Annotated in this window: 41 protein-coding genes and 1 tRNA gene (1 of these 42 only partly in view); 14 read left to right on the top strand and 28 right to left on the bottom strand. The window is 69.9% G+C overall.

The window, feature by feature from the left end; all coding sequences use genetic code 11:
* The first annotated feature begins 125 nt into the window (after nt 1–125).
* Both VGJ24_RS14380 and VGJ24_RS14375 read left to right on the top strand, forming a co-directional pair.
* Nucleotides 126–1,553: a cytochrome ubiquinol oxidase subunit I gene (locus VGJ24_RS14380; protein ID WP_331501314.1), complete on the top strand. Its 1,428-nt coding sequence runs from the start codon at nt 126–128 to the stop codon at nt 1,551–1,553.
* The gene (locus tag VGJ24_RS14375) at nt 1,550–2,572 is read left to right on the top strand and encodes a cytochrome d ubiquinol oxidase subunit II (protein ID WP_331501313.1); all 1,023 of its coding nucleotides are present in this window, start codon (nt 1,550–1,552) and stop codon (nt 2,570–2,572) included. The genes VGJ24_RS14380 and VGJ24_RS14375 overlap by 4 nt, the downstream gene beginning before the upstream one ends.
* Nucleotides 2,573–2,598: 26 nt before the next feature.
* Here the strand turns inward: VGJ24_RS14375 and VGJ24_RS14370 are convergent, their stop codons facing one another.
* The 3 genes from VGJ24_RS14370 to VGJ24_RS14360 all read right to left on the bottom strand — a co-directional run bounded on the left by VGJ24_RS14370 (nt 2,599) and on the right by VGJ24_RS14360 (nt 5,056).
* Nucleotides 2,599–3,000: an SHOCT domain-containing protein gene (locus VGJ24_RS14370; protein WP_331501312.1), complete on the bottom strand. Its 402-nt coding sequence runs from the start codon at nt 2,998–3,000 to the stop codon at nt 2,599–2,601.
* Nucleotides 3,001–3,114: 114 nt separating this feature from the next.
* Nucleotides 3,115–4,374 (bottom strand): amidohydrolase, encoded by a 1,260-nt coding sequence (locus tag VGJ24_RS14365; protein WP_331501311.1) that lies wholly within the window; start codon nt 4,372–4,374, stop codon nt 3,115–3,117.
* A gap of 37 nt (nt 4,375–4,411) precedes the next feature.
* The gene (locus tag VGJ24_RS14360) at nt 4,412–5,056 is read right to left on the bottom strand and encodes a trimeric intracellular cation channel family protein (RefSeq protein ID WP_331501310.1); all 645 of its coding nucleotides are present in this window, start codon (nt 5,054–5,056) and stop codon (nt 4,412–4,414) included.
* Nucleotides 5,057–5,177: 121 nt separating this feature from the next.
* On the opposite strand from VGJ24_RS14360, the gene VGJ24_RS14355 reads away from it, so the two are divergent.
* Nucleotides 5,178–5,519, top strand: a complete 342-nt coding sequence (locus VGJ24_RS14355) for a hypothetical protein (protein WP_331501309.1) — start codon at nt 5,178–5,180, stop codon at nt 5,517–5,519.
* 103 nt (nt 5,520–5,622) lie between these two features.
* Here the strand turns inward: VGJ24_RS14355 and lon are convergent, their stop codons facing one another.
* The 11 genes from lon to VGJ24_RS14300 form a co-directional block, all read right to left on the bottom strand.
* A complete protein-coding gene (gene lon, locus VGJ24_RS14350) occupies nt 5,623–7,965 on the bottom strand; it encodes an endopeptidase La (protein WP_331501308.1) in 2,343 nt (780 codons plus the stop codon).
* Nucleotides 7,966–8,153: 188 nt separating this feature from the next.
* Nucleotides 8,154–8,229: transfer RNA gene (locus tag VGJ24_RS14345), tRNA-Ala, on the bottom strand.
* A gap of 39 nt (nt 8,230–8,268) precedes the next feature.
* Entirely contained in the window at nt 8,269–8,934 is a 666-nt protein-coding gene (locus VGJ24_RS14340; RefSeq protein ID WP_331501307.1) for a histidine phosphatase family protein, read from the bottom strand.
* Nucleotides 8,927–9,319: a ribosome silencing factor gene (gene rsfS / locus VGJ24_RS14335; protein ID WP_331501306.1), complete on the bottom strand. Its 393-nt coding sequence runs from the start codon at nt 9,317–9,319 to the stop codon at nt 8,927–8,929. Before rsfS ends, VGJ24_RS14340 begins: the two co-directional genes overlap by 8 nt.
* Nucleotides 9,316–9,948, bottom strand: coding sequence for a nicotinate-nucleotide adenylyltransferase (gene nadD / locus VGJ24_RS14330; protein WP_331501305.1), 633 nt, complete (start codon nt 9,946–9,948; stop codon nt 9,316–9,318). The genes rsfS and nadD overlap by 4 nt, the downstream gene beginning before the upstream one ends.
* Nucleotides 9,949–10,097: 149 nt before the next feature.
* Nucleotides 10,098–11,342: a glutamate-5-semialdehyde dehydrogenase gene (locus VGJ24_RS14325; RefSeq protein ID WP_331501304.1), complete on the bottom strand. Its 1,245-nt coding sequence runs from the start codon at nt 11,340–11,342 to the stop codon at nt 10,098–10,100.
* A gap of 57 nt (nt 11,343–11,399) precedes the next feature.
* Entirely contained in the window at nt 11,400–12,395 is a 996-nt protein-coding gene (locus VGJ24_RS14320) for an electron transfer flavoprotein subunit alpha/FixB family protein (protein ID WP_331501303.1), read from the bottom strand.
* A gap of 27 nt (nt 12,396–12,422) precedes the next feature.
* Nucleotides 12,423–13,214, bottom strand: a complete 792-nt coding sequence (locus tag VGJ24_RS14315) for an electron transfer flavoprotein subunit beta/FixA family protein (protein WP_331501302.1) — start codon at nt 13,212–13,214, stop codon at nt 12,423–12,425.
* Nucleotides 13,215–13,414: 200 nt separating this feature from the next.
* Nucleotides 13,415–14,251: an Ig-like domain repeat protein gene (locus VGJ24_RS14310; RefSeq protein ID WP_331501301.1), complete on the bottom strand. Its 837-nt coding sequence runs from the start codon at nt 14,249–14,251 to the stop codon at nt 13,415–13,417.
* A gap of 127 nt (nt 14,252–14,378) precedes the next feature.
* Nucleotides 14,379–14,792: a hypothetical protein gene (locus VGJ24_RS14305; protein WP_331501300.1), complete on the bottom strand. Its 414-nt coding sequence runs from the start codon at nt 14,790–14,792 to the stop codon at nt 14,379–14,381.
* A 51-nt stretch (nt 14,793–14,843) separates the two neighbouring features.
* Complete coding sequence (locus VGJ24_RS14300; protein ID WP_331501299.1) at nt 14,844–15,623, bottom strand: enoyl-CoA hydratase/isomerase family protein; 780 nt, start codon at nt 15,621–15,623, stop codon at nt 14,844–14,846.
* Between the two features lie 66 nt (nt 15,624–15,689).
* Between VGJ24_RS14300 and glgX the strand changes: the two genes are divergently transcribed.
* A complete protein-coding gene (glgX, locus tag VGJ24_RS14295) occupies nt 15,690–17,846 on the top strand; it encodes a glycogen debranching protein GlgX (protein ID WP_331501298.1) in 2,157 nt (718 codons plus the stop codon).
* A gap of 130 nt (nt 17,847–17,976) precedes the next feature.
* Here glgX and glgP read toward each other — a convergent pair whose 3' ends face one another.
* On the bottom strand, nt 17,977–20,556 hold the full coding sequence (gene glgP / locus VGJ24_RS14290; protein WP_331501297.1) for an alpha-glucan family phosphorylase: 2,580 nt from the start codon (nt 20,554–20,556) through the stop codon (nt 17,977–17,979).
* A gap of 230 nt (nt 20,557–20,786) precedes the next feature.
* On the opposite strand from glgP, the gene VGJ24_RS14285 reads away from it, so the two are divergent.
* The 5 genes from VGJ24_RS14285 (at nt 20,787) to VGJ24_RS14265 (ending at nt 29,251) form a co-directional block, all read left to right on the top strand.
* Nucleotides 20,787–22,754, top strand: coding sequence for an alpha-1,4-glucan--maltose-1-phosphate maltosyltransferase (locus VGJ24_RS14285; protein WP_331501296.1), 1,968 nt, complete (start codon nt 20,787–20,789; stop codon nt 22,752–22,754).
* On the top strand, nt 22,754–24,535 hold the full coding sequence (gene treS / locus VGJ24_RS14280; RefSeq protein ID WP_331501295.1) for a maltose alpha-D-glucosyltransferase: 1,782 nt from the start codon (nt 22,754–22,756) through the stop codon (nt 24,533–24,535). Before VGJ24_RS14285 ends, treS begins: the two co-directional genes overlap by 1 nt.
* Nucleotides 24,532–26,028, top strand: a complete 1,497-nt coding sequence (locus VGJ24_RS14275; protein WP_331501294.1) for a maltokinase N-terminal cap-like domain-containing protein — start codon at nt 24,532–24,534, stop codon at nt 26,026–26,028. Before treS ends, VGJ24_RS14275 begins: the two co-directional genes overlap by 4 nt.
* A complete protein-coding gene (gene glgB / locus VGJ24_RS14270) occupies nt 26,025–28,268 on the top strand; it encodes a 1,4-alpha-glucan branching protein GlgB (RefSeq protein ID WP_331501293.1) in 2,244 nt (747 codons plus the stop codon). The genes VGJ24_RS14275 and glgB overlap by 4 nt, the downstream gene beginning before the upstream one ends.
* 257 nt (nt 28,269–28,525) lie before the next feature.
* Nucleotides 28,526–29,251 carry a hypothetical protein gene (locus VGJ24_RS14265; RefSeq protein ID WP_331501292.1) on the top strand — a complete coding sequence of 242 codons (726 nt, stop codon included), beginning with the start codon at nt 28,526–28,528 and terminating at the stop codon, nt 29,249–29,251.
* Here the strand turns inward: VGJ24_RS14265 and VGJ24_RS14260 are convergent.
* Genes VGJ24_RS14260 through VGJ24_RS14250 form a run of 3 tightly spaced genes read right to left on the bottom strand, consistent with a single transcriptional unit; the run spans nt 29,248 to nt 31,378 of the window.
* Nucleotides 29,248–30,357: a hypothetical protein gene (locus VGJ24_RS14260; RefSeq protein ID WP_331501291.1), complete on the bottom strand. Its 1,110-nt coding sequence runs from the start codon at nt 30,355–30,357 to the stop codon at nt 29,248–29,250. The two genes, VGJ24_RS14265 and VGJ24_RS14260, sit on opposite strands and share 4 nt — an antisense overlap.
* Nucleotides 30,347–30,901, bottom strand: coding sequence for a S24/S26 family peptidase (locus tag VGJ24_RS14255; protein ID WP_331501290.1), 555 nt, complete (start codon nt 30,899–30,901; stop codon nt 30,347–30,349). The genes VGJ24_RS14260 and VGJ24_RS14255 overlap by 11 nt, the downstream gene beginning before the upstream one ends.
* A 57-nt stretch (nt 30,902–30,958) precedes the next feature.
* Nucleotides 30,959–31,378, bottom strand: a complete 420-nt coding sequence (locus VGJ24_RS14250) for a hypothetical protein (RefSeq protein WP_331501289.1) — start codon at nt 31,376–31,378, stop codon at nt 30,959–30,961.
* Between the two features lie 255 nt (nt 31,379–31,633).
* Between VGJ24_RS14250 and VGJ24_RS14245 the strand changes: the two genes are divergently transcribed.
* The 4 genes from VGJ24_RS14245 (at nt 31,634) to ppdK (ending at nt 37,690) form a co-directional block, all read left to right on the top strand.
* Nucleotides 31,634–33,109 (top strand): HAMP domain-containing sensor histidine kinase, encoded by a 1,476-nt coding sequence (locus VGJ24_RS14245; protein WP_331501288.1) that lies wholly within the window; start codon nt 31,634–31,636, stop codon nt 33,107–33,109.
* 26 nt (nt 33,110–33,135) lie between these two features.
* Entirely contained in the window at nt 33,136–33,771 is a 636-nt protein-coding gene (locus tag VGJ24_RS14240; RefSeq protein ID WP_331501287.1) for a response regulator transcription factor, read from the top strand.
* A gap of 151 nt (nt 33,772–33,922) precedes the next feature.
* Nucleotides 33,923–34,969, top strand: a complete 1,047-nt coding sequence (locus VGJ24_RS14235; protein ID WP_331501286.1) for an NUDIX hydrolase — start codon at nt 33,923–33,925, stop codon at nt 34,967–34,969.
* Between the two features lie 42 nt (nt 34,970–35,011).
* Entirely contained in the window at nt 35,012–37,690 is a 2,679-nt protein-coding gene (gene ppdK / locus VGJ24_RS14230) for a pyruvate, phosphate dikinase (protein ID WP_331501285.1), read from the top strand.
* On the opposite strand, the gene VGJ24_RS14225 is transcribed toward ppdK, so the two are convergent.
* From VGJ24_RS14225 to VGJ24_RS14200, 6 genes are all read right to left on the bottom strand, one after another.
* A complete protein-coding gene (locus VGJ24_RS14225; protein WP_331501284.1) occupies nt 37,687–38,481 on the bottom strand; it encodes a PIG-L deacetylase family protein in 795 nt (264 codons plus the stop codon). The genes ppdK and VGJ24_RS14225 overlap by 4 nt on opposite strands.
* A 10-nt stretch (nt 38,482–38,491) precedes the next feature.
* The gene (locus tag VGJ24_RS14220; RefSeq protein ID WP_331501283.1) at nt 38,492–39,436 is read right to left on the bottom strand and encodes a tetratricopeptide repeat protein; all 945 of its coding nucleotides are present in this window, start codon (nt 39,434–39,436) and stop codon (nt 38,492–38,494) included.
* Nucleotides 39,437–39,466: 30 nt separating this feature from the next.
* Nucleotides 39,467–39,991, bottom strand: coding sequence for a hypothetical protein (locus tag VGJ24_RS14215; RefSeq protein ID WP_331501282.1), 525 nt, complete (start codon nt 39,989–39,991; stop codon nt 39,467–39,469).
* A 38-nt stretch (nt 39,992–40,029) separates the two neighbouring features.
* On the bottom strand, nt 40,030–41,736 hold the full coding sequence (locus VGJ24_RS14210; protein ID WP_331501281.1) for an acyl-CoA mutase large subunit family protein: 1,707 nt from the start codon (nt 41,734–41,736) through the stop codon (nt 40,030–40,032).
* A 157-nt stretch (nt 41,737–41,893) separates the two neighbouring features.
* Nucleotides 41,894–42,442 carry an MmcQ/YjbR family DNA-binding protein gene (locus VGJ24_RS14205; RefSeq protein WP_331501280.1) on the bottom strand — a complete coding sequence of 183 codons (549 nt, stop codon included), beginning with the start codon at nt 42,440–42,442 and terminating at the stop codon, nt 41,894–41,896.
* A gap of 17 nt (nt 42,443–42,459) precedes the next feature.
* On the bottom strand, nt 42,460–42,954 hold the full coding sequence (locus VGJ24_RS14200) for a MarR family transcriptional regulator (RefSeq protein ID WP_331501279.1): 495 nt from the start codon (nt 42,952–42,954) through the stop codon (nt 42,460–42,462).
* 57 nt (nt 42,955–43,011) lie between these two features.
* Between VGJ24_RS14200 and VGJ24_RS14195 the strand changes: the two genes are divergently transcribed.
* On the top strand, nt 43,012–43,737 hold the full coding sequence (locus VGJ24_RS14195) for a dienelactone hydrolase family protein (RefSeq protein WP_331501278.1): 726 nt from the start codon (nt 43,012–43,014) through the stop codon (nt 43,735–43,737).
* Nucleotides 43,738–43,740: 3 nt separating this feature from the next.
* On the opposite strand, the gene VGJ24_RS14190 is transcribed toward VGJ24_RS14195, so the two are convergent.
* The 4 genes from VGJ24_RS14190 to VGJ24_RS14175 form a co-directional block, all read right to left on the bottom strand.
* Nucleotides 43,741–44,253 carry a PH domain-containing protein gene (locus tag VGJ24_RS14190; protein WP_331501277.1) on the bottom strand — a complete coding sequence of 171 codons (513 nt, stop codon included), beginning with the start codon at nt 44,251–44,253 and terminating at the stop codon, nt 43,741–43,743.
* Between the two features lie 5 nt (nt 44,254–44,258).
* On the bottom strand, nt 44,259–44,423 hold the full coding sequence (locus tag VGJ24_RS14185; RefSeq protein WP_331501276.1) for a hypothetical protein: 165 nt from the start codon (nt 44,421–44,423) through the stop codon (nt 44,259–44,261).
* Nucleotides 44,424–44,553: 130 nt separating this feature from the next.
* The gene (gene meaB / locus VGJ24_RS14180) at nt 44,554–45,537 is read right to left on the bottom strand and encodes a methylmalonyl Co-A mutase-associated GTPase MeaB (protein WP_331501275.1); all 984 of its coding nucleotides are present in this window, start codon (nt 45,535–45,537) and stop codon (nt 44,554–44,556) included.
* Nucleotide 45,538: 1 nt separating this feature from the next.
* Nucleotides 45,539–46,631: the 3' portion of an acetyl-CoA C-acetyltransferase gene (locus VGJ24_RS14175; protein ID WP_331501274.1), read on the bottom strand. 95 nt of this gene lie beyond the right edge of the window; the window shows 1,093 of its 1,188 coding nt (coding positions 96–1,188); its start codon lies beyond the right edge, outside the window; it ends in the stop codon at nt 45,539–45,541.

Raw genomic sequence — 46,631 nt, 5'->3', positions numbered from 1 at the left:
CAGCTTCTCCGCCATCGCCTGGAAGCTGAGGTGGGTCGGGAGATACGGGCCTCCGGCTCCGCGCATTCGGTTGCGTGGGTGTCTCTCGACGAGGGCGATCAGGTGGCACGGATGAAGGGGCACTCATGACAGCCTGGGCAGGCTCGCTCGTTCCGGTCCTGGCGGTCGACCCCGTGCCGTGGGCGCGGTCACAGATGGCCTTCACCCTCGGTTTCCACATCATCCTGGTGCCGTTGGGGGTGTCGTGGGCGGCGATGGCGTTGATCGCCAACTACCGCGGGATCAAGCACGACGACCCGGACGCGATGCTGTTGGCGCAGCGGTGGTCCAAGTACATGGCCGTGACGTTCGCCGTGGGTGCGGTAACGGGCACGGTCCTGTCGTTCGAGTTCGGCCTGCTGTGGCCGAAGTTCATGGGTCAGTGGGGTGCCGCCTTCGGGGTGCCGTTCGCGTTCGAGGGCATCTTCTTCTTCACCGAGGCGGTCTTCGTCTCGATCTACATCTTCGGATGGCGTCGGCTGAGGCCGTGGACCCATTTCTGGAGCGGCGTACCGATCGCCGTCACGGGTGTCCTGGGCAGCATCTCGGTGGTCTCGGCGAACGCATGGATGAACGCGCCCGAGGGCGTCACCTTGAACTCGGCCGGCAAGGTCGTGGACGTCGACCCGATGAAGGTGATCTTCAACAGCGCGATGCCGCTGATGGCGACCCACATGGTCGTGGCGGCGTACCTGGTCGGCGGCTTCCTGATCGCCTCGATCTACGCCATGGGCATGCTGCGCGGCCGTCGCGACCACTACCACCGGCTGGCGTTCCTGATCGCCTTCACGGTCGCCGCGATCGCGACCCCGGTGCAGATGGGGGTCGGCGACGCACTGGCCCGTTGGGTCTACAACGAGCAGCCGGGGAAGTTCGCCTCGATCGAGATGGTCCCGCAGACCAGCAGTGACGTCCCGGAGACGCTCTTCGGGCACCTCAACTCCTCGGGCCGGGTCGTCGGTGGGATTCCCATCCCCGGTCTCGCCTCGATCCTGTCCGACCCCAAGACGGGAACCTCCACGCAGATTCAGGGCCTCGACACGATTCCCGCCGATGACCGGCCGACCACGACCGACGTGAACATCACCCACCTGGCCTGGGACATCATGGTCGGTCTCGGCACCCTGCTGTTCTTGTTGACGCTCTGGTACTGGGCGTCGTGGATCTTCCGACGAGACATGCCTCAGAGCCGGTGGTTCCTGCGTGCCGCCGCGTCGGCGGGCGTGCTGTCCGTGGTCACTCTCGAGGCCGGGTGGACCGTCAGCGAGGTCGGGCGACAACCCTGGATCGTCTACCAGAAGATGAAGGTCGTCGACGCCGCCACCGCCAACACCGGCATCTGGATCACGTTCATCGGCGTCACGATCCTGTACGTCGGCCTCGGCATCACCACGATCCTCGTGCTTCGCATCATGAGTCGCCGGTTCCGCAAGGGCGACGGGTTCGACGATGCCGATGTCCCCTACGGTCCGAGCGAGGAACCGGCAGAGCAGCGGAAAGAACCCGTCGGATGAGCACAGCAGCAGCCGTCATCCTCTTCGCCGCGATCACCGTCTATGCGGTGTTCGGCGGTGCCGATTTCGGAGCCGGCTTCTGGGACCTCACCGCCGGTGGGGCGAAGCCTGGCGAGCGACCTCGAGAGGTCATCGACCACTCCATCGGGCCCGTGTGGGAGGCCAACCACGTGTGGCTGATCTTCGTGTTCGTGGTGCTGTGGACCTGCTTCCCCGAGGCGTATGCCTCGATCACGCTGACCCTCTTCGTCCCGCTGACCCTGGCGGCCCTGGGCATCGTCCTGCGTGGCGCGAGCTTCGCCTTCCGCAAGGCGGTCCTCCGTACTCGCGACCAACGCAACTTCGGCGCCGCGTTCGCCCTCGCCTCGGTCCTGGTGCCCTACTGCCTCGGTGCCGTCGTCGGCAGCATCGCCTCGGGACGCGTCCCCGCAGGCGGGGTCGCCGGTGACCCGTGGAGCAGCTGGATCAACCCCACCTCGGTCCTGGGCGGCCTGCTGGCTGTGTGTACGACGGCGTACCTGGCGGCGTTCTTCCTGGTCTCCGATGCCGGGCGCCTGTCCGACGAGGCCATGGTCACCTACTTCAGGCGACGCGCCACCGCGGCCGGCGTCGTGGCCGGGGTGGTCGCAGCCGCCGGAATCCTCGTCCTGCACCACGACGCGACCTACCTCTTCGACGGCCTGAAGACCCGCGCGCTGGCTCTGGTCATCCTCTCCGCAGTCTGCGGACTCGGCGCCCTCGTGCTCCTCACCCGACGCGCACGACTCGGTGCCCGGCTCGCCGCCGTGGCCGCAGTGGTCAGTGTCATCGTGGCCTGGGGAGTGGCGCAGTGGGACTACCTGCTCCCCACGAGCCTGACCGTCTCCGAGGCGGCTGCGCCGTCCGGGACGATGACGGCCGTCTTCCTCGCCGCCGGCCTCGCCGCGGTTCTGATCGTGCCCGCGTTTGCCCTGCTCTACGTCCTCGACCAGAAGAGTCTGCTTCCCGAGGAGAGCGTCCCCGAACCCAGCAACGACTGAGCGACGCAGGGATCAGCCGGGCGGGTTCAGGACAGTGCCGCGCCCTTCAAGCGCTCGAACTCGGCCTGGTCGATCGCCCCCGAGTCGAGCAGGGCCTTGGCCTTGGCGATCTGGTCGGTCGGACTGGTCGTCGTACCTGCCGCCGCCCGGATGCGGGCATCCATCTGGTCCTGCACCAGAGCGCTCTGCTTCGCCGCTCGTGCTCCCATGCCATGGCCCCGGGCGATCAGATAGATGAGGATCCCGAGGTACGGCAGGAGGACCAGGACGACGATCCACAGGGCCTTCATGCCACCCGACAGCTCGTGGTCGCGGAACAGGTCGCCGAAGATCGTCAGCAGCAGCCAGAACCAGATGACGAAGAGGAAGAACTCCAGGAACCAGAGGAGCACGTCCCCGTTGCCGAAGGTCGTCAGAGGCAGGATCACGGGATCTCCTTGGCTAGCGGTGTAGGCGTGGGTCCGCACGATCCTCGGACAGCCGAACATTCGCAAGCATCACCCGCCACGGCTCACCCGGTGAATCGCCCACCTGAGCGACGGTCAGGGTCCGAGCCAGGCCAGGGCGGCGACGACGAGGGCTCTGGTGCCGGTGTCGAGCGTCGGCTGGAGGACGGGACCGAAGGTGGCGGAGTGGTTGACCGGTATGTCCTGGGCGACTCGCCCGGCAATCCGGGCGCTCTCGTAGGTCTCCGGGTCGATCCCGCCGATACCCCAGTACGTGTAGGGGATGCCCAGCGTGTTCGGGATGTCGGAGAAGTCCTCGCTGGCCGTCTGTAACGGAAGTTCCTGGGCATCCGCACCGAACTCAGCGCTGAACGCGGCCGCGACCCGCTCGGTCACCTCGCGATCGTTCTCGGTGAGGGGGAAGCGATCGAACAGCTGGAAGTCCGGTGCCTGGGGGCTGCCCGAGGCCCCGCACTCGGCGGTGACGATGCGTCGGATCGCCTCCAGGATCGCGGTGCGGGTCTGCTCGTGGTAGCTGCGGACGTTCAGCGCGATCTCGGCATGGTCGGGGATGACGTTGCTCGTGGTGCCGGCCTGGATGCTGCCGACGGTCAGCACGGCCGGCTCGCCGGGCTGGACCTCCCGCGAGATCACGGTCTGCAACCGGACCACGATCATCGCCGCCAGCACCACCGGGTCGACCGAGGCCTGCGGCATCGAGCCGTGCGCACCGCGGCCGTGGACCGTGATGCGCATGCTGTCGGCCGCCGACAGGGTCGGCCCGACCCGTGTCCCGACCCGGCCCGCCGGCAGCGGCAGGACGTGCTGGCACAACGCGACCTCCGGCTTGCCGACCAGATCCGTCAGGCCGTCCTCGAGCATGCCGCGGGCGCCGTCGGCGACCTCCTCGGCCGGCTGGAACACCGCGGCCACGGTGCCGTTCCACGCGTCGGGGGTTGCTGCGAGCAGGGCGACGGCACCGAGCAGGCAGGCCACGTGTACGTCGTGACCGCACGCGTGCATCACCGGGACCTCGGTGCCGTCCGCATCGGTCCCGGTGGCGGTGCTGGCATACGGCAGGCCGGTTGCCTCGCGGACCGGGAGTGCGTCCATGTCGGCACGCAACAGCACCGTTGGTCCCTCACCGTTGCGCAGGATCCCCACCACACCGGTGCCACCGACGCCCTCGTGGACCTCGCACCCGGTGTCCCGCAGCCGGACCGAGACGTGGGACGCCGTACGACGCTCCTGGTGCGACAGCTCCGGGTGCGCGTGCAGGTCGCGGTAGAACTCCTCCTGCCAGGACCGGACCGAGTCCAAGCCGGCCAGGACCGACGTGACGTGGTCGGCTGTCATCAGATGCCTCCGCTCGGGTGTAGGTACGCCACCGCCATCATGTACCGGTTCCTTCGCCATGCATGCCGGGTGGGCTGGGCGCGTTGAGGTGGTAGCGGACGCCGAGCATCCGGACGCCGAAGCAGAGCACGGCGGCACCCAGCGCGGCCGGGGCGCCGTACACACCGTTCCGATCGGTGACGACCACGACCGTGGCAGCCAGCAGCGCCGGGATCGCGTAGAGCTCGCTCCGCAGCACGACCGGCACGCGTCCGGTCAGCACGTCCCGCAGGGTCCCGCCACCGACAGCCGTGATCACGCCGAGGATGACCGCCTGCCCGGCGCCCATGCCGAAGTCCAGTGCCTTGCTCGCGCCGGTCACGGCAAAGAGGCTCAGTCCGGCCGCATCCAGCACCAGGATCGGACCCGCCAGCCGAGTCAACCGCCAGCCGAAGGCGAAGGCGAGCAGGCTTCCTGCGGCCGCGACCGACAGGTAGCGCCAGTCACTGAACGTCGCCGGCGGCAACGAGTCGATGAGGATGTCGCGGACGATCCCGCCGCCCAAGGCGGTCACCATGCCCAACGTGACCACCCCGACAACGTCGAGCCTCGCCACCCGGATCGCGGTCAACGCCCCGTTCAATGCGAAGGCGAACGTCCCGCCCAGGTCCAGGGTCAACAGCAACGGCGACTCGGTGTTCACCGGACATGTCTACCGCCAAGTCCGGCTCACGCGGGCGACCTCGCCCGGGTATGGAGCTAGTGTGGAATGACCGCGACGTTCTGCCGCTCGAGGGGCGGGACATCGTCGATTCGCAGCGGAGGTGGACCAGGTGGAGGCGGCCCGAGCGCAATCGTTGTTGGAGGCCGAACGAGCCGAGGTCCAACGCCTGTTGGCTGAGCTGGCTTCGGCGGCGGATGAGGACCGGGACGCCGCACGCCAGACCGGCGACGAGGTGGACTCCGCCGACCCCCTTGCCGCTGAGGGCGTGGACGACGCCATCGCGGCCGGCCTGCACGACCGCCTGGCCGCGATCACGCGTGCCGAGAAGCGGCTCGCGGACGGCACCTTCGGGCTCTCCGTCCGAAGCGGAACATCCATCCCCGACGAGCGGCTCGAAGCGATGCCCACCGCCGAGCTCACCGTCGAGGAAGCCTCGGACTAGGGAGCCCCGGGGCGCTCGATGCCTGAGTCGCGTGTCGTCACCACCGCGGGCGTTGTCGAACGGGTTCAGCCCGACCGCTTTCACCCAATATCTGGCCCGAGAGTCAGGCCGCGACCGTCTTGGCTCCAGCAGCCTCCAGGCCACCACGGACCACGTCCATGACGTCCCCGACCACGTGCACGGTCAGCGCCTCGAGGACCTCGGTCGGTACGTCGTCCAGGTCCGGCTGGTTGCGGAGCGGAACGAACACCTCGGTCAGTCCGTTGCGCTGTGCCGCGAGCAGCTTCTGCTTGAGCCCGCCGATGGGCAGCACCTTGCCGTTGAGGGTCACCTCTCCGGTCATCCCCACCTCCGAGCGCACCGCGAGGCCGGTGGCGAGGGAGGCCAGCGCGGTCACCATCGTGATCCCTGCAGAGGGGCCGTCCTTGGGTGTCGCTCCGGCGGGCACGTGCACGTGGATCGCCTGGTCGAAGAACCCCGGGTCGATTCCCAGCTCGGCCGCGTGGCTGCGGACGAAGGTGAGTGCGATCTGCGCCGACTCCTTCATGACGTCGCCGAGCTGGCCGGTCAGGGTGAGACCGGCCGTGCCCTGGTGGGCGGACGCCTCGATGAAGAGGACGTCGCCGCCGAGCCCGGTCACGGCGAGACCGGTCGCGACCCCGGGCACCGAGGTGCGTTCGGGTGCCTCCGGCGTGAACCGCGGCCGCCCGATCAGGTCCTTCAGATCAGCCACCTCGATGTCGATCCGCTCAGATCCGGTCGTGAGTCGAGTAGCCGCCTTGCGAAGCGCCTTCGCGAGCAAGCGCTCCATCTGTCGCACTCCGGCCTCACGCGTGTAGTCGGCCGCCATCTCACGCAGCGCTGAGTCGGAGATCGTGACCTCGTCGGCGGTCAGGGCGGCGCGTTCGAGCTGTCGGGGCAGGAGGAAGTCGCGGGCGATGGCGACCTTGTCGTCCTCGGTGTACCCGTCCAGGGTGACCAGCTCCATCCGGTCGACCAGCGCCGACGGGATCTGCTCGACCACGTTGGCGGTGGCGATGAAGAGCACGTCGGACAGGTCCAGGTCGAGCTCGAGGTAGTGATCGCGGAACGTGTGGTTCTGAGCCGGGTCGAGCACCTCGAGCAGCGCCGCTGCCGGGTCGCCTCGGTAGTCCGCCCCGACCTTGTCGACCTCGTCGAGCAGGACGACCGGGTTCATCGAGCCGGCCTCCTTGATCGCCCGGACGATCCGGCCCGGGAGCGCACCGACGTAGGTGCGGCGGTGTCCGCGGATCTCCGCCTCGTCGCGGACGCCACCCAAGGCGACGCGGACGAACTTCCGGCCGAGCGCCCGAGCGACCGACTCACCGAGCGAGGTCTTGCCGACTCCGGGTGGACCCGCCAGTAGCATCACCGCGCCCGAGCCGCGGCCTCCCACCACCTGGAGCCCCCGATCGGCGCGGCGGCTCCGGACGGCGAGGTACTCCACGATCCGCTCCTTGACCTCGTCGAGCCCGTGGTGATCTGCGTCGAGTACGGCGCGCGCGGCAACCACGTCGGTGGTGTCCTCCGTGGTGATGCTCCACGGCAGCTCGAGCACGGTGTCGAGCCAGGTCCGGATCCACGCGGTCTCCGGGCTCTGGTCGCTGGACCGTTCCAGCTTGTCGACCTCACGCGTCAACGCCTCGCGCACGGTGTCGGGGACCTCGGCTGCCTCGACCAGGCTGCGGTAGTCGTCGGCTCCGTCGGGCTCGCCCTCACCGAGCTCCTTGCGGATCGCGGCGAGCTGCTGACGCAGCAGGAACTCCCGCTGACTCTTCTCCATGCCCTCGCGGACGTCCTCACCGATCTTGTCGGTGAGCTCGACCTCGGCCAGATGCTCCCGCGTCCACTCGATCAGCGCGTCGAGGCGCGATTCCACGTCGGGGGTCTCGAGCAGCTCCCGCTTGCGGTCCACCGACAGGTACGGCGCGTAGCCGGCGGAGTCGGCGATCGCGGCCGGGTCGGTCATCTGGTGCACCGAGTCGATGACCTGCCATGCCTCACGCCGCTGAAGCACGGCGACGACCAGCCGTTTGTACTCCTCGGCCAGCTCACGAGCGCGGTCGGAGACCTGCTCGTCCACCGGCTCGACCTCCACCCACAGCGCCGCACCGGGCCCGGACACACCGGTTCCGATCCGGCCCCGGCCCTCGGCCTTGAGCACGGCTCCGGGGTTGCCCCCGCTGAAGCGACCCACCCGCTCGACCGACGCGATCACGCCGTACGACGCGTAGCGATCCTCCAGCCGCGGAGCCACGAGAAGCCGGCCATCACTGCCCGCGCGTGCCGCGTCGATGGCGGCCTGTGCGGATTCGTCGAGCTCGATCGACACCACCATGCCCGGCAGCACCACGAGGTCGGACACGAACAGCAGCGGAAGTCGTGTGCCGGACACGGTGTCCCCCCGCTCGGAAACCTGAGTCATGCCCACTCAACTCCCGCACGCGTGGTCGTGTTCCGCCGGGGCCACGTGTTCGTCGAGGGCGAACACGACGGGCGTCCCAGTCTGAGCCCGTGTCCGACGCCGGCACCGCGACACGTGGTGAGTTCCCGGTGGACTCGTCGCGCAAGGGGATCGAATGACCGAACCCGCAGGCCTGTGACCTGCGGGTTTGGTGGAGCTGAGGGGACTCGAACCCCTGACCCTCTGCATGCCATGCAGATGCGCTACCAGCTGCGCCACAGCCCCAAGGCGTCCCGACGTCTCCGGCGGGCAACCCGCGGAATCTTAGCCAACCGGAGCCTCGGCGACGAAATCGGGCCCGTGCGGCAGGCCCCCAACCTTCTCGTTGTACGACGCCAACCGAATCCGACCCTGGGCGGGGTCAGCGACCAGCACGCAGTAGGCGCCGTTCTCGACCCCGAGCAGTGCCCGGGCCTCCTCCCACGGCCAGCCGATGACGCCCATCAGGCCCACGCGCAGACAGGCTCCGTGGAGCACGGCGACGCCGGTTTGACCAGCGTCGAGGGCGTCGAAGCAGTCGAGGAGTGCGGGGACGACACGGTCGCGCACCTGCTCGGTCGTCTCCTCGCCCGGGACGAGCATCGTGGAGGTCCCCGCCCGGTACGCGGCGTACTCCTCGGGGAAGCGCTCGGCGGCTTCCACGAGGGTCATCCCGGCTCGCGCCCCCACGTCGTACTCCCTCAGGCGCGGGTCGCATTCGACGGCGAGCCCGGTGGCGTCCGAGATCGCGTCGGCGGACTGCCGGGCTCGGGCCAGGTCGCTCGACCACAGGCGCACCGGCGAGAACCCGGCGAGCACCGCGGCGACGGCCTTGGCCTGGGCGTGACCGGTGGCGTTCAGCGGGACGTCGGCGTGCCCCTGCGCGCGACCGGTGAGGTTCCAGTCGGTCTCGCCGTGCCGGAGCAGGACCAGCGTGCGCGCCTCAGGCACCGGCCGGACCGGCCGACCCGGCGGTCACCTCGGCCGGCAGATCGATCAACGGGCAGTCACGCCACAGCCGCTCGAGGGCGTAGAACTGCCGCTCTTCCTCGTGCTGCACGTGCACGACGACGTCGCCGTAGTCGATCAGCACCCAGCGACCGTCGCGCTCGCCCTCACGACGGATCGGCTTCTCGCCGAGATCGCGCAGCTTCTCCTCGATCTCGTCGACGATCGCCTTGACCTGACGGTCGTTGGTCGCCGACGCCAGCAGGAACGCATCGGTGATGGCGAGCTGGTCGCTGACGTCGAAGGCCATGATGTGCTGCGCCAGCTTGTCGGACGCCGCGCGTGCGGCGGTGTGGACGAGGGTGACGGCGTGGTCAGTGGCGGTCATGCAGAGCTTTCGGTGGAGAGGGCAGTCTGACGCGGGTACAGCTGGTGCTTGGCGATGTACTGGACGACACCGTCGGGCACGAGGTACCACACGGGCTCGCCCCGCATCGTACGTCGGCGGATGTCCGTCGAGCTGATCGCCAGCGCCGGCACCTCGACCATCGTGACCCGATCGCCCGGGATCTTGCCGAGGGTCTCGGGGTCCATCACGAAGCCGGGGCGGGTACACCCCACGAACTTCGCCATCTCGAACAGGTCCTCCGCGTCGCGCCAGGTGAAGATGTCGGCGAGCGCGTCCGCGCCGGTGATGAAGTACAGCTCGGCATCGGGCAGCGCATCGCGGAGGTCGCGCAGCGTGTCGGCGGTGTACGTCGGTCCGCCGCGGTCGATGTCGACCCGCGACACCCAGAATCGCGGGTTGGACGCCGTCGCGATCACCGTCATCAGGTACCGGTCCTCGGCGGCGGTGACCTGCCGGTCGGACTTCTGCCAGGGCGCGCCGGTCGGGACGAACACGACCTCGTCGAGGTCGAACCACGACTGCACCTCGGAGGCCGCGACCAGGTGACCGTGGTGGATCGGGTCGAAGGTGCCGCCCATCACCCCGACCCTGCGGGCGCGGGCGGTCATGGCCCCATCACAGGGGCGCTCAGCTGTGCTCGCGACCCGCGCCGAATACCAGCAGCGCGAGCAGGAGCAGCAGGAAGATGGCCAGGACGATGCCGCCCACCGCCCAGTGGTTGATCTCGAGCACGGTCACGGGTGAAAGGGTAACCGAGTCACCGCGTGTGGCCGTCGCCGGTCACGACGTACTTGGTGGAGGTCATCTCGGGCAGGCCCATGGGGCCGCGCGCATGGAGCTTCTGGGTGCTGATCCCGATCTCCGCCCCGAAACCGAACTCACCGCCGTCGGTGAACCGTGTCGAGGCGTTGACCAGCACCGCCGCGGCGTCCACCTCGGCCACGAACCGCCGGGCCACTGCCTGGTCGCCCGTCACGATCGCCTCCGTGTGACCGGTCGAGTAGCGCCGGATGTGATCGAGCGCTCCGTCGAGGTCGGGCACCACGGCCGCCGAGATGTCGTGGCTGAGGTACTCGCGCCCGAAGTCGTCCTCGGTGGCCGGCACCACCCCGTCGTACGACGCGAACGCCGCGTCGCCGTGGATCGTCACCCCGCCGTCCTGCAACGCGGCGACGACCGCCGGTAGGAATGTCTGCGCGACGTCGGCGTGCACGAGCAGGGACTCGGCCGCGTTGCACACGCTGGTGCGGTGGGTCTTGGCGTTCAGCACGATCGCCAGCGCCATGTCGAGGTCGGCCGCGGCGTCGACGTACACGTGGCAGTTGCCGACGCCGGTCTCGATCACGGGCACCGTCGACTCCTCGATGACCGACTCGATCAGGCCGGCGCCACCACGCGGCACGAGTACGTCGACCAGTCCGCGGGCGCGCATCAGCTCCTTGACGGTCTCGCGCGAGTCGGCCGGCACCAGCTGGACGCAGTCGGCCGGGAGTCCGGCGTCCTCGACAGCGTCCCTGAGGACCCGGACCAGAGCGGCGTTGCTGCCCCTCGCACTGCTGCTGCCGCGGAGCAGGACGGCGTTGCCCGACTTCAGACAGATGCCCGCGGCGTCGACCGTGACGTTGGGCCGTCCCTCGTAGATCATCCCGACGACCCCGAACGGCACCCGCACCTGTCGCAGCTCGAGCCCGTTCGCCAGGGTGCTGCCGCGCACCACCTCCCCCACCGGGTCGGGCAGGCGCGCGAGGTCGCGCAGCCCCTCGGCCATCGCGGACACCCGCTCGCTGGTCAGTCGCAGGCGGTCGATCATGTGGTCGTCGGTGCCGGCGTCCTGCGCGCGACGTACGTCGTCGTCGTTGGCCGCGAGCACCTCGTCGACCTGTCCGTCCAGGGCGTCGGCCATCGCCAGCAGCGCGGCATCCTTGGTGGCTCGTGTCGCCAGGGCGAGCTTCCGGGACGTCAACCGCGCCCGGCGCGCGAGCTCGATGACGTCGGTGCTCATGGGGCGATCGTAGGCGCTTGGTGTCGGGCCACCTCGCGCCGACTGGAAGCGCGGCGCTCACTGCTTGCGCTGCTTGACCTCCTCGGTCAGCGCGGGCAGGACCGTGTGCAGGTCGCCCACGACGCCGAAGTCGACGAGCTCGAAGATCGGGGCCTCCTGGTCCTTGTTGACGGCCACGATCGTCTTCGAGGTCTGCATGCCGGCGCGGTGCTGGATGGCGCCGGAGATGCCGGCGGCGATGTACAGCTGCGGCGACACGGTCTTGCCGGTCTGGCCGATCTGGTAGCTGTGCGGCTTCCAACCGGAGTCGACCGCGGCACGCGAGGCACCGACGGCGGCCCCGAGTGCGTCGGCGAGGTCCTCGACCGGCTCGAACTTGCCACCCGTGCCACGACCGCCGGAGACGATGATCGCGGCCTCGGTGAGCTCGGGGCGACCGGTCGCCTGGCGCGGCTCGGCCTTGTAGATCTTGGCGCCCTTGGCGGCGTCGGAGACGGTCACCGAGACCTCCTCCACCGTGCCCGCGCCATCGGATTCGACAGGGGCGGTGGAGTTCGGCTTCACGGTGATGATCGGCGTGCCTTTGGTGACCTTCGCCTTGACCGTGTAGTTGCCCGCGAACACCGACTGGGTCGTGGCCGGACTGTCACCGCCACCCGACGCGGCCTCGACGTCGACGGCGTCGGTGATCAGCCCGGACTCCGTCTTGATCGCGAGTCGGCCGGCGATCTCCTTGCCCTCGGCCGACGAGGTGATCAGGACAGCGCCGGGCCCACCGTTCTGCCCGGACTTCTCCATCACCTGCTGGAGCGCCTCGGCCTTCGGCGCGACCAGGTAACCCTTCAGATCCTCATCGTCGACGACGTACACCGTGCCGGCGCCGTACTTCTTGACGGCCGCGGCGACCTCGGAGCCCTGATCCTTCGGCCCGATGAAGACCGCGGACGGCTCGCCGAGGCGGGCGGCGAGGGTGAGCATCTCGTAGGTCGGCTTCTTGACCGACACACCCTCTGGGCCCTCGGCGTGGTCGACCAGCACCAGGATCTCGCTCATTGTCTTCGCAGCTCCCTGTCTCGGGCCTCAGATGAACTTCTTGGCAGCGAGGAAGTCGGCCAGCGCCTTCGCGCCCGAGCCCTCCTCGTCCGTGACGATCTCGCCGGCCTCGCGCGGTGGCCGGGCGGTGGTCTCCGCCACCTCGGTCCATGCCACGGAGAGACCTACGTCGCCGACGTCGACCCCGAGGTCGGACAGCGACAACGTCTCGAGCGGCTTCTTCTTGGCCGCCATGATCCCCTTGAACGACGGATACCGCGCCTCTCCGGACTGGTCGGTCACGGAGATGACCATCGGCATCGTGCCGCCCACGACCTCGGTCGCGACGTCGCCGTCGCGCTGGATGCGCACCTGGTCGCCCTGCGTCTCGACCTTCGACGCCAGCGTGAGCTGCGGCAGCGAGAGCCGCTCGGCCAGCATCGCCGGCACCACGCTCATCGAGCCGTCGGTGGAGGCCATCCCGCACATCACCAGGTCGTAGGAGTCCCTCTCGATCGCCTTGGCCAGCACCAGGGACGTGGCGATCGCGTCCGAGCCGGCGATCGCGTCGTCGACGACGTGCACGCCCTGGTCGGCTCCCATCTGGAGCGCCTTGCGCACCGCGTCGAGGGCCGAGTCTGGCCCGACGCAGAGCGCGGTCACCTCGACGTCGTCGGGGTTCTCGGCCTTCTCCTTGATCTGGAGCGCCTGCTCGACGGCGTACTCGTCCAGCTCGGACAACAGCCCGTCCACGCCCACGCGGTCGACGGTCTTGTCGTCCTCGAAATGCCGGTCACCGGTGGCGTCGGGCACGTACTTCACACAGACAGCGATCTTCATGGCCGCGACGGCCCTCCTGTGTCCTGCGTCGTCATCGGGGTGTGTTGGCGAGGCTACCGGCAGCCCGGACGAGCGTGGAACTCGGGCAGCGGTGGCATCCCTCACAGTGAAACTGTCACGGTCGCCGAGCCGAGCCCGAGACGCGGAACGGCCCCGGCACACGAGGGCGCCGGGGCCGTTCCTACGTCGAGCTCAGTGAGTCACCTGACCCTGAACGAGGCCCTGCCGGAGGAGGCCTTGAGACCCTTGTCGCCGCCGAACTTGGCGGTGATGGAGTACTTCCCGGCCCGCTTCACGTGCTTGAAGTGGACCTTCGCGATCCCCTTCTTGTTGAGCTTGCTCTTGACGGACTTGAGCACGTGAGTCCCCTTCTTGAGGGTGAACTTCACCTTGCCGGTACCGGCCAGCTTGAACTTGGCACCCTTCACCTTGGCGGTGCCGGTGGCCTGGTTCTTCGTGGTGTTGTACTTGGCCGACGTCACCGTCTTCGACTTGTCCTTGCTCACCGTGATGGTGCCCAGCTTCTGGGTGCCGTTGGTGGGTGCGGAGCAGGTGTCCGACACCGGGGTGTCTCCGCCCGCACCGCCGCTGAGGACCAGTGCAGCCGACATGGAGCCCAACGACACGGACCACTTGCCTGCCTTGAGCGGACGGATGGTCCCGGTCCCGGAGGCCGGGATGTCCTGGGCGCCGCCGTTCAAGGCGGTGTTCGGGATCTTCATCGAGAACGGCATGGTGTTCTTCGCGCCCTTGGCAGTCAGGGTGCCCTTCACGTGGGTGCCGAGGGTGCTCGCGAGCCCGCCCTGCGCGGCGTTGAGATGGATGACCTGCGACATGGCGTGCTTGTCCGTCTGACCGGCCACCATCTTGGTCTTCAGACTGCCGAAGTTGAAGGTCACGTTGGTGGGCCCGAGCGTGGCGCAGCTGTACGTGAGGTCCTTGGTCGCTGCGACGGCTGGGCCGGCCATCGTCCCGATGGCCAGCGCGGCCGCTCCGGCCGCGCCGATGAGCTTGAGATGCTGTGAACGAGCAGACATGTGCGGAAGTCCTCCTGGGGGTTCGAGTTCACGCGGGACGCTCCCCGGCCCGCGCGAAGCACCCCATCACACCACCCCGGCAAATGCCAGAGTCCCACGACGGCTGCCGTGTGATTTGGGCGGAATCTCAGGAAACGCGACCGGAGCGGGGGCGGATGATGCCGGCCACGATCTGCCCGATGATCAGCCAGACGACCGCGGCCAGACCCCAGTTCACGACCGCGTTCTTGGTCAGCGCGGAGTGGCTCTGACCCTTCCAGTGGGCGACGCCGTCGGTCCGCGAGAACACCCCGAAGTCGAGCTTGTCCGCGGTGTCGATGCAGAACTTCACCAGACCGTTGTCGGGGTTCGCCTTGAGCGCGATGCACAGCGCGCCCGCGGCCAGCACCAGCGCGGCGACGCAGCACGCGACCCAGACCAGCTGGGCGATCCGCGCACGCACCTGGTTCGCAGCGGCCTTCGCCTGTGCCGTGCGGTCGACCTTGGTCTCCTCGACCTCGGCGTCGTCGGGCGTCCCGGCTCGACGGGTGCTTCGAGTCATGTCCCGAGGATGGCACAGCCGAGTCTCACCTCGCAGGAGGTTGGCCGAGCTTCAGCGGCCCTGGAACTCCGCCTTGCCCGGCCCGCTCTCCACGAACGACGTCATCCCCGTCCGGCGGTCCTCGGTGGCGAAGAGGGCTGCGAACTGCTGCCGCTCGATGGCCAGACCGGTGTCGAGGTCGACCTCCAGACCCTGGTCGATCGACTCCTTCGCGGCGCGCACGGCGTACGTCGCAGCGTTGCTGAACTGCCGAGCCCAGGCCAGCGCCTCGTCGTACACCCGGTCGGCCGGGACGACCCGGTCGACGAGGCCGATCGCCAGCGCCTCGTCGGCCTTCACGAAGCGACCGGTGAAGATGATGTCCTTGGCCCGGCTCGGGCCGACCAGACGTGTCAGCCGCTGGGTCCCGCCGGCACCCGGGATGACTCCGAGCAGGATCTCCGGCTGACCGATCGCGGCGTCCTCGGCGGCGAAGCGCACGTCGGCGCAGAGCGCGAGCTCGCAGCCGCCACCGAGGGCGTACCCCGTGATCGCGGCGACGACCGGTTTCGGGATGCGGGCGACCGCGGTGAACGAGGACTGGAGCGCACCGGAGCGCTTGACCATGTCGACGTACGACATGTCGGCCATCTCCTTGATGTCGGCGCCGGCGGCGAAGACCCTCTCGCCGCCGTACACGACCACGGCCTTGATGTCGTCACGCTGGCTCGCCTCCGTGGCGGCCGCGCGGATCTCCTCCTGGACCTGCACGTTGAGGGCGTTCATTTTCGGCCGGTCGAGCCGGATGGTCCCGACACCGTCCTCGACCTCGAGCCGCACGAACTCCGCCATGGGTGTGCCTCGTCTCTCTGGGGGATCCTCCCGGCATTGTGCCGAGCGTCCGTCACAATGTCGCGGGTGACCCCAGGAACCTGGCGCCGACCGGGCGAGTCCGCGCCGGTGTGGCCCGGACGCACCTGGCCGCTCGGCGCGTCGTACGACGCGGAGGCCACGAACTTCGCGGTGCGGGCGCCTGCCGCCACCCGGATGTGGGTCTGCCTCCTCGACGAGGAGGGCCACGAGACGCGGCACGCCCTGACCGAGGTGTCGTTGGGCATCTGGCACGGCGCGATCCCCGGAGTGGCACTCGGGACGCGCTACGGCTACCGCGCCGAGGGGCCATGGTCACCGGACATGGGGATGCGGTTCAATCCCGAGAAGCTTCTCCTCGACCCGTACGCGCGAGCGGTCAGCGGCGAGCTGGTCGACGACCCGGCGATCTTCGGCTACGACGTGAGCTCGCCGGCCCGGCGCAGCCGCCTCGACTCCGCGGCGTACGTCCCGAAGGGGGTGGTCGTCCACGACCCGGACTTCGACTGGGGCGACGACCACCGCCCGTACACCCGGTGGCGCGACACCGTCATCTACGAGCTGCACGTCAAGGGGATGACCGCGCTCCACGACCGCGTGCCCGAGCACCTGCGTGGCACGTACGCCGGGTTGGCCACGCCCGCGGTGACCGACTACCTGCGCGACCTCGGCGTGACGGCGGTCGAGCTGCTGCCGGTGCAGGAGTTCGCCAGCGAGCCCCGCGTGATGCGGCGCGGGATGGCCAACTACTGGGGCTACAACACGATCGGGTTCTTCGCTCCCCACCACGGCTACTCGTCGTCCGGCGACCGCGGCGGGCAGGTGCGCGAGTTCAAGGAGATGGTGAAGGCGTTCCACGCGGCGGGACTCGAGGTGATCCTCGACGTCGTCTACAACCACACCGCGGAGGGCTGGACGGACGGTCCGACCCTGTCGTTCCGCGGGTTCGACGACCGCGCCTTCTACCACCGCGGAGACCCGCGCCCCGCTGGTGAGGCCTTCGACGACTCCTACTGGGACGTCACCGGCTGCGGCAACACCGTCGACGCCTCCGACCCCTTCGCTCTCCGCCTGATCCTCGACTCCTTGCGCTACTGGACGTCCCAGATGCGCGTCGACGGCTTCCGCTTCGATCTGATGACCGCGCTCACGCGGGTCGGACAACAGGTCGACATGGCCAGTCCGTTGCTGGTCGCGATCGACCAGGACCCCACGCTCCGCCACGTCAAGCTGATCGCCGAGCCGTGGGACGTCTCGGGAGACGGCTACCGGGTGGGCGAGTTCCCGCCGTCGTGGGTGGAGTGGAACGACCAGTACCGCGACACGGTCCGCGACTTCTGGCGCGGCCGCTCCAGCGGCATCCGGACCGTCTCGACCCGACTGGCCGGCTCGTCCGACCTGTACGCCGACGACGGGCGCTCGCCGTACGCCTCGGTGAACTTCGTGACCGCGCATGACGGCTTCACGCTGCGCGACCTGGTCTCCTACGAGTCGAAGCACAACGAGGCGAACGGCGAGCTCAACCTCGACGGATCGGACGACAACCGGTCGCAGAACTTCGGGGTCGAGGGCGAGACCGACGATGCGGAGGTCGACGCGCTGCGCCGGCGTACGGCGGCGAACCTGCTGGTCACACTGTGCCTCTCGACCGGCGTCCCGATGATCACCGCCGGCGACGAGCGCGGTCGCACGCAGGGCGGCAACAACAACCCGTACGTCCAGGACAACCAGGTGTCGTGGATCGACTGGCGGCCGGCCGACGCGTGGCTCGACGTCTACGAGATCACCAAGGCGGCGCTGCGGCTCCGTCGCGAGCACCCGGCGCTGCGGCAACGGCACTGGTTCGAGGGCCGACCGACGATCGAGGGCGGCCGCAAGGACCTGATCTGGGTGCACCCGGAGGGTCGTGAGATGACCGGCGACGACTGGGCCGACAACGAGCTGTCCGTGGTGGGGATGCTGGTGACCGGCGACCCGCTCCGCTCCCCCGGTCCCCGCGGGGAACAGCTGTGGGACAGCTCGTTCCTGATCTGGCTCAACGCCGACGCCGACGCGGTGAAGGTGACGATGCCGTCGGAGAGCTGGGTCCGCGACGGCGAGGTCGTGGTGTCGACGTGTCCCGAGCACCCGGTGGGAACCGAGGTCGAACGCGGCGAGTCCATGACCGTGGACGGCCGCACCGTGGTGGTCGTCCGCGAGGTCTGACCCGAGGTGGGACTTCTCCGCCGCCCAAGTGGGACTTCTCCGCTGTCCAGGTGGGCGTCTCCCCGAGAGAACTCCCATCTCGAGGCGGGAGAACCCCCACTTCGGCCTGGGAGAACTACCACTTCGGCGTTTACGGGAGGGCGACCAGGCCCATCTCGGAGGCGGAGGAGAGGACGCTGTGGCGGGGTACGACGCGGACGGTGTAGCCGAAGGCGCCGCCGCGCTTGAGCTGTACCTCGCCGTCGAAGCGGTAGCGGCCTCCGTCGTAGCTGTCGGCCAGGTCGAGTCGGGTGACCGTGGACTCGACGAGGTCGTCGTCGCCGTTGATCACGCCGTGCACCACCTCGACCGCCACGTCGTCGGGCGTCAGTCCGCCGAGCGCGACGAACGCGCGGACGGTCAGCACCGAGCCGACCTCGGGGTTGTCGCCGACGCCGTGGCTCTCGACGTGCTCGACGCGCACGTCGGCCCAGTCGGCGCGCACCTGCTGCTTCCAGGAGGCGAGCTCGGTGGCGCCCTTGTAGTCGGAGTTCAGGGCCCGGCCGGTGATGGCGGCGGGCGTGTACAGCTGACGGACGTAGTCGCGCACCATCCGCGTCGCCAGCACCTTGGGGCCGAGCGACTTCAGGGTGTGCCGCACCATCTCGATCCAGCGGCCCGGGACATCGTCGTGGTCGACGTCGTAGAACCGCGGCGCGACGTCCTTCTCGATCAGGTCGTAGAGCGCTGCCGCCTCGAGGTCGTCACGTCGGTCGGGGTCGTCGACGCCGTCGGCGGACGGGATCGCCCAGCCGTTGGAGCGGTCGTACCACTCGTCCCACCAGCCGTCGAGGATCGACAGGTTGAGGCCGCCGTTCAGTGCCGCCTTCATGCCCGACGTGCCGCACGCCTCGTACGGGCGCAGCGGGTTGTTGAGCCAGACGTCGCAGCCCGGGTAGAGCGGCTGCGCCATCGCGATGTCGTAGTTCGGGAGGAACACGATGCGGTGCCGGACCTCGGGGTCGTCGGCGAAGCGGACGATCTCCTGGATCAGCTTCTTGCCGCCGTCGTCGGCGGGGTGCGCCTTGCCGGCGATGATCAGCTGAACCGGCCGCTCGGGATGGAGCAAAAGCCGCTTGAGCCGCTCGGGGTCGCGCAGCATCAGCGTCAGCCGCTTGTACGACGGGACGCGGCGCGCGAAGCCGATCGTCAGCACGTCGGGGTCGAGCACCTCGTCGACCCAGGTCAGCTCGGCGGCCGGGATGCCGCGCTTGAGGTTGGACTTCAGCAGCCGCTGTCGGGCGTCGAGCACCAGCCGCTCGCGCAGCAGACGCTTGACCGACCAGATGTCGGCGGACGGCGTCTGGTCGACGGCGTTCCAGAACGAGTCGACCTCGTCGGCGTCGCCGTTCGCGCCGTGCCGCGCGGCCAGGTCGAAGACCTCGCGCCCCACCCACGTCGGCGCGTGCACGCCGTTCGTGATCGACGTGATCGGCACCTCGGCCTCGTCGAACGCCGGCCACAAGCCGTGGAACATCTCCCGGCTCACGTGTCCGTGCAGCTTCGAGACGCCGTTCGCGCGCTGGGCCAGCCGGAAGCCCATCACCGCCATGTTGAACACGGTCGGGTCGCCGCCGACGTAGTCCTCCGCGCCGAGCGCCAGGATGCGCTCCAGCGGTACGCCGGAGACCGGCCCTGCCGTGCCGAAGTACTGCTCGATCAGCTCCCGCGAGAACCGGTCGATCCCAGCCGGCACGGGCGTGTGGGTGGTGAAGACGGTGGAGGCCCGGGAGACCTCGAGCGCGGTCGGGAAGTCGAGCTTCGGCCCGCCCTCTTCTACGGTCAGCTCGCGGATGCGCTCCAGGCCGAGGAAACCGGCATGTCCCTCGTTGGTGTGGAACACCTCGGGCTCCGTGGCGCCGGTGATGCGGGCGTGGACGCGCAGGGCGCGGACGCCGCCGATGCCGAGCAGGATCTCCTGCCGCAGACGGTGCTCCGAGGTGCCGCCGTACAGTCGGTCGGTCACCTCGCGGTAGTGGTCGGGGTTGCCCTCGACGTCGGAGTCGAGCAGCAGCAGCGGCACGCGGCCGACCTGGGCGACCCAGATCTTGGCCAGCAGCTCGGGGCCTCCCGGCATCGCGATGGAGATGTGTGCGCGCGCGCCGTTCTCTTCCCGCAGCAGCGAGATCGGCAGCTCGTCGGGATCGAGCACGGGGTACTTCTCGAGCTGCCAGCCCTCGCGCGACAGGGACTGCTTGAAGTAGCCCGCGTGGTACAGCAGGCCGACGCCGACCAGGGGTACGCCGAGGTCGCTGGCCGCCTTGAGGTGGTCGCCGGCCAGGATGCCGAGGCCGCCGGAGTACTGCGGCAGCACGGCGGTGATGCCGAACTCCGGGGAGAAGTAGGCGATCCGCGTGGGCGCCTCGTCGCCGGCCCTGCGGCTGTACCACCGCTCGCCCCCGAGGTAGGCGTCGAGGTCGGCCTTGGCCGAGCCGAGCCGGTCGAGGAAGCCCTGGTCGGAGGCCAGGTCCTCGAGCCGCTCGGGATTCACCGCGCCGAGAAGGCGCACCGGGTCGCGCTTGGTCGACTCCCAGATCTCGGGGTCGACCTCGGCGAAGACGTCCTGGGTGGGTGGGTGCCACGACCACCGCAGGTTCCCGGCGAGATCGCCGAGCGCCGACAGCGGCGGGGGCAGGACCGGACGGACGGTGAAACGACGGATCGCACGCACCCGAGGACGGTAGCCGAGATCGACTTGATCGTTCCAATCATCCCCGCGATGGGCGCGCCGGAGCCCTCTCCTTGCCTCGTACGACGTCGACCCGGAGGGCTGACGGTCAGGTCCGTCACGGCCCGGGCTCGAGTGGTTCGGTCCGGTGGTGTCGAGACAGGCGCAGAGCGCCTTCCGGAACCACCGACGTCGCCTTGCGTGCCGGTGGCCGATTCGGAAGGGTGACGAGCATGGTCGGTCGTATCCCCATCATGGGCGTGATGCCTCTGGTCGATCTCGGTCGGCTCCCCGCGAAGGCGACCGCGGGTGAGCCACAGCCCGTCTCGGCGACCGTGTTCCGCGAGGGACACGACAAGGTGGGCGCGGAGGTGGTGCTGGTCGCCCCCGACGGCTCGCGGCGGCCGCCGGTGCGGATGCAGCCCGACGGGGAGGTCCCGGACCGGTACGTCGCCTGGGTCGCCCCCGACTCCGAGGGCGCCTGGACCTTCGAGATCGACGCATGGTCCGACCCACTCGCCACCTGGGAGCACGCGGCCGGGCTGAAGATCCCGGCCGGCGTCGATGTGGAGCTGATGTTCACCGAGGGCGGGCTGCTTCTCGACGAGGTGGCAGCCGACCCCGGGCTCGACGCGCGCGAGAAGGAGGTCGTCGCCGGCGCGGCGTCCGCAGCGCGCGACGCCTCCCGCCCGGTCGAGGCGCGGCTGGCCGCCCTGCAGTCCCCCGACCTCGTCGCCGTCCTCGACGCGCACCCGATCCGTCGGCTGCTCACCGTCGAGGGTCCCTACCCCCTCTACGCCGACCGACCCCGCGCGTTGTACGGGAGCTGGTACGAGTTCTTCCCGCGGTCGGAGGGCGCGACGTACGACAAGAAGAAGGGGACGGTGGTCAGCGGCACGTTCACGACGGCGGCCAAGCGGCTCGACGCCGTGGCCTCGATGGGCTTCGACGTGATCTACCTGCCGCCGATCCACCCGATCGGCGAGGTGAACCGCAAGGGACCCAACAACACCCTCGACCCGAGCCCCGACGACCCGGGCTCACCGTGGGCGATCGGCAACAAGGACGGCGGCCACGACGCGGTCCATCCCGACCTCGGGACGCTGGAGGACTTCGACGGGTTCGTGACCCGCGCGAACAGCCTGGGCCTCGAGGTCGCGCTCGACCTCGCGCTCCAGTGCGCCCCTGACCACCCCTGGGTGACGTCACATCCCGAGTGGTTCACCACACAGGCCGACGGCACGATCGCGTACGCCGAGAACCCGCCGAAGAAGTACCAGGACATCTACCCCCTGAACTTCGACAACGACCCGACCGGCATCTGCCGGGAGGTCCTCCGCGTCGTCCGGCACTGGATGAAGCACGGCGTGCGGATCTTCCGCGTCGACAACCCGCACACCAAGCCGGTGGCGTTCTGGGAGTGGATGCTGCGCGAGATCCGGCGGACCGACCCCGACGTGCTGTTCCTGGCCGAGGCGTTCACCCGTCCGGCGATGATGTCGGCGCTGGGCGCGATCGGCTTCCAGCAGAGCTACACCTACTTCACGTGGCGCACGGCCAAGTGGGAGATCGAGGACTACCTCCGCGAGGTCTCCCACGAGACCAGCCACCTGATGCGGCCGAACTTCTTCGTGAACACCCCCGACATCCTCCACGCCTATCTCCAGTACGGCGGGCCGGCCGCGTTCAAGGTGCGAGCGATGCTGGCGGCCACCGGGTCCCCGAGCTGGGGGGTGTACGCCGGGTACGAGCTGTTCGAGCACGTCGCGGTGCGGCCGGGGAGCGAGGAGTACCTCGACTCGGAGAAGTACCAGATCCGCATCCGCGACTGGGACGCCGCGGAGACGGATGGCCGCACCCTGGCGCCGTACCTCACGGCGCTGAACGCCGTACGCCGCGCCCACCCGGCGCTGCAGCAGCTCCGCAACCTCGTCATCCACTCCAGCGACGACGAGAACGTGCTGGTGTTCAGCAAGCAGGCCGGGGACGACCTGGTCATCGTCGTGATCAATCTCGACCCGCACGCGGCGCGCGAGACCATGGTCCACATCGACCTACCGGCGCTCGGCCTCGACTGGCACGACAGCCTGGCCGTCCACGACGAGATCACCGGACAGGACTGGCACTGGAGCCAGCACAACTACGTCCGGCTCGACCCGGGCACGGAGCCAGCCCATCTGCTGACGGTGCGGAGCACCTGATGAGTGACGTCGGTGGTGGGCCCCTGGTCGGGAACGAGAGCAGCATCGTCGGGTCGACGGCGGAGCAGGAGCAGAGCGACTGGTACCGGACCGCGGTCTTCTACGAGGTGCTCGTGCGGTCGTTCCGCGACGCCAACGCCGACGGCACGGGCGACTTCCGCGGCGTCATCGAGAAGCTCGACTACCTGAAGTGGCTCGGCGTCGACTGCCTGTGGGTGCCGCCGTTCTTCACCTCGCCGTTGCGCGACGGCGGGTACGACGTGGCCGACTACACCTCGATCCTCCCCGAGTGCGGCACCGTCGACGACTTCCGCGACTTCGTCGCGGCCGCGCACCAGCGCGGCATGCGCGTGATCATCGACTTCGTCATGAACCACACCAGCGACGCCCATCCGTGGTTCCAGGCGTCTCGCAGCGACCCCGAGGGGCCGTACGGCGACTTCTACGTCTGGTCCGACACCGACGACATGTACGAGGACGCGCGGATCATCTTCGTCGACACCGAGCCGTCCAACTGGACCTGGGACCCGGTGCGTCAGCAGTACTTCTGGCACCGCTTCTTCTCCCACCAGCCCGACCTCAACTTCGACAACCCCAAGGTCCACGAGGCGATGCTGGAGGCGATGTCGTTCTGGCTCGACATGGGCCTGGACGGCTTCCGGCTCGATGCCGTGCCCTATCTGTACGAGCGCCCGGGCACCAACGGCGAGAACCTCCCGGAGACCCACGAGTTCCTGCGAATGGTCCGCCGGTTCATCGACGAGAAGTACCCGGGAAGAGTGCTGCTCGCGGAGGCCAACCAGTGGCCGGCGGACGTCGTCGACTACTTCGGCGGCAAGCGCGACGAGGACACCGGGAAGTACGTCGGCGACGGCGACGAGTGCCACATGTGCTTCCACTTCCCGGTGATGCCGCGCATCTTCATGGCCGTCCGGCGCGAGTCTCGGTTCCCGATCTCGGAGATCATGGAGCTGACCCCGCCGATCCCGGACAACTGCCAGTGGGGCATCTTCTTGCGGAACCACGACGAGCTGACCCTCGAGATGGTCACCGACGAGGACCGCGACTACATGTGGGACGAGTACGCCAAGGACCCCCGCATGAAGGCAAACATCGGCATCCGGCGGCGGCTGGCTCCCCTGCTCGACAACGACGTGAACCGGATGGAGCTGTTCACGGCTCTGCTGCTGTCGCTGCCCGGCAGCCCGGTCCTCTACTACGGCGACGAGATCGGGATGGGGGACAACATCTGGCTCGGTGACCGGGACGGCGTACGCACGCCGATGCAGTGGACGCCCGACCGGAACGCCGGCTTCTCCTCGGCCACCCCTGGCAAGCTGCACCTGCCCGCGATCCAGGACCCGGTCTACGGCTACCAGAGCGTGAACGTCGAGGCCCAGCTCGAGGACTCCTCGTCGCTGCTCCAGTGGACGCGGCGGATGATCCACGCGCGGCGCGGGCACCCGGCGTTCGGACTCGGCGGGTTCCTCGACCTCGGCGGCACCAACCCCTCCGTGCTGTCCTACGCCCGCGAGCACGCCAGCACCGACGAGCACGGCGCCCGGGCCTCGGACGTGATCGTCTGCGTCAACAACCTCTCCCGCTTCGCACAGCCGGTCGAGCTGGACCTGCGGCGCTGGGAGGGATACGTGCCCGTGGAACTTCTCGGCGTAGTCCCCTTCCCCGCGATCGGCGAGCTCCCGTATCTCCTGACCCTCGGTGGGTACGGGTTCTACTGGTTCCGGCTGACCGCACCGACCGAGGAGGTCACCGCCACGTGACAGACGAGACCAGCTCGGGCCAGACCAGGGAGTCGGGCGAGATCTCGGTGACCCCGAACGACGGCCTCCGCCAGCTCTCCGAGTACATCGAAGGAGCGCGATGGTTCGGTGGCAAGGGGCGCGGGCTTCGTGTGACCGGGGCGCGCAGGATCGGCGTGATCGCAGACGAGGGCCCCCGGGTCGTGGTCGACCTCGTCGCGGTCGCCTACCAGGACGGCGACACGGAGCTGTACCAGGTGCCGCTGGTGCTCTACACGGACCCGGAGCACCGGCTCGACCATGCGTTCGTCGGCTGGTGGCAGGACCCGGACGTGGGCTGGACCCACGCCTACGACGCCGTCCACGACCGCGAGGCGATGGCGGCGTACCTCCGCGCCTTCGCCTACCCGCCCGACGGGCCGCTGACGTTCCACCGGGTCCCCGGCGAGGAGCTGGACCCGACCGCGCCGTCGACGCCGTTCACCGGCGAGCAGTCGAACTCGTCGGTCGCGTTCGGCGAGCAGGCGCTGCTGAAGATCTTCCGGCGGATCACGCCGGGCACCAATCCGGACATCGAGGTCCACGAGAAGCTGACCCTGGCCGGGTCGGACAACGTTGCCGCACTGCTGGGATGGATTGAGTGTGACGCCGATGGCTTCGAGACGCGCACCGAGCGCCCTCCTCAGCCGGCGGGAGGCGCCGTGTTGCAGCTGGCGATGCTGCAGCAGTTCCTGCGGACCGCGAGCGACGGGTGGGAGCTGGCGCTCACGTCGGTGCGCAACCTGTTCGCCGAGGCGGATCTGTTCGCCGACGAGGTCGGTGGTGACTTCGCGGCCGAGGCGCAGCGGCTGGGCGAGGCGGTGGGACACATCCACCAGCTGCTCGCCGAGCACTTCCCGACCTCCGAGCGCACGTCGTCCGACCACGCCGAGCTCGCCAAGGCGATGACCGAGCGGCTCGAGGCTGCGATCACCGTCGTCCCCGAGCTGGCCGAGCTGGCGCCGGCCGTTCGCGACCTGTTCGCGGCGGTCGGGCCGATCGGGTCCGGCGCCGTCCAGCGCGTGCACGGCGACCTGCACCTGGGCCAGACGCTGCGAACCGCCAAGGGCTGGAAGATCGTGGACTTCGAGGGCGAGCCCGCCAAGCCGCTGTCGGAGCGGGTGCTGCCGGACTCCCCCTGGCGCGACGTCGCCGGGATGCTGCGGTCGTTCGACTACGCACCGCGCGCGGCGGCGATGACCGCAGCGGCCACCGGCGACGACGGTGCCGAGCAGCGTGCGTTCCGCGCCGCGGAGTGGTCGGCGCGCAACCAGGCGGCGTTCCTCGAGGCGTACACCGGTCGCGACCTGACCGGCGACGAGCAGACCCTGCTCGCGGCGTACGTCGCGGACAAGGCCGTCTACGAATGTGTCTACGAGGCCCGCAACCGGCCGACCTGGCTGTCGATCCCCATGGCCGCGCTCAGCCCCGGCCATCTCGAGACCCAGAGTCAGATTGACGGAGCGCGACGATGAACCGGCTACCCACGAGCCAGATCGAGCAGCTCACCCGTGGCGAGTACGGCGACCCGCACTCGATCCTCGGCCCGCACCCGGACGGCGACGGGGTGACCTTCCGGATGTACAAGCCGTTGGCGCGCACGGTGACCGTCGTGACCTCGGACGGCGTCCGGGTGCCGATGGAGCACGAGCACGACGGGGTCTGGGTGGGCGTTCTCCCCGCAGGGGGTCTCGAGACCGGCGCACAGCGCCCTCCTCGACCAGCGGACGTGCCTGACTACCGGGTCGAGGTCGACTACGGCCAGGGTGCGATCACCGTCGACGACCCGTACCGATTCCTGCCAACGCTCGGCGAGATGGATCTGCACCTGGTGAACGAGGGACGGCACGAGCTGCTGTGGACCGTCCTGGGGGCACGGGTGCACCACTACCGCCCCCTCGACGGCAGCGCGACCGGCGACGTGACCGGTACGTCGTTCGCCGTCTGGGCGCCGGGCGCGCGCGGCGTACGGATCGAGGGGGACTTCAACTCCTGGGACGGGCGCGAGCACCCGATGCGCCAGCTCGGCGAGTCCGGGGTGTGGGAGCTCTTCGTGCCGGGCATCGGTGTCGGCGCGGGCTACAAGTACGTGGTCCTCGGCGCGGACGGCGAGTGGCGCGAGAAGGCCGACCCGATGGCGTCGTGGGCGGAGATGCCCCCGGCGACGTCGAGCCGCGTCTTCGAGTCGTCCCACGAGTGGGGCGACGGCGCGTGGATGCGCGCGCGGGCCGAGAAGCAGCCGGTCTCGCAGCCGATGTCGGTCTACGAGGTGCACCTCGGCTCGTGGCGGAAGCGGCACGGGGACGTGCTCACCTGGGACCAGCTCATCGAGGAGCTCGTCCCGTACGTCGCCGACCTCGGCTTCAGCCACGTCGAGCTGATGCCGGTGATGCAGCACCCGTTCGGCGGGTCGTGGGGCTACCACGTGACGTCGTACTTCGCGCCGGACTCGCGCTTCGGCGAGCCGGACGGCTTCCGGCGGCTGGTCGACGCCTTCCACCAGAACGGCATCGGAGTCCTCCTCGACTGGGTGCCGGGACACTTCGCGACCGACGCGTGGGCGCTGGCGCGGTTCGACGGCACCCCGCTCTACGAGGACCCCAACCCGCAGCGCGGCTGGCACAAGGAGTGGGGCTCCCACATCTTCAACTTCGGCCGGCGCGAGGTCCGGAACTTCCTCTACGCGAACGCGCTGTACTGGCTCGAGGAGTTCCACACCGACGGGCTGCGCGTCGACGGCGTCGCGTCGATGCTCTACCTGGACTACGCGCGACCCGAGGGTGAGTGGACCCCGAACAAGTACGGCGGCAACGAGAACCTCGAGGCCGTCCAGTTCCTCCAGGAGATGAACGCCACCGTCTACAAGCGGGTGCCCGGCGCGACCACGATCGCCGAGGAGTCGACCTCCTGGCCGGGCGTCACCCGCACCACCGACAGCGACGGTCTCGGCTTCGGCTTCAAGTGGAACATGGGCTGGATGCACGACTCGCTCGACTATCTCAAGCGCGAACCCGTCCACCGGTCGTGGCACCACAACCAGATGACGTTCGGCCTCACCTATGCCTTCAGCGAGAACTTCGTGCTCCCGCTCTCGCACGACGAGGTCGTCCACGGCAAGGGCTCTCTGCTGCGGAAGATGCCCGGAGACCGCTGGCAGCAGCTGGCGAACCTCCGCGCCTACCTCGCCTTCATGTGGGCACACCCCGGGAAGCAGCTGCTGTTCATGGGTGGCGAGATCGGCCAGGAGTCGGAGTGGGCCGAGTCGCGGGAGCTCGACTGGTGGCTCCTCGACCATCCGGAGCACCTCGGGGTCCACCGGCTGATGAAGGACCTCAACCGAGTGTACGCCGACTCCCCCGCGATCTGGTCGCGCGACCACGAGTCCGACTCGTTCGAGTGGATCGATGCCAACGACGCCGGGCGGAACGTGTTCTCGTTCATCCGTCGCGGGGTCTCGACAGGCTCCACCGGCGAGCGGAGCGCCTTGGTCTGCGTGTCGAACTTCGCGGCCGTCCCGCACAGCGACTACCGGCTCGGGCTGCCCGCCGCGGGCGAGTGGCGGGAGGCGGTGAACACCGACGCCGCGACGTACACCGGCTCCGGCGTCGGCAACCTCGGGGTGGTGACGGCGGTCGAGGGCGGCGAGAGCGGCCAGCCCGCGCACGCGACGCTGGTGCTGCCCCCGCTCGCCACGATCTGGCTACGCCGCGACTGAGTGGGTTCGGGCACACCCTGTGCCCACAACAGCGGTGTGGGAGGTGCGTTGTGGAACACCGCGTGCCCTCATGGAGACCTCGAGGGCACCGTTGTGGAACACCTTGTCACACATCGTGTGAACGGCAGCCCGCAGTGGGGGCACAGGGCGTTTCACAACGCCACCCGCCCTGCCCCGGTTGAGGGCATACCTGGTGCCCTTTCCCGCCTGTGGAAGAGCTCCGACGCCACCGCGTCAATCGGCGTAAGAAGGGAGCTATGCCCAGACGCATCGACTACGTGGGTCGGTTCGAGTTCATCCGTCAGGCCGCGTTCGCGGTCGTGAGAGACGAGGGCGTCGAGGCCCTGTCCCGGCGACGGGTGGCCTCCGAGCTCGGGACCGGTGTCAACACCATCCGACGTTCTGTGGCCGGCTGGGCCGACCTCGCCCGGCTCGCCGCCGACCAGGTGCGATCCCGGCGCAGAGCCGGGCGCCTGGGTCGACGGACCGAGGATCCGCGCGAGGCGGTCGCGTTCCTGGTCCGGTCGCTGATGCCCGAGGACGAGACCCACCTGGACGAGGAGCTGGTCTGGCTGAAGCTCGTCGCGGCCTGCGCGCTTCGATCCAGCGGGCTCGAGCGACCCGGCCAGCTGAGGGAGGAGTTCGGGATCGCCCAGCGCGGGTACGACGACGGCATCTCCGCACCCGACTGGCCCGATCGCTCTCGCCCCGGCGGACAACATCGTGGACAAGAGGACCGCCGGACGGCGCTCGAGGAATACCTCGCGGACCGCGAGAAGGAGCTCGCCACCACCGTCGGTCGCGTGCTGGATCTGCTCGACGTACCGGAACCACGGTCGGACGCCGCGAGCACCATGATCGCGCTCATCGAGGGACTGACCCTCTCCGCCTGTCTCGGCCGGGTCACGCCCGACCGGGCGACCGACCTGGCCCTCGCTCACGCCTTCGCCATCCCGGGACCGGGCGCCGCCCCCGCTGCCTAGGCCTCCCGGGCGACGTGCTCCGAGACGGGATGCAACGTCGTGACCGGCCGGTAGCGATAGAGCATCCCGTTGTCCCACACGAGGTAGGCCTCGGGCGCCGAGACGTGGAGGATCATCGACTCGTACCGCTTGGCGATCTCCGCGAGAGCATCCATCCCGGCGACGTCCGCGATCGGTCCGTCGCGGAGCGACAGTGTCCCGACCTCGACGATGCGCGAGCCGTACAGGGCTCGGATCCGCGTCACCTCTCCGCGCGGCCCACTGGTGCGTAGCAGCGGCTTGGCGAGCCACAACGCCATCAGCGCACAGAGCACTGCCACCCCCAGGCCGGCAGTGCGTACGACGGAGACGGGCAGCGGCAGGACGGGCATCCGGTTCGTCACCACGACCCGGTAGGTGGCCTTGCCTGTGGCCGTGGGTGCGAGCTCGGACTGGACGTCCGTCGCCCCGTCGGGCGGCGCCACCCGGAGGTTCGAGCCGTCGACGTCGAAGGTGAGCTGCGGACCGAAATGGTCACCGAACCGTTGCCCGTGCGCGGTGCCGTGGACGGTGACCTGTGGAGTCAGGGTCAGCGTGCTGGGGCTGGTATCGGTGGCACCGGCGTCGTGCTGCGCCTGGCCGACGAAGGCCAGGATCGCCCGAAGGGGCAGCTGGCCCGTGATCGTGGTTCTCGAGCCCGAGAACCTGGCACTCGTCGCCACCGGGAAGTCCCGCGACAGGCCACCGGCGGTCTGCACGGTCGCCACCATCTGCGACGTCCCGTGCACCCGCTTCGCCCCGGCGGCGTCGAGCCGGTAGTCGAATGTCGCGGTCACCGGCCCGACCAGCGGGACCAGGATCGGATCCCCGGTCCGTACGCCTTCGTCGCCGTACACCGTCCCCGCAGAGTCAGCCGCGGCGTGGTACCCGAACGTGCCCGACTGGCGGTAGGGCACGGACTTCTCGTCGGAGCGGCTCGTGGGCATCGACCAGGCGATCGCCACCAGGGCCAGGGCCACGATCGCGACGACTGCGAGCGCGGTGATGGTCTCCACCCGGCTGACCGCCGGTTCGTCCGTCCGCACCCGGGCGGACGCGAGCTGGCTGTCACGCTGCTTATGACGCATGGTGTCTCCTCCTACGGCGAGGGATCCGGGGCTTGCGTACCCCGAGCAGGGTGATCGCGAAGACCAGCCCTCCGAAGAACAGTGGTGACCTCAGCCACTGCAGGTAGCGACCGGCTCCCGGCAGGTACAGCCACTCCTGGCCGACCAGGTCTGACCGCCGGGCGTGGTACTGGTCGCGGAAGTCGTTGTTGTCGCCCTTGAAGACGTAGCGATCGCCGTCCAGGGCGACGATCCGGTGCATGACGACGGCGTGGAGCTGGGCGTTGTGGTAGGCGACGACCATGCCCACGTCATACGAGGCGCGAGTATGGGTGACCACCAGACCGTCGCCGTGGAAGTGCGGCAGCATGCTGGTGCCGTCCGTGACGACGTACGACGCGGGGCCGCCGAGGGCGGCGGGTGCGAGCAAGGCCCACAGCACCGCCGCCGCGGCGATCCCCATCAGCCACCTCACCACGCTCCGGCTGCAGACGCGCAGCCCCCTGGGCGCGACCGTTCCGGCGCGTGCGAGCGCTCCCGGCGCGCTGAGCTCGTGAGATGTCATCTGGATCCGATCCCCGACTGCCGTGGGACCCGAACCGCCGGGTCCCACAGACCCGGACTACTGGGCCGCCGAGACGTTCAACATGTCGGAGGCCGGAGCGCCGCCGGGGAAGTACGCGAGGGCGGCAGCCCCGCTGTTCGTGTTGCTGCAGGTCCACGTGTAGCCACCGTCCGGGCTACCGCAGTCGGTGTAGGCGAACCACGGGGTGGCCTGGTTGACGTGGATCTGCGCCGACGCCCGGGATGCCTGGTGGTCCAGGGTGAAGGTCACGCTCTTGATGTAGTTCAGGTGCGGGTTACCGATGCTGTCGACGTACGTGTAGTGGATGTTGCTGACGTTGTATCCGGAGATCGCCGACTCCCCGGCGCCCGCCCGCGACTCGGGGACACCGTTGACGGCCATGAACGCGAAGCCGCTGCACCCGAGCACGGCTGCGGCCCCGATCGGCAGCGCCACCCTCCTGACGATGCTCTTCATGAAGTGGGTTCCTTCCTCCCCGCCAGGTTCTCGCCTGGCCGGTCCGCCCCCTGCGGACCGCGTTCATGCTTGGCCCCGCGTGCGGGCCCGTCATCGGTAAATCTGTTGATGTCGTCGGCGCCTCACCCGCCTCGTGGCCCGCTGGGACTACCGGCCCGGCACGCGGGCGCCTTGACTCTTCACGGATGCGCGGGCACCCTCAGAGCGCGATGGTCCCGGGGGGACCACGGGGATCTCAGGGGGACGATCCGATCGATGCTGGTGCGGCCGAAGGTCTCCGGACCGATCGTCGTCGTGCTGGCGGCCATGGCGGCGTCGGCTGTGCTCGCCGGCGTGGTGGGTGTCACCGGCGTCACCACGACGCCACATCTGCTGGAGACCACGGCGATGATCCGGGCGCTCGCGGCTCCGGCGTTCGTGGTCGCCGGGGTCCTGCGGTTGGCACGGTGGCGCATCACGGGCGAGTCCCACTGCGGCCTGCGCGGCCTCGCCATGTTGCTGATGGGCGGGATCTCGATGCCCTCGGCGACCCTGGTGCGGACCCTGTCCGAGCCGAGCAACGCCTTGGCGACGGTGACCTGCGTACGGGCCCTGACCGTGGGAACGATCCTCTACGTGATGGCGGTGGCGTTGAGCGACGACGCCCCGGATCGGGCGCATCTCGAGCGCAAGATCGGGTGGCTCGCGGGCACCACCGCGGCCGTGCTCGTGCTGCTCGCGCTGACCCAGCACCGTCGGCTCCCTCCTGAGCCGACACTCCAGCTCGGGCTGGCCCGTGGCGTCGTCCTCGCGCTCGCGCTCGGATGGTTCACGGTGGCCATCGGAGCCGTCGTGAAGGGACGTCGCGACGACTGGGCGAAGCCGTTGGCACCACTGCTCGCCACCATGGGCATCGCCGAGCTGTTCCGGCTCCCCGCGCGGCCGGAGACCGCGCTCGTGGCGGTGACGCTCACGGTCACCGTGGCGTTCCTGGCCGCCACCGCGGCCGTGGTGGACCTGGTCCGAGCGGCCCAGGAGGAGAACGACGCTACGCAATACCTGAGCCGAGAGCTCGCCGACGTTCGCGGCGAGGTCGTCAGCCGGGACGCACGGCGCGACGAGCTCACCCACGACGCCCGCAGCACGCTGGCCGGGATCCGCGCGGCGATGTACACCCTCGACCGGCACGCGGACGAGCTCGACCCGACGACCTCGGACCGGCTGCGGATCGCCACCCTCGCCGAGCTCACGCACCTCGAGCACATGTTGGTGGGTTCGAGCCTCGACGGTGACATCTTCGACGTGACCGAGGTGGTGCGCACCGTGACCGACGTACGACGAGCGGCCGGCCTCCGGATCGACGTCGCGCTGCGGCCGGGTCTTGCACGAGGCGTACCCGGCGACGTCGCCACGGCCCTGCAGAACCTGCTGGTCAACGCGCACGAGCACGCGCCGGGAGCGCGGGTCTCGGTCGAGGTACGTACGGCCGGCGGGCTCGTCCAGGTGACGGTCTCGGACGACGGCCCGGGCATGCCCTCCCCGTCCGCGGGGTCCCCCTTCGACCGCGGCGTCCGTGGACCCGAGAGTCATGGGTCGGGTATCGGCCTTTCGATCGCTCGTGAGCTCATGCGCCGACAGGGTGGCGAGCTCGAGCTCTGCGGGACGGCCACCGGGACCACCTTCGTGATGTCCCTGCCGTCGGCGGCCAGCTTCGACGGGGCCGCCTCCGCGCCCCTCGGCGTGGCCTCATGACGGCGCCACCATCGCGCAGGCCTCCTGTGCTGATCGTCGACGACCAGCGACTGATGGCGGACTCCCTGTGCGTGGCGCTGCGTCTCGAGGGGTTCGATCCAGTGGTGGCCGCCGTCACCGATCGGCACGACCTCGTCGCGCGCATCGTGGCCGATCCGCCCGCCCTCGTGCTCCTCGACCTCGACCTCGGTGGCGCACTCGGCGACGGAGCGGACCTGGTCGCGCCGTGTGTGGCGGCCGGGGCGCGCGTGCTGGTGCTGACCGGCACCAAGGACCAGCTGTGGATCGCGTCGGCTCTCGAGCAGGGTGCCTGTGCCGCGATCGACAAGGCGATCCCCTTCGAGGAGCTCCTGCCCGTGGTCATGTCGGCCGCGCGGGGAGAGCAGGTGCTGGCGCCACGGGCGCGCGAGCGTCTCCTCGACCAGCTGCGCGTGCATCGCGCCTCGCGGAGGCGTGACCTGGCGCCGTTCGAGAGCCTGACTCCTCGTGAGCAACAGGTCCTGCGGGCTCTTTCGATCGGGCTGACGGTGCCCCGCATCGCGGAGTTGTGGGTGGTGTCCGAGGCCACCGTGCGATCGCAGGTCCACGCCGTCCTGAGCAAGCTCTCCGTGAGGTCGCAGCTCGAGGCGGTGGCGGCCGCGACGCGGGTCGGCTGGCTGTGACCGGGGCCTGACGGCGGGGCCCGTCCGGGCCCCGTCCGGGCCTCAGCCGGCCACCGGCCGGCACACCTCGGTGGTGTGGGCGAGGAGGTCGTCCTCGTCGCCGGTGGGGAGGTACCGCCGGCGCCGACGAAAGCGTGGCTATGGTCGGGGCGTGAACGACCCGCAGCCCGTACTGAGCGACGGTGACGTCACGCTCCGCCCCTGGCGGGACGACGACGTCGCCGTCGCAGTGGCGGGTCACGACGAGCTCATCGCGCACTGGTTCGGCTGGCCACCCGACGCCGTCACCGAGGAGACGCAGCGGCGGGCGATCGCCGACTGGCACGCGTCGTACGTCGACGAACGCGCGGTCGTGGGCTTCGCCGTCGAGGCCGACGGCCGGCTCGTGGGCACGGTCGACGTCCGACGTCGCGACGACGGCGTCGGTGAGCTGTCCTGGGCGCTGTTCCGCGGGAGCCGTGGCCGCGGCTACGCCACACGGGCGGTCCGGCTCCTCGCCGACTACGCCCTCAGCCCGGCCGATGACGGCGGGCTGGGGTACTGGCGCGTAGAGGCGAAGGTCGAGCCGGGCAACGACGCATCCCTGCGGGTGGCCACACGGAGCGGCCTGCGCCGCGAAGGAATACGCCGAGTGGAGCCCGGCACCGGTGATCGTGCCGAGACCACGGGGTACGTCGTCCTGGCCCGCCTGGAGTCGGACCCGCCGATCACCGAACCCGAGGGCTTCCGCGCCCTGCTCAACTCCTTCCTTCCACGCAAGCGCGCGATCAGCCAGCTGCTCGTGCGCGACCGCGAGGGCCGGGTCCTGATCTGCCGACTCACCTACAAGCAGGACTGGGACCTCCCCGGCGGTGTGGTCGAGGTCGGTGAGTCGCCACGGCTGGCCGCCGGCCGCGAGGTGCTCGAGGAGCTGTCCTTGGACATCGAGGCCGGGCGGCTGCTGCTCACCGACTGGCTCCCGCCCTGGGGCGGCTGGGACGACGCGGTGTGCCTGGTCTTCGACGGCGGTGAGCACGACGCGGAGCTCGCCGACGGCATCGTGATGCAGGCACGCGAGATCCGCGCCGCGGAGTTCGCGACCGTCGAGCAGGTGCGCGAGCGGTGTGCCGACTTCACGGCACGACGCATCGAGTCGGCCCTCGCCAACCTCGCGGCCGGCGGCGGTACGGCGTACGTCGAGAGCGGCGGCTCCGGGTGAACCGGTGATGACGGGAGGCAGGTAACAAGGAAGGATCGGCGCATGACCTACGTCTACGACTTCACCGAAGGCGACAAGGACCAGAAGGACCTGCTGGGTGGCAAGGGCGCCAACCTCGCCGAGATGACGAACCTGGGTCTGCCGGTGCCCCCGGGGTTCACGATCTCGACGCAGGCGTGCCGTGCCTACCTGGAGGTCGGCGACCTGCCCGACGGCCTCGCCGGCGAGATCGACGCCCACCTGGAGTCGCTCGAGAAGCAGATGGGCCGCCGGCTCGGCGAGCCCGGTGACCCGCTCTTGGTGAGCGTCCGGTCCGGCGCCGCGGTCTCGATGCCCGGGATGATGGAGACGGTTCTCAACGTCGGCCTCAACGACGAGTCGGTGCGCGGCCTGGCCGAGCAGAGCCACGACGAGCGGTTCGCGATGGACTCCTACCGCCGGCTGCTCCAGATGTTCGGCGCGACCGTGCTCGGCATCGACTCCGAGGTCTTCTCGAAGGCGCTCGACCGGCTGAAGAAGGACCGCGGCAGCACCTCCGACACCGACCTCGGCGTCGAGGACCTCCGTGGCCTCGTCGAGACCTTCAAGCAGGCGATCCACGAGCACGCCGGCCGTGGCTTCCCGCAGGACCCGCGCGAGCAGCTCGAGCTGGCGATGCGCGCTGTCTTCGACTCGTGGAACACCGAGCGCGCCGCCCTCTACCGCCGCCAGGAGCGCATCGACGAGGGCATGGGTACGGCGGTCAACGTGCAGGCGATGGTGTTCGGCAACCGCGGCGACGACTCGGGCTCGGGCGTCGCCTTCACCCGCGACCCGGCGTCCGGGAACCAGGGCGTGTACGGCGACTACCTGCAGAACGCCCAGGGCGAGGACGTCGTCGCCGGGATCCGCAACACCGTGTCGCTGGCAGACATGGAGCAGATCGACAAGGCGTCGTACGACGGGCTGCTCACGATCATGAACACGCTCGAGAAGCACTACCGCGACATGTGCGACATCGAGTTCACCGTGGAGCGCGGCAAGCTCTGGATGCTCCAGACCCGGGTCGGCAAGCGGACGCCGGGGGCGGCGTTCCGGATCGGCCGACACATGACCGACGAGGGACTCATCGACACCGACGAGTCGCTCCGCCGGGTCACGGGTGCCCAGCTCGCGCAGCTGATGTTCCCGCGCTTCGACGAGAAGGCCGAGCGGTCGCTGATCGCGAAGGGCATGAACGCCTCCCCCGGCGCCGCGGTCGGCAAGGCGGTCTTCGACTCCGACACCGCGGTCGAGTGGGCCGAGCGTGGCGAGGACGTGATCCTGGTCCGCAAGGAGACGAATCCGGACGACCTCCGCGGCATGGTCGCCGCTAAGGGCATCCTGACCAGCCGCGGCGGCAAGACCTCGCACGCGGCCGTCGTGGCTCGTGGCATGGGCCGCACCTGCGTCTGCGGCGCCGAGTCGCTCGACGTGAACTCGAAGAAGAAGCGCGCCAAGGTCCGCGGCGGCGAGCCGATCCGCGAGGGCGACGTCATCTCGATCGACGGAACCACCGGCGAGGTCTTCCTCGGGTCCGTACCGGTCACCGACTCCGTGGTGATGCGCTTCCTCGAGGGCGAGCACATCGACGACGACCTCGTGCAGGCCGTCGACCGGGTGATGACGCGTTCCGACGACGTACGACGACTCCGGGTGCGCGCCAACGCCGACACCCCCGAGGACGCGGCGCGGGCCCGACGGTTCGGTGCCGAGGGCATCGGCCTGTGCCGCACCGAGCACATGTTCCTCGGCGAGCGTCGTCAGCTCGTGGAGAACCTGATCGTCGCGGAGGACGAGGCCGGTCAGGAGGCCGCGCTGGCGCAGCTGCTGCCGATGCAGCGCGACGACTTCCGCGGGATCCTGGAGGCGATGGACGGGCTGCCGGTCACGATCCGGCTGATCGACCCCCCACTGCACGAGTTCCTCCCCGACTACACCGAGCTCTCGGTCAAGGTCGCCCTGGAGGAGGACCAGGACGATCTCGACGGACACGACCAGAAGCTGCTCGACGCGGTGAAGCGGCTGCACGAGCAGAATCCGATGCTCGGCCTGCGAGGAGTCCGTCTCGGGATCGTGATCCCGGGGCTGTTCAAGATGCAGGTCCGCGCGATCCTCGAGGCGGCGGCCGACCGGATCACGGCGGGTGGCGACCCGCAGCCGGAGATCATGATCCCGCTGGTGGCCGCCGTCACCGAGCTCGACCTGGTCAGGGGCCAGGTGGCCGAGGTCGCCGCCGACGTGGAGCGGGAGCGCGGGCACGCCGTACCCCACAAGGTCGGCACGATGATCGAGCTCCCGAGGGCGGCCGTCACCGCGAACGAGATCGCGAAGTCGGCCGAGTTCTTCTCGTTCGGCACCAACGACCTCACCCAGATGACGTGGGGCTTCTCGCGCGACGACGTCGAGTCGTCGTTCTTCAGCCGCTACCTCGAGCACGGCATCTTCCAGGTGAGCCCGTTCGAGTCCCTGGACGTCGACGGGGTCGGCCGGTTGGTACGCCACGCCGCGCGCCTCGGCCGGCAGAGCAACCCCGACCTGCACCTCGGGGTGTGCGGGGAGCACGGCGGCGACCCGGCGTCCATCCACTTCTTCGACGAGGTCGGGCTGGACTACGTCTCCTGCTCGCCGTTCCGGGTGCCGGTGGCGCGGCTCGAGGCCGGCCGCTCGGCCCTGGGCAGCTCGACCGACGCGACGCGCTAGGCGCCGAAAGGCCACCCGCGGCGGATCGGTCCGGCGACGCCGGGCTCGATGTAGTACTCCGAGCCGAAGAACCGGGCGAACACCTCGGGAGGCATCGACAGGAACTGGTCGATGTCGCTCGCCTGCGACTTGTGCGCCTCGAGGCTGCCGCGTTTCTGCGGGAGGTACGCCGAGACGTCCACGTCCCAGGTGATCTCTTCCTCAGGGGTGCCGAGCGGGTTCCCGTCGTCCATCGGGTCGTCGGGGCTCCACTCCATCTCCATGCCGGCGGTGCGAGCCCCCTCGAAGAGTCGCGACATGGCGGTGCGGTTCATCGTCGACTCCAGCAGCCGCGGAGTACGGCGTGCCAGCGGGGCCGCGCGGTGGACCAGGTGATGGACCTGCACGTGATCGGGGTGGCCGTACCCACCGTGCCAGTCGTAGCCGACGAGGAAGTCGGCGTCCTCCTCGTCGAGCACGTCGGCCAGGCTCCGGGCGGCCTCGTCGAGGTCAGCACGGTGGAACGACGTCTCCGCGTCGTTCTGCTCCCAGCCGGTCATCCCGGAGTCGGAGTAGCCGAGCCAGACGATGCGGGCGAGCCCGAGCACCCGTGCCGACTCCTCGGCCTCGCGTCGCCGGTGGTCCGCGACGGTCTCGCCGTCGATCGCGTCCTGCGCGACCTCGCCGTGGTCGCCGTTGGTCGCGAAGACCACGGCCACGCGGTGTCCCTCGGCGGAGGCCCGGGCCATGGCTCCCGACGTCTGCGACGCCTCGTCGTCGGGGTGGGCGTGGCAGTACACGATCGTCGACACCGAGGCTCCCTCAGAACAGCGCCGAGGCGAGGTTCTGCCGGCCACGCAGCACCCGCGGGTCGTCGTTCCCGACCGCCGCGAACAGCCCGAGCAGGTGCTCGCGCGCCTGGTTGCGCTCGTCGCCCGCGGCACGGCGTACCAGGTCGACCAGGCGGGTGAACGCCTCGTCGACGTGGCCGCCGAGCAGGTCGAGGTCGGCCACGAGCGTCTGCGCGTCGACGTCGTCGGGGTTCGCCGCGGCTGCGTCGCGGGCGGCGGTCAGGTCGACGCCCTGGGTCCGCTGCAGCACCCTGGCCATCGCCAGCCCTGCGGCCGCCTCGGCGTCGGCCGGGTTGGCGTCGACGAGTCGCTGGTACTCCGCGACGGCGCCGTCGACGTCGTCGTTCTCCAGCGCCCGCTGGGCCGCGGCGTACCGCGGGTCGACCTGTGGCTCGTCGTCGTCGCCCTCGTCGCCCGCCGGCGCCGCGGCAGCGAGCGGCTGGTGGCGCGAGGTGATGCCCTGCGCCGTGAGTCCCTGCGCGAGCTGGTTGAGCAGGGTGTCGATCTCCTCTCGCTTGAGCACGCCCGGGATCGGCTGCGCCGCGGGGCGTCCGTCGAGGATCACCATCAGCAGCGGGACCTGCGGGATCTGCAGGCTCTCAGCGATGGTCGGTGCGGCATCGATGTCGACCAGACCCGCGAGGAAGCGCCCGTCGTACGCCTCGACCGCAGCCACGACCTCGTCGGCGTACGTCGTGCTCTCGGGCACCCGGCTCGGCGAGAAGAACACCAGCACCACCGGAGCGGTCACCGACGACTCGAGCACGGTCTGGAAGTTCTGCTCGGTGACGTCGACGGCGTACGACGAGCCGCGTGTGGTCGCGGCCGGTGACCCGGGGCCCGAGGACGTGGGCGCAGGTCGACTGAGCCCCGACAGGTCGACGGCGCCCGGACGGCTGAACGGCTGCTGGGTCATGGTCGCCATCCTAGGGAGGCCCGTTCCGTCTCAGCCCGGGAGGACCTCCTGGGACACCACGCCGAGGTCGTGACCGGTCCGGGCGTTGACGAACTCCCAGAGGCGGCACTGCCTCCCGGGTGACGGCGAGGACGTCGGATCCCCACGTGATGGTGGTCCGCCGACGGACCCGCACCCGCCGGTCACGACGAAGGCCCAGACCCGCACGTCGAGCACGGCCGGTGAGGCCGACGCGTCATGGAGCACCCCGTAGTACGCACGCACCGTCGCCGGGATCGGGCTCAGCTTCGACGAGGTCAGCACCAGTGCGTTGTAGGCGTGCTGGGCGGAGAAGGTCCGCCCGTCCCGCGGGGCGCTGCCCAGCGGCAGGAACCTCGTCGCCCCGACGCCGGGCACCACGTGGACGATGGTCCCCGGCACGATCGGCGGCTCACCGGAGGTCGTGGCGGCGGGCACACGCGGCGCGCCCGGGTCGTCGTGCCGAGCCCACGCCACCACGCCACCGACCGCCACGACCAGGAGGAGGGCGGTCACTCCGATCCGGCGCGACCTCACACCACGATGGTCAGTCAGCGCCCCATGCCTGACAAGCGTCAGAAGCGTGCGGGCTCGCGGTACTCGCCCCACTCGGCGCGCAGGGCGTCGCAGATCTCGCCCAGCGTCGCCTCGACCCGGCAGGCCTCGAGCATCGACTCGATCATGTTGCCGTCGGTGCGGCCGACCTCGACCATCCGCTGGATCGCGGCCTTCACGACGGCGTCGTCGCGCGACGTACGCCGCTCGGAGAGCTCGCGGACCTGGTCGACCTCGACCTCGTGGGAGACCCGGAGGATCTCGAGGTCATGGGTGATCGAGTCGGTGTGCACGTTGACGCCGACGATCTTCTTGTCGCCCTTCTCCAGCGCGGTCTGGTACTGGAAGGCGGCCTCGGCGATCTCCGACATGAACCAGCCGTCCTCGATGCCGCGCAGCAGGCCCTTGGTGACCGGGTTCTCGCCGTTGCGGGTGGCGGTGGCGAGGCCCTGGGAGTCGGCATGGGTGAGGTCGGACCCGCCCATGGCCAGGATCCGGTCGAAGATCGCGTTGGCCTCGGCCTCGATCTGGTCGGTGAGCGCCTCGACGTACCACGAGCCGCCGAGCGGGTCGGCGACGTTGACGACGCCGGTCTCCTCCATGATCACCTGCTGCGTGCGCAATGCGATCTCCGCGGCCTGCTCGCTGGGTAGCGCGAGCGTCTCGTCGAGGGCGTTGGTGTGCAGCGAGTTGGTGCCTCCGAGCACCGCCGACAGCGCCTCGATGCCGGTCCGGACGACGTTGTTGTACGGCTGCTGGGCGGTCAGCGAGACGCCGGCGGTCTGGGTGTGGAAGCGAAGCCACTGCGCCTTCTCGGTCTTGGCGCCGTACACGTCCCGCATCCAGCGCGCCCAGATGCGCCGGGCCGCCCGGAACTTCGCGATCTCCTCGAAGAAGTCGACGTGGGCGTCGAAGAAGAACGACAGCCCGGGCCCGAAGACGTCGACGTCCAGACCGCGGGTCAGGCCGAGCTCGACGTACCCGAAGCCGTCGGCGAGGGTGAACGCCAGCTCCTGTGCGGCCGTCGAGCCGGCCTCGCGGATGTGGTAGCCGGAGACCGAGAGCGGCTTGTACGCCGGAATCTCCTCGGCGCAGTACTCCATCAGGTCGCCGATGAGGCGCAGGTGCGGCTCGGGGCCGAACAGCCACTCCTTCTGGGCGATGTACTCCTTGAAGATGTCGGTCTGCAGCGTGCCGTTGAGCTTGCTCAGATCGGCGCCCTGGCGCTCGGCGGCGACGAGGTACATGCAGAAGACCGGGACCGCCGGGCCGCTGATCGTCATCGACGTGGTGACGTCCTCGAGCGGGATCGAGTCGAAGAGCACCTCCATGTCGGCCGCGGAGTCGATGGCGACGCCGCAGTGGCCGACCTCGCCGAGGCTCTTCGGGTCGTCGGAGTCGCGACCCATCAGGGTCGGCATGTCGAAGGCCACGCTCAGGCCGCCACCGCCGCGGCCCAGGATCATCCGGTAGCGCTCGTTGGTCTGCTGGGCGTTGCCGAACCCGGCGAACTGCCGGATCGTCCAGGTGCGGCCGCGGTAGCCGGTCGGGTAGAGCCCGCGGGTGAACGGGAACTCGCCGGGCCACTCGGAGGTCTCGGTGCCGTACGCCGGCTGCACCTCCATGCCCGACACGGTCGTGAAGTCCGCGTCGCGGACCCGTGAGCGGTCGTAGCGGTCCTGCCAGCGCGAGCGAGCACCGTCGTCGGTCGAGCCTGTGGAGACCATGACCCAAATAGTAGGACGTCCTACTAAATTCGCCTAACCGCGCGCGCGAGCCACCATCGATTGGTCATGAACCGCACGATTGTGGGCCCGAGAGCTGCGGTTCGTGACCTTTCGGCGCACTTTCATCGTGAGCATCTCTGGGTCGCGCCCGGCCCGATCACCGCCGCCAGCGATAGACCTGGCCGGCGCGGATCTCGACATCCGTCGGCGGCTTCGGCGTGGGATGTCCGCGCAGGTGGTCGAGCACCTGGTTGCGCCCGCGCAGTGACAGGTCGCCGTCCTCGAAGTGGAGGTACGGATGCAGCAGGGGGCGTACGTCGTGCCACTGCTGCCGCTCGACCAGGTCCCATGCGTGGGCGGTCGGGGCCGGCAGGTCCGGCAGGTCGTGGAGCATCTGCGGTGTGCACATCCGCCACGCGTCGATGACCAGCTCTCTCATCTCGTCGTCGTCGAGCCGGTCGAGGTGGGCGCACACCCACTGGTACCGCAGGTCCGACTGTCCCGGGAGGTAGAACGTCTCCGGGTCGGAGGCGACCAGACCGTCACGTTCGGTCTTGGGGAAGCCGAAGCCCATGTCCTTCTCGTCGCGCGAGAACGCGACGAACACGATCTGCCTCACCCGGAACTTGGATCGGCCCCGGACCTCCACCTCGTACGCGCGAGGCAGGGCCAGGCCCACCCGGCGGACGGCGTCTGAATCGGTCATGGCGCGCGCGGATCGGCTCAGTCGAAGTCGCCGGCCGCGCGGCGTACCGGGCGGAGCAGGGCGGACAGCTCGGCGAGCTCGGTGTCGGACAGGGATCCGAGCGCGAAGTCGGCACCGACCAGGTCGGCGGTCGCGACCTCGACCAGTGCCCGCCCGGCGTCGGTGACCTCGGCCAGGATCGCCCGGCCGTCGTCAGGGTGCGGTCGCCGGGTGACGAGCTCGTCCGCCTCGAGCCGCTGCACGATCGAGGTGATCGACGTCGGGTGCACCTGGAGCCGCTCCCCCATCTTCCCCAGCGGCAGGGAGCCACGTGAGGAGAAGCAGAGCAGCACCAGCGCCTCGTACCGGGCGAAGGTCAGCCCGTGCGGCCTGAGGATCGCGTCGAGCCGCCCGAGCACCAGCTGCTGGACCCGCATCAGGGACGTGACCGCGTGCATCGCCGGCACGGCGTCCCACCGCTTGCCCCACTGCAACGCGGCCTCGTCGATCGGGTCGAACGGGAGCCGCGGCATGGGGCGCACTCTAAACGGGGTGACCGACGTCGGCGGTCCGTGGTGCGATGGCGGACGATGAACAGCGCCCCGAGCGACCTCCCGCCGTACCTGCGGCCCTTCGTCCTTCCCCACGAGCCGGTCGAGCCCGTGCGCTCCGGTGACCTCGACCTCTACCTGCCCGGCCCGACCCCGACGCCGGCGGTGCTGATGGTGCACGGCGGCCCCCTGTCGCCGGACCTCGCCGCGAGACCCCCGCAGTGGCCCGCCTATCGGGGGTACGGCGCGCTCCTCGCGCATGCGGGGCTCGTGGGCGGGATGTTCGAGCACGGCTTCGTCGACGACGACTCGCTGGGCCCGGCCCGGGACAACGTGCAAGCGGCGCTCGAGGCGCTGCGCTCCGACCCGCGGGTCGACGGCGACGGGGTCGGGCTGTGGTTCTTCTCCGCCGGCGGCCTGCTGATGGGCTCGTTCCTCGACCCGGTGCCGTCGGGTGTGGTCGCCGTCGCCGGCACGTACGCCGCGGTCGCCGACCCGGACCTCGACGAGGCCGACCTGCCCCAGGCGCTCGACACGGCCGCCACCTCGACCGTTCCGGTGCTGCTGGTGCGGCCCGAGCACGACTCCGACTGGATCGTCACCGCCACCGACGACCTGCTCGAGCGCTGCTCGGCCGCGGGTCGCTCGATCGACGTCATCGACGTGCCGGGCGTCCACCACGGCTTCGAGACCGTCGACGACATCGACGAGTCGCGGGCAGCAGTGCGTGCGTCGATCGACTGGTGGACAGAAGCCCTCGGCTGAGCGTCAGTTCCAGTGCCTCGGTCCGCGCAGACCCGAGCGCTGGACCACCCGTTGGATGGACAGATCGCGTTGGTCGGGCCGTCCGACGTACCGGATGTCGCGCAGTCCCTGCTCCTGCGCCGCCGACTCGAAGACGAAGTGACCGAACCCGAGCACGCGTCCGTGCAGGGGCTTGGCCACGGTGATGTCGAGGATCCGGCTGAGCGGCATGGTTGCGAGCTTCTGCGAGAGCACACCGTTCACGCGGAACACCCGCATGTTGGTGACCACGAACCGGTCGCGGTGCGAGCCCAGCGCCTTCCAGCCGGCGTGCATCCAGATCGCGACGGCCAGCAGGAACGGGACCCATCCCAAGTCGAGGTCGACGTACCCGACCGCCACCAGCAGCACGAGCCCGAGCATGGCCTCGAGCATCGGCACCAGGTAGACGACCCAGTGGTGATGCACCTCGTCGACGATGACCTCCCCCTCGTCGCGGAGGAGGTGCTTGCGGATGTTCGGGTCGGCCCAGGCCACCGGAGTCAGAGGGCGTGGAGGAACTTGATCAGTGCCGTGAACATCTGGGTGCTGAGGTCCCAGGTCTGTCCGGCGCTGCTCTTGGTGGCATGGGCGAGACCATGCGGGTCGGTGAACATCCAGAACCCGAGGAACAGCACAACGACGACGAGCAGGAGCTTCTTGACCATGACGGGGGATCTCCATCCGAGAAGAGGAGCAGGTCAGCGACCATCGAACTGGACTAGACCAGAGGATGGTGGAGGCGCGCCGAGGGTGCAACGGGTGAGCCGCATCTCAGGTCACGGCGTACGGCGTGCCTCAGAGCTCGGCGAGCAGCGTCTCGGCCGCGGCGTACGGGTCGGACACGCCCGCCGCGACCCGATGGGCCAGGTCGTCGAGCTCGGACCGCCCGTGCACGTCGCCCCATCGCGCCCGGAGCGCGGTGAGCGCGATCGCCTCGATCTCGTCGCGGGCCCGCCGGGTACGCCGGACGACGAGCTCGCCGGACGACTCCAGCCAGTCGTGATGCCGGTCGATCTCGGTGACGACCTCGTCGAGACCGTCGTCCTTCGAGGCCACCGTCTTCACGATCGGCGGCCTCCAGTCACCCTCCGTGCGCTCGGCCAGGGCCAGCATCGAGCGCAGCTCGCGCCGCAGCGTGTCGGCGCCGTCCCGGTCGGCCTTGTTGATCACATAGATGTCACCGATCTCGAGGATCCCCGCCTTCGCGGCCTGGATGCCGTCGCCCATGCCGGGCGCGATCAGGACCAGCGTGGTGTCGGCGAGCCCGGCGATCTCGACCTCGCTCTGTCCGACGCCGACGGTCTCGATCAGGACGACGTCGCAGCCGGCCGCGTCGAGCACGCGGATCGCCTGAGGTGTGCTCCAGGCGAGCCCACCCAGGTGACCTCGCGAGGCCATCGACCGGATGTACACCTCGCGGTCGAGCGCGTGGTCCTGCATCCGAACCCGGTCGCCCAGCAGCGCGCCGCCGGAGAACGGCGACGACGGGTCGACCGCGAGGACGCCGACGCGCTGGCCGGTCGAGCGGAGCCGCCCGACCAGGGCGGCCGTCGACGTGGATTTGCCGACCCCGGGCGAGCCGGTGATGCCGACGATCTTCGCGTGGCCGGTGTGCGGCGCGAGCGCAGCCGTCACCTCGCGCAGCAGCGGCGACTCGTCCTCGACGAGCGAGATCAGCCGCGCGACGGCACGCGGGTCACCGTTGCGGGCGCGGGAGACCAGGTCCCTGACGACATGGCCGTCGCCGTGGTCGCGCTGCGTTGAAAGACGAGAGCCCACCTCAGGCGGGGACGTGAACGATCAGCGCGTCGCCCTGTCCGCCACCACCGCAGAGTGCTGCGGCTCCGACGCCACCACCGCGACGCTTCAGCTCGAGCGCGAGGTGGAGCACGATCCGGGTGCCGGACATCCCGACCGGGTGGCCGAGCGCGATCGCGCCGCCGTTGACGTTGACCTTCGACTCGTCCAGGCCCAGAGCCCGCGTCGAGTCGATGCCGACGGCTGCGAACGCCTCGTTGAACTCCACCAGGTCGAGGTCGGAGGGACTGATGCCCTCCTTGTCGCAGGCCTTCTGGGTGGCGTTGGCCGGCTGCAGCTGCAGCGTGGAGTCCGGGCCGGCCACCATGCCGTGCGCACCGATCTCGGCGAGCCACTCCAGGCCGAGCTCCTCGGCCTTGGCCTTGCTCATCACCACGACCGCCGCCGCGCCGTCGGAGATCTGCGACGCGGACCCGGCGGTGATCGTGCCGTCCTTGCGGAACGCCGGGCGCAGGGCCGAGAGGGACTCGGCGGTCGTGTCGCCGCGGATGCCTTCGTCCTGCGAGACGACGATCGGGTCACCCCTCCGCTGCGGGATCGACACCGGGACGACCTCGTCGTCGAAGACGCCGTTCTTCCAAGCCGCGGCGGCCTTCTGGTGGGAGGCGGCGGCGAAGGCGTCCTGCTCCTCGCGGGTCAGGTTCGTGTGTGCCTGGTTGTAGTCCTCGGTCAGGGCACCCATCGCCTGCGACGTGGCCTGATCCCAGAGCGCGTCGTGGGCCATCGAGTCGACCAGGGTGACGTCGCCGTACTTGAAGCCCTCGCGCGACTTCGGCAGCAGGTGGGGCGCGTTCGTCATGGACTCCATACCGCCGGCGACGATGATCTCGGCCTCGCCGGCGCGGATCAGCTGATCGGCGGTGGCGATCGCGTTCAGTCCGGACAGGCAGACCTTGTTGATCGTGATCGACGGGATCGAGAGCGGGAGGCCGGCGTGGATGCCGGCGGTGCGTGCGGGGTTCTGCCCGGCGCCGGCGAGGATGACCTGGCCCATGATCAGGTAGTCGACCTGGTCGGCGGAGACCCCGGCCTTCTCCAGAGCGCCCTTGATGGCG

It is taken from the genome of Nocardioides sp. (genome assembly GCF_036493135.1).
Lineage (GTDB): Bacteria > Actinomycetota > Actinomycetes > Propionibacteriales > Nocardioidaceae > Nocardioides.
The sequence above is the reverse complement of the archived record's forward strand: the minus strand, read 5'-3'. Positions and strand labels throughout refer to the sequence as shown.

Excerpts from the sequence above, each read along its gene's own strand:
- VGJ24_RS14380 (WP_331501314.1), top strand. The coding sequence starts at position 126 with ATGACAGCCTGGGCAGGCTCGCTCGTTCCGGTCCTGGCGGTCGACCCC.
- VGJ24_RS14375 (WP_331501313.1), top strand. The coding sequence starts at position 1,550 with ATGAGCACAGCAGCAGCCGTCATCCTCTTCGCCGCGATCACCGTCTAT.
- VGJ24_RS14365 (WP_331501311.1), bottom strand. The coding sequence starts at position 4,374 with ATGACAGCCGACCACGTCACGTCGGTCCTGGCCGGCTTGGACTCGGTC.
- lon (WP_331501308.1), bottom strand. The coding sequence starts at position 7,965 with ATGACTCAGGTTTCCGAGCGGGGGGACACCGTGTCCGGCACACGACTT.
- rsfS (WP_331501306.1), bottom strand. The coding sequence starts at position 9,319 with ATGACCGCCACTGACCACGCCGTCACCCTCGTCCACACCGCCGCACGC.
- nadD (WP_331501305.1), bottom strand. The coding sequence starts at position 9,948 with ATGACCGCCCGCGCCCGCAGGGTCGGGGTGATGGGCGGCACCTTCGAC.
- VGJ24_RS14325 (WP_331501304.1), bottom strand. The coding sequence starts at position 11,342 with ATGAGCACCGACGTCATCGAGCTCGCGCGCCGGGCGCGGTTGACGTCC.
- VGJ24_RS14320 (WP_331501303.1), bottom strand. The coding sequence starts at position 12,395 with ATGAGCGAGATCCTGGTGCTGGTCGACCACGCCGAGGGCCCAGAGGGT.
- VGJ24_RS14315 (WP_331501302.1), bottom strand. The coding sequence starts at position 13,214 with ATGAAGATCGCTGTCTGTGTGAAGTACGTGCCCGACGCCACCGGTGAC.
- VGJ24_RS14310 (WP_331501301.1), bottom strand. The coding sequence starts at position 14,251 with ATGTCTGCTCGTTCACAGCATCTCAAGCTCATCGGCGCGGCCGGAGCG.
- VGJ24_RS14305 (WP_331501300.1), bottom strand. The coding sequence starts at position 14,792 with ATGACTCGAAGCACCCGTCGAGCCGGGACGCCCGACGACGCCGAGGTC.
- VGJ24_RS14300 (WP_331501299.1), bottom strand. The coding sequence starts at position 15,623 with ATGGCGGAGTTCGTGCGGCTCGAGGTCGAGGACGGTGTCGGGACCATC.
- VGJ24_RS14285 (WP_331501296.1), top strand. The coding sequence starts at position 20,787 with ATGGTCGGTCGTATCCCCATCATGGGCGTGATGCCTCTGGTCGATCTC.
- treS (WP_331501295.1), top strand. The coding sequence starts at position 22,754 with ATGAGTGACGTCGGTGGTGGGCCCCTGGTCGGGAACGAGAGCAGCATC.
- glgB (WP_331501293.1), top strand. The coding sequence starts at position 26,025 with ATGAACCGGCTACCCACGAGCCAGATCGAGCAGCTCACCCGTGGCGAG.
- VGJ24_RS14265 (WP_331501292.1), top strand. The coding sequence starts at position 28,526 with ATGCCCAGACGCATCGACTACGTGGGTCGGTTCGAGTTCATCCGTCAG.
- VGJ24_RS14260 (WP_331501291.1), bottom strand. The coding sequence starts at position 30,357 with ATGCGTCATAAGCAGCGTGACAGCCAGCTCGCGTCCGCCCGGGTGCGG.
- VGJ24_RS14255 (WP_331501290.1), bottom strand. The coding sequence starts at position 30,901 with ATGACATCTCACGAGCTCAGCGCGCCGGGAGCGCTCGCACGCGCCGGA.
- VGJ24_RS14250 (WP_331501289.1), bottom strand. The coding sequence starts at position 31,378 with ATGAAGAGCATCGTCAGGAGGGTGGCGCTGCCGATCGGGGCCGCAGCC.
- VGJ24_RS14245 (WP_331501288.1), top strand. The coding sequence starts at position 31,634 with ATGCTGGTGCGGCCGAAGGTCTCCGGACCGATCGTCGTCGTGCTGGCG.
- ppdK (WP_331501285.1), top strand. The coding sequence starts at position 35,012 with ATGACCTACGTCTACGACTTCACCGAAGGCGACAAGGACCAGAAGGAC.
- VGJ24_RS14220 (WP_331501283.1), bottom strand. The coding sequence starts at position 39,436 with ATGACCCAGCAGCCGTTCAGCCGTCCGGGCGCCGTCGACCTGTCGGGG.
- VGJ24_RS14210 (WP_331501281.1), bottom strand. The coding sequence starts at position 41,736 with ATGGTCTCCACAGGCTCGACCGACGACGGTGCTCGCTCGCGCTGGCAG.
- VGJ24_RS14205 (WP_331501280.1), bottom strand. The coding sequence starts at position 42,442 with ATGACCGATTCAGACGCCGTCCGCCGGGTGGGCCTGGCCCTGCCTCGC.
- VGJ24_RS14200 (WP_331501279.1), bottom strand. The coding sequence starts at position 42,954 with ATGCCGCGGCTCCCGTTCGACCCGATCGACGAGGCCGCGTTGCAGTGG.
- VGJ24_RS14195 (WP_331501278.1), top strand. The coding sequence starts at position 43,012 with ATGAACAGCGCCCCGAGCGACCTCCCGCCGTACCTGCGGCCCTTCGTC.
- VGJ24_RS14185 (WP_331501276.1), bottom strand. The coding sequence starts at position 44,423 with ATGGTCAAGAAGCTCCTGCTCGTCGTCGTTGTGCTGTTCCTCGGGTTC.